The following is a 53,918-nucleotide window of genomic DNA, read 5'->3' as shown; positions in this document are numbered from 1 at the left end:
GCAAGTGAACCAGAAACGCCGAGGCCGCCGCGCCGCGGGCGAGGACACCAGGGCCGCCCTCGTCGCCGCGGCCCGCGAAGTGTTCGTGGAAAAGGGATACGACGGCGCCACGGTCCGCGCGATCGCCGCCAAGGCAGGCGTGGACGCCGCCATGGTCAACCACTGGTTCGGCGGCAAGGAGGGCCTGTTCGCCCAGGCCGTGCTGCAGCTCCCGTTCGACCCGGCCGAGATCCTCAAACGCCTGGTCGACGGCCCCGTCGAACAGGCGGGCGAACGCATCATCCGCACCTTCGTCACCGTCTGGGACGCGACCGGCGGCGGCACCTTCGCCGCGCTCATCCGCAGCGTCACCAGCCAGCAGGAGGTCGCGAACGCGCTGAAGTCGTTCTTCGTCAACGCGATCTTCAAGAACCTGCTGACGGAGATCGGCGCCGAACAACGCGAGCTGCGCGCCACCCTGTGCGCGACGCAGATGGTCGGGCTGGGCATCGTCCGCTACGTCGTCCACTTCGAACCGCTGGCGTCGGCCGACCTGGAGACCTTGGTCAAGGCCATCGCCCCGAACATGCAGCGCTACCTGACGGGCGACCTGGACTAGTAGTGCTTTGTCGGGTCCGGAGGGACGGACTTCCGCGACAGCAGGCACAGGCGACCCGATGGTCGCGCTCTCACGATGCCGCACCTGCAAGTTGGTTGTAGNNCCGACAAAGCACTACTAGCCGTCGGCGCCGAGCAGCACCGTGGCGTCGAAGCACGTGCGGTCGCCCGTGTGGCAGGCGGCGCCGACCTGGTCGACGAGCAGCAGCAGGGTGTCGCCGTCGCAGTCGAGCCGCACCTCGTGCACGTACTGGGTGTGCCCGGAGGTCTCGCCCTTCACCCACAGCTGCTGACGGCTGCGCGAGTAGTAGGTCGCGCGGCGGGTGGTGAGGGTGCGGTGCAGTGCCTCGTCGTCCATCCACGCCACCATGAGCACCTCACGGGTGTCACGTTGCTGGGCCACCGCGCAGACCAGGCCGTCCGGGGTGCGCTTGAGCCGCGCGGAGATGGCGGGATCGAGCGGGCTGCTCAACGGGGTCCTCCCAGGTGTTCACGAGCGGGTCCGGTGTTGAGCAGGACCACGCCGTAGATGTGCACAGCGGACAGCACGCCGGACGCGACGCGGGTCCACACCGGACCGTCGGCCAGCACGATCACCAGATGCAGCAAGGCGACGAGGACGAACACCACCATCGCCGGGTAGTGCATGAACCGCAGCCGCAACAACAACGAGGCCGCGACGAGCAGTTCGAAGAGCGCCACGAACGACGGCAGCTTCAGCACGTCGGCGTCGCCCGTCGACCTCCACAGGACCAGGCCGACGACGAAGAACACCAGCGCGCCGCCGAACGCGACCGCCGAGGCCACCCGCACCTCGACCGGCTTCATCGCACTACGACGCCCGCCTGGCGCAGGCCGTCCTTGACCTCGCCGATGCGCAGCTGTCCGAAGTGGAACACGCTGGCGGCCAGCACGGCGTCCGCGCCCGCGGCGACCGCTGGCGGGAAGTGGTCGATCGCGCCCGCGCCACCGCTGGCGATCAGCGGGACGTCGACCTCGCGGCGGACCAGTTCGATCAGTTCGAGGTCGAACCCGGCCTTGGTGCCGTCGGCGTCCATCGAGTTCAGCAGGATCTCGCCGACGCCCAGCTCCTGACCACGCGCGGCCCACTGCACCGCGTCGATGCCGGTGCCGTTGCGGCCGCCGTGCGTGGTGACCTCGAAGCCGGTGCCGCCGGGCACCCGCCGCGCGTCGACCGACAGCACGATGCACTGGGCCCCGTACCGCTCCGAGCACTCCTTGAGCAGCTCCGGCCGCGCGATCGCGGCGGTGTTGAGGCTGACCTTGTCCGCACCCGCGCGGAGCAGCTTGTTGACATCTTCCGGGCTGCGCACGCCGCCACCGACCGTGAGCGGGATGAACACCTGCTCGGCCGTGCGGCGAACCACGTCGAACGTCGTCTCGCGGTCCCCGCTGCTGGCCGTCACGTCGAGGAACGTCAGCTCGTCGGCGCCCTCGGCGTCGTACGCCCTGGCTAGCTCGACGGGGTCGCCCGCGTCGACGAGGTTGGTGAAGTTGACGCCCTTCACCACCCGGCCCCGGTCGACGTCGAGACAGGGGATGACACGGACCGCGACTGACATGCGGGAAAGCCTACAAGGGGCGTCCGGGCCCGACCTTGGGGACTACGCTGCGGCGCCATGATCACCGAGTTGGGCAAGGGCCAGTACCTGCTGCTGACGACGTTCCGCAAGGACGGCACCCCGGTGCCCACACCGGTCTGGGTCGCGCCCGGCCCGTCCGACGGTGTGATCTACGCCTGGAGCGCAAGGGAGACCGGCAAGGTCAAGCGGATCCGGCGCAGCGGGGACGTGGAGATCGGGCCGTGCGACCTGCGCGGTAACCCCAAGGGCGAGTCGATCAAGGCGCGCGCCCGGCTGCTGGACGACGACGCGAGCGACGACGTCCGCGCCCGGATCGTGAAGAAATACGGCTTCATGGGATGGCTGACGATGACCGGCAGCAAGCTGCGGCGCGGACGGACGGGCACGGTCGGCATCGAGATCACGCTGCCGAGCTGAACCCTCAACATTGACGGGCCCGAATCAATGTTGATTCGGGCCGTCCACATTGATTCGAGCCGTCCACGTTGACTCAACATTGATTCAACGTTGATCGGGCGTCGGCGACGGCGAATGACAACGTTGTCACCGTCCATGTTGATTGGGCGCATCCATGTTGATTCGCGCCGTCAATGTTGAGTCAACGTGGATTGGAAACGTCAACGTTGACTCAAACGTTGAGCGTCAACCCGAGGTTGACCGAGCGCTCAGCGTCAACCTAGAGTTGACGCATGATCCAGTTGACCGACCTCATCGTCACGGTCGCCCAGGAGACCGACGACGCCCTCGTGCGCCTCGCGAAGGCCGTCGAGATGAGCAGTCAGCTCAACGAGCTCGGCGACCACCTGATCGGCCACTTCGTCGACGAGGCACGCCGGGGCGGCGCGAGCTGGGCCGAGATCGGCGAGAGCCTCGGCGTCACCAAGCAGGCCGCGCAGAAGCGGTTCGTGCCCAAGGAGTCGCCGGAGCTCACCAAGCCGTCGACGGAGCGCTACACCCAGCGGTCGCGCCGGGTCATCGCGCTGGCCAGGCACCACGCGCGGTTCAGCGAGCGGATCGGCACCGAGCACCTGCTGCTCGGGCTGCTCGACGACTCCGGCGGGCTCGCGGCCAAGACCATCGCGAAGCTGGAGTCCGGCGACGGCAGCACCCGCATCGCCGTGCTGCACCGGCTCGAGAAGGAGCCGGCTCAGCGGCCCGAGAAGCAGCCGTACTCGACGCACTGCAAGAAGGCGCTCGAACTGGCGGTGCGCGAGGCGCTGCGGATGGGTCACATGTTCATCGGCACCGAGCACATCCTGCTCGGCGTGCTGCTCGAAGAAGGCGGGACCGCGGCCGACGTGCTGCACACCACCGGTGTCACGCACGTGGCCGCGGCCGCTCACATCGAGAAGGTCGTCAACGGACCGCAGCAAGTGCTTCCGGGAGCGTGAACGCACCGGCGTACAGGGCCTTGCCGATGATGGAGCCCTCCACGCCGTCGCGCGACAGCTTCGACAGCGCGACCAGGTCGTCCACAGTGGACACGCCACCGGACGCGATGACCGGGGCGTCGGTGCGGGCGCAGACCTCGCTGAGCAGCTCCAGGTTCGGGCCCGTCAGCGTGCCGTCCTTCGACACGTCCGTCACGACGTAACGCGCGCAGCCGTCGCGGTCGAGCCGGTCGAGGACCTCCCAGAGGTCGCCGCCGTCCGACGTCCAGCCGCGGCCCTTGACCCGGTGGCCCTGCTCGGTGATGCGGACGTCCAGGCCCACCGCGATCTTCTCGCCGTACGCCGCGATGGCCTTCGCGCACCACTCCGGGTCTTCCAGCGCCGCGGTGCCCAGGTTGACGCGGGCACAGCCGGTGGCCAGCGCGGCCTCCAGCGACGCGTCGTCGCGGATGCCGCCGGACAGCTCCACCTTCACGTCCAGCTCGCCGACGACGCGCGCGATCAGCTCGCGGTTCGAGCCACGCCCGAACGCCGCGTCGAGGTCGACGAGATGGATCCACTCCGCTCCGTCGCGCTGCCACTGCAAGGCCGCGTCCAGCGGCTCGCCGTAGTTCGTCTCGGTACCGGCTTCGCCCTGCACGAGGCGAACGGCCTTGCCATCAGCCACGTCAACAGCGGGGAGGAGTGTGAACGTCACCCGCTCAGCCTAGCGTCCCCCAGCACGAGGGCGGCCACGCGCTCCTGGGCGTCCGCGGTGCGCGTGAACTGCGCCGGAACGGGCGTGGCCAGGACACCCACGTACCTCGGGTACTGCTGGATCAGCGCGAGGTACATGTACTGGGTGCCGGCGAGGTCGGCGTCCGTCAGGTCCGCGCACGGAGCCTGCGGCGACCCCTCCGGCAGCAGGAAGAGGTCCTTGCCCGCGACCCGCTCCTCCAGCTTGGCCATGGTGGCCTCGACCGCGTCGTAGCCGGCACACGGCGCGCGGAAGCCGACGCCGTCGACCTCGGCCGGCGCCTGGAACGCGTCGTCGACCTGAGCGGCGGGCACCACGAGTACGACCTTCTTGCCGGGGAAGCGCTTCTTCAGCTGGCGCGCGGAGTCGGCGTCACCGGCCACGAACCCGTCGACGTGCCCGGCGGCCGTTGCCGCTGCCGGCTCGACGAGGTTCAGGTTGCTGTGACCACGCACGACCGGGGGTGACGCGCCGACGTAGCCGTAGTAGCGCAGCGTCGAACCGGGACGCTTGCGCAGGTCGTCGGAGTTCAGCCGCGCGATGCTCAGGTTGTCGACGAGCCCGGCGGTGCTGCCCGAATGTCCGAGGTAGACCCACTGCCGCGCGGTCGGCACCTCGGCGCCGAGCTTGATCGTCCGCCGCTCGCCGTTCACGGTGAGGTCGAGCGAGCTGCCGAACTTCAGCGTCACCTCGTAGGAGTCACGTGCCCTGACCGACGAGGAGAGCACCGGTTGCCCCGGCTGCGAGATCTCCACCTCCCCGTTGGCGCGCAACAGGAATCCGAGGTCGACGGCCGGATCGGACACGTCACCGGTGATGTTCGCCGACCGGCTGAGCACGATCGACGACCACCCGCCCGCCGCCGGGGTGAGCTTCGCCGAGAGCGCCGAACCGGTGGAGGGCGCGTCGAGGCGGACCGAGGTCCTGTCCCCGCGCAACGACAGAACTCCGGGCCGCCGCGGGTCGTTGACGTGCACGGAACCGCCGGCGACCTGGCTGTACGTGACAGCTCCGGTGCCTTGGCGGTGTTTGAGGTTGTCGTTCAGTCCCAACGTCAGCGACGTGTGCACGGCACCGTCGAAGTTGTCGTGGAACGGTGCCGATGCGGCGAGTGCGCCCCCAGGCACAGCAACGGAGGCAGCCGCGAGCGCGGCTACCGTCAGCAGTCGTGTGATCACGACAAGGTAGTCAACCAGTTCCGCAGCAGCTGCGCGCCGGCATCACCGGATTTCTCCGGGTGGAACTGCGTCGCCCACAGCGGCCCGTTCTCGACGGCCGCGACGAACTCGTCGCCCGCGTGGTCCGCCCACGTCACCAGCGGCGGCCTGATGTGCTCGGCCGGCTCCAGCTCCCACCTGCGCACGCCGTACGAGTGCACGAAGTAGAAGCGGGTGTCCTTGTCCAGGCCCGCGAACAGCTGCGAGCCCTCGGGTGCGCGGACCGTGTTCCAGCCCATGTGCGGCACGATCGGCGCCTCGAGCCGCTCGACCGTGCCGGGCCACTCGCCGCAGCCCTCGGTCAGCACGCCGTGCTCGATGCCGCGCTCGAACAGGATCTGCATGCCCACGCAGATGCCCAGCACCGGACGGCCACCCGCGAGGCGCTCGCCGATGATCCGGGCGCCGCGCACCGAGTTCAGGCCCTCCATGCACGCCGCGTACGCACCGACGCCGGGCACGACCAGACCGTCGGCGTCGCGCGCGGCCTTGGGGTCCGAGGTCACCTCGACATGGGCGCCGACCCGCTGAAGCGCGCGCTCGGCCGAGCGCAGGTTGCCGGAGCCATAGTCAAGAACGACGACGCGTGCCACGCCCACCAGGCTAGTCGGTCGGGGCGGCACCCTGCGTCACCGGTATGACCGGCAACACGGCGTTGATCGGCTTGCGGCGCACGAGCCGGCGCCTGAGCGCGACCATGATCCCGGCCATCCCCACGAGCAGCAGCGCGCCGATGAGGTAGTAGACGAACGTCGGGATGTGGAACAGCACCGTCACCAACGCCGCCAGGACGATCAACGGCAGGACGAGCGCCAACGGCCACATCTGCGAGCGCGGTGCTTCCAACGTCTGCAGCATGACGTCCGCACGGCCCTGTTCGGCGAGCTCGGCGACCTGCGCGACCTCGTGCAGTCCCGCCGCGCGGAAGAAGTCCGGGATCGCACCGACGCCGTTCTCGAAGTCGCGGATGCGCTCGAGCGGGGCCTTGCGGCTGGCCGGCGGGTACAGCGCGGTGAGCTTGTCGATGGCGTCGAGCTGCCACTTCTCCTTCTCGCGCAGGTTCACCAGGCCCGCGGTCGTCCGGTCGAAGAGCAGCCCGACCGGACCGGACTGCTTCGCCTGCGCCGACAACCGCAGGACGGCCTCGCGCGAGCCCCACATGGACGCGCGGCCGATCGTGGAGGTGAACAGGTAGAGAAGGGCGGCGTCGGCGTTCCAGACGGCGAGCGCGGCGCCGCTCCCGATCTTGCGCACCCTGTTCGCCATGTAGGCGGCCTCGTTGAGCTTGGTCGCCGGCGGAGGCAGCAGCACCGTGCCGGACTGCACCGGGACGAGCGCCGCGGGTCCCACGTTGCCGCTGTGCATGGCCTTCTGGAGCTCGGCGGCGTTCAACGGCGTCCAGATCAGCATTCTCACGCACAACATCATTCCGTACCGGGAGGCGGTCCAGTCCACACCGGACCGGGCCACATCGGATCCGGGCCGGGCACGAACCTGCCGCCCGTGCCGACTCCGGATCCGATGTGGCCCGGACGGCCACCCCCTAAACGACGCGAGAAGGCGCGCCGGTCCAGTCATCCCCCATGACTGCGAACATGCTTCTTCACCCCCTGAAGAAACTGCGCACAGCGCTCCCCAGCCCCACGACGTCGAGGTCGTGCGCGGCATCGTGATCCTCAGCCGTGCCGTAGTTGCGGAGCTCTGCGTGTCGTTTGACGCCTATACAACGCACACGGTGCGGAATGAGTTGCAGTGAATCCGAAATTAGATGAGAAGAAGTTCCTTCGAGGTACGGCTCCACCACCATGACGTCGGCATGGTCCGTGCCCTGCACCGCCTTGCGCAGTCCGTCCGAGTCGAACGGACGAATCGTCGAGGCGTACAGCACGGTGACATCGGCGCCCTCCGAGTCGACCGCCTTCAGCACGCGGTCGAGCATCGGCCCGACGGCGAGCACAACACCGCGTTTTCCGTGACGCAGCGCGGTGAAACCTTCACCGACCGGATACGCCTGGGTGTTCTCGTGCAGCGAAAGCCTGACGTAGACCCGGTTGTCGTCCTTCAACGCCTGCTGCAGCAGTGGCGTGACCTCGTCCGCGTGTCCCGGCACGTGCACGGTCCAGCCGGGCAGCGTGTCGAACAACGCGACGTCGCCAGGTGACTGGTGCGTGCGGCCCCACGCCGGGTCGTCGTAGGACGCGCCGATGCTCACGAACACCGCACCCACGTCCTGATGGCCGATGTCCAGCTTGATCTGCTCGTACGGCCGTTCGACGAGGAACGGCGCGTAGCTGTGCACGACCGGTCGCAGCCCAGCCAACGCCAGACCGCCCGCCACGCCCACCATGGTCTGCTCGCGGATCCCGACGTCCACGACGCGTTCGTTCTCCTGCGGGAACTCGTTGCTGGAGATCACCGCGGTCACCACGGCGATCCGCGGGTCGTTGTCGATCTCCTCGTTGACGGTCCGGACGAACGCCTGGCGCATCGTGGTCATCAGTAGCCCTTCTCGATCTTGGCGACCACCGCGTACGGGCGGTCGTGCGGCGCGGTCAGTGCGGTGAAGATGGCCGCGTGGTCGCGGCCGTCGACCTCGGTGGTCTGCCAGCCCTCGACGGCGAACCGCCGCGCGATGCCACCGGGCCAGCCGTGCATGGCGGACTGGTTGTCGATCACGATCGCGGTGAGGTTCGCGACGCCCAGCCTGGCCGCCACCGCGATGGCCTCGTGGTTGCTGCCCTCGTCCAGCTCACCGTCGCCGACCAGCACGAACGTGCGTCCGCGGCTCTTGCCGACGCGCTGCCCGATGGCGGTGCCCACCGCGATCGGCAGGCCGTGGCCGAGCGAGCCGCTGCTGATCTCGACACCGGGCACGAGGATCCGGTCCGGGTGCTGGCCGAGCGGGCTGTCCCACGACGTCCAGGAGTCCAAAATGGACTCCTCGATGAACCCCTTCTCGGCCAGCACGGCGTAGTACGCCATCGGCCCGTGGCCCTTGGAGAGCAGGAACCGGTCGCGGTCGGGATCGTCGACGGTGGCCGGCGTGACGTTGAGGACCTGGTCGTAGAGGACCCAGAGCACGTCGATCGTGGAAGCCGCAGCCCACTCGTGCTTCTCGTCCCCGGTCATCCTCGCGAACAGCTCTGGTATCCGTTGCATGGCACCAACTGTTCAACCTCGACCAAGCTGGAGGTCAAGCGGTTACCATGATCGGGTGAGCAAGTTGCCGGAAATGCTGACCATCGGCCAGGTCGCCGAACGCAGCGGCGTCCCCCACACCGCCCTGCGCTTCTACGAGGACCGCGGCCTGATCGCCTCCGTCCGCACCGCGGGAAACCAGCGGCGCTACCAACGCTCGGTGCTGCGCCGCCTGGCGTTCATCCGCACCGCGCAACGCGTGGGCCTCACCCTGGAGGACGTCCACGGCGCCCTCGCCCAGCTGCCCGACAACCGGACGCCGACGAAGTCCGACTGGGAACGCCTCTCCCGCTCGTGGAAGACCGAACTCGACGCCCGGATCGACGCGCTGTTCCGGCTGCGCGACCGGCTCTCCGGCTGCATCGGCTGCGGCTGCCTGTCGTTGCGCAGTTGCGCGCTGCAGAACATCGACGACGAGCAGGCGTCACACGGGCCGGGCGCGCCCAAGCTCAAGCCCGTCCTGGAGGGCGGCACCCTCTAGCCAGTCGCGGACGGCCTTCAGATATCCGTCGGGATCGTCGGCGTGCAGCATGTGCCCGGTCTCTTCCAGCACGACGGCGCGCGCCCGCGGGATCAGGTCCAGCGTCGGCTCGACCAGGCTGACCGGGAACGTCATGTCCTGCCGTCCGTGCAGCAACAGCACCGGGATGCCGAGTTCCGCGATCCGCTGGGCGGCGTCGGGCAGCCGCGGCGACACCAGACCGCCGGCCTGCAGCTGCCGAACCCACTCGGCGCCGAACCGGACCTCCTCCAACCGGCGCAGGTAGCCCGGCATCGCCTCGGCGCGCCACACGTTGGCCGGCGCCGCCGCGAACGCCTCCGCCCGCACGCACTCCTCCGGCGACAGGTCCTGGCGCTGCCACGGGTCTTCCTGGCGGGCCAGGACCTCGTCCCGCTCCGTCCAGCCTGCGAAGGCGTCCGGTGGCACCGGCAACACGCTGGAACCCGACACGATCAGGCTGCGCACGCGGTCCGGATGCGTGATCGCGAACCGCTGCGCCACCGTGCCGCCGTATGAGTGCCCGAGCACGTCCGCACGTTCAACGCCGAACTCGTCCAACACCCGCACGAGGTCCCGCACCACACCGTCCGGGTGGTACTCGGGCACCCGGCCCGATCGCCCGCATCCACGCAGATCCGGCATCAGCAGGCGGCAGTCGAGGCGCTGCAGCGGGTCGCGCAGGTAGCTGTGGTCCCAGTCCGGACCGCCGTGAATCGCGAGCAACGTCCGGTCGCCGGTGCCCTCCTGCCACCCCACGAAGATGTCGACCTCGCCCGGCACCACCCGATCACGCCACACGCCGCGCCTCCCGCAGTTTGAGACCACACCAGAACAGCAACACCAACGCGATTCCGCTGAACACGTAATCGCCCACCTCGGTCCCACCCAGCTCCGGCTTCACCGGGAACGAGCACCACACGTAGGTCAGCACGGCACCGGCGGCCAACGCGAACCGGTGCCGCTGATCCCACCCGTCCAGCCGCGACCACCGCGTCACCACCAGCGCCCCGAGCCCCACGACCACGCACCAGATGACGACACCGATCCACTCGAACCAGTCGGCGCCGATCAGCGTCACCGACCCCCAGTACGCGCTGGTCCCCGCCAGCGACACCCACCCGGCCAGCCACGGCGAGGGCGCGGATCCCGGCAACGGCGGAAGCGGCCGGACGCGAAACGCCAGCACGATCAGCAGCACGATCGCCACGCCCGCGTACCCGAACTGCCACCACCGGGCCATGAAGTGTTCCTCGGCGTAGTTGCCGTAGAACACGAACGCCGACCCGGCCAGGAAGAGCAGCCCGACCACGACCAGCCCGCGCGTCCGCAGCCACGGACCACGCCGCGACAACGTCTCGACCAGCGCGATCGGCACGCAGATGCTCCAGATCGTGTGCAGCGCCAGGATCGACTGCACCACCTCGACGCTCGTGCCCAGCAAGGGCACGTAGGACGGCCCGGTCAGGTAGTCGTGGCCCGCGTAGGAGTGGTTCCAGATCAGCTGGTCGACCGGGCCCTCCTCGATCAACGCGTAAGCCGCCGCCAGCAGGAACATCGACGGCCAGCCGCCGGCGCGCCGGCCCAGTTCGCGGACCAGCAGGGCGCCGCTGCCGTACAGCGGGGCGAGCAGCAGACCGAGCCCCATGCCCGTGATCGGGATGTTGCCCAGGAGGAACTCGCCGACGAACGGCGCGAGGAAGAACAACCCCAGTACCGGCCACACATGATCCATCGAACCGCAAAACAACTGGACGCGCTGTGGTTTCCTGAGCGGGAAATGGAAGAACAACGAATGATCCGCCTCTCGAAGCGGATGTCCAAGGCGCTGCGGCACCAGCCGGAGCGCGTCGGCCTCACCCTCGACCCGGCCGGCTGGGTGCCGGTGGCCGACCTCCTGACCGCGCTCGGCGTCTCCGAGGCCGACCTGCGCGAGGTCGTGGCGCGCAACGACAAGAAGCGCTTCACCATCGACGGCGACCGCATCCGCGCGAACCAGGGACACAGCGTCGAGGTCACCCTCGGCCTGCCCGCCGCGGTGCCGCCGGACCAGCTGTTCCACGGCACTGTCGCGCAGTTCCTCGACGACATCATGCGCGACGGACTGCGCCCGATGTCACGGCACGACGTGCACCTGTCCCCCGACGTCGAGACGGCGCGCAGGGTCGGCGCACGCCGCGGCAGGCCGGTGATCCTCACCGTGGACGCCAAGGCGATGCACGAGGACGGCCACGAGTTCCAGCTCAGCCCCAACGGCGTGTGGCTCACCCAGCACGTTCCGGCGCGCTACTTGGACACCACATGAAAAAGATCGTCGAGGCCGGCTACGACTCCATCGCGGAGCACTACCTCACGTGGTCCGCTCAGATCGCCGACGACCCGCGCGCCCACTACCTGGACGAGCTCGACCGAAGGCTCGGCGACCACGCCAAGGTCCTCGAACTCGGCTGCGGCGCCGGCGTTCCGAGCACCCGCAAGCTCGCCGAACGCCACGACGTGCTCGGCGTCGATCTGTCACAGCAGCAGCTCGACCTCGCCCGCGCCAACGTGCCCAACGCGCGGTTCGAGAAAGCCGACATGACCGCGCTCGACTTCCCGGACGGTGAGTTCGACGCCATCGCGGCGTTCTACTCGATCCTGCACGTGCCGCGTGCCGAACAGCCCGCGCTGATCGCGAAGATCGCGCGGTGGCTCAAGCCCGGCGGCCTGTTCCTGGCCTCGCTCGGCGTCGGCACCCCGGACGTCACGGAGAACTGGCTCGGCGTCGAGATGTTCTTCGGCAGCAACACTCCCGCGAGGAACCGGGAACTGCTCGCGGAGCACCTGGAGATCGTCGTCGACGATCTGGTGACCATGCACGAGCCGGACCCAGCGACGTTCCACTGGGTCCTCGCCCGCAAGGTCTAGAAGAGCCAGAGCACCGCGCCGCCGACCGCGACGACGGTCAGCACCAGCAGGATGACCGCCAGGAACTTGGCGGTCTTCCACGTCGCGTAGACACCACCGCCCAGGAAGCCCGCGAGGGCCAGCAGGCCGATGACGACGACTTCCTTCGGCATCTACAGCACGCCCTTGGTCGACGGGATCCCGCCGACACGCGGGTCGGGCTCGACGGCCGCACGCAGGGCGCGCGCGATCGCCTTGTACTCGGCTTCCGCGATGTGGTGCGGGTCGCGGCCGTACTCGACGCGCACGTGCAGCGCGATCTGGGCGTGGAAGGCCAGCGACTCGAACACGTGGCGGTTCAGCACGAACGGGTAGTTGCCGCCGATCACGAAGCTGTTGAACTGCTCCGGCTCGCCGCGGTGGACGGTGTACGGGCGGCCGGAGACGTCGACCGACGCGTGCGCGAGGGTCTCGTCCATCGGGATCCAGCAGTCGCCGAAGCGGCGGATGCCCTTCTTGTCCCCCAGCGCTTCCCGCAGCGCCTGGCCCAGCACGATCGCGATGTCCTCGACCGAGTGGTGCGCGTCGATCTCGACGTCACCGGTGGCGCGGACGATCAGGTCGAAGCAGCCGTGCACGCCGAACGCGGTGAGCATGTGGTCGTAGAACGGCACGCCGGTGCTGATCTCGACCTGGCCGGTGCCGTCCAGGTCGATCTCCACGTAGACCGACGACTCCTTGGTGGTGCGTTCCACCTTGCCCACACGACTCACCGGCTGACCTCCTTGCTGGCCGCGAGGAAAGCGTCGTTCTCCTCGGGCGTTCCGATGGTCACCCGCAGGTGACCCGCGATTCCGACGTCCCTGATGAGCACGCCGTGGTCCAAATAGGACTTCCAGACCTCACGTGCGTTCTCGAACCAGCCGAACAGCACGAAGTTCGCGTCCGAGGGCACGACCTGGAAACCCTGATCCGTCAACGCCGCGACCACGCGGTCGCGTTCGGCCGCCAGCAGCGCCACGGAACCCAGCGTCTCGGCGGCGTGCCGGAGCGACGCCCGCGCGGCCGCCTGCGTCAGCTGCGACAGGTGGTAGGGCAGGCGCACCAGCTGCAGCGCGTCGACCACGGCCGGAGCGGCGGCGAGATAGCCCAGGCGCCCGCCGGCGAAGGCGAAGGCCTTGGACATCGTGCGCGAGACGATCAACCGCGAGCCGTACTCGTCGAGCAGCTTGATCGCGCTCTCCTGCGGGGAGAACTCCGCGTACGCCTCGTCCACCACGATCATGCCGGTCGACGACGCGATCAGCAGCCGCAGGTCCTCCAGCGGGATCGACTGACCGGTCGGGTTGTTCGGCGACGTCACGAAGACGACGTCCGGCCGCGTCTCGGCGATGACCGCGGCGGCCTTCTCCACGTCCAGCGAGAAGTCCGCGCGGCGCGGCGTCGGCGCCCACTCGGTGCGCGTCCCGGCGGCGATGATCGGGTGCATCGAGTACGACGGCTCGAAGCCCAGCGCCGTCCGGCCGGGGCCGCCGAACGCCTGCAGGATCTGCTGGAGGATCTCGTTGGACCCGTTGGCGGCCCACACGTTCTCGGCCGTCAGCGTGACCGAGGTGGACTCGGTCAAGTACGCCGCCAAATCCTCGCGCAACGCCACCGCGTCACGGTCCGGGTACCGGTGCAGCTCGCCCGCGATCTCGGCGACCGCCGCCACGACGTCCGCGGCCAGCGCGTCCGTCGGCGCGTACGGGTTCTCGTTGGTGTTCAGGCGATACGGAACGTCGAGCTGCGGCGCGCCGTAGGGCGTGCGGCCGCGCAGGTCCTCGCGCAGGGGCAGATCCGAAAGCTCCACCCGTGCGCCGACAACAGGCTTCATCGGGAGAACCTCGCTGTGACAGCCTGCCCGTGCGCGGGCAGGTCCTCCGCGTTGGCCAGCGCGACGACCTTGTCCGCGACCTCGCGCAGGGCTTCCTCGGAGTAGTCGATCACGTGGATGCCGCGCAGGAACGTCTGCACGGACAGCCCGGACGAGTGCCGCGCGCAGCCACCGGTGGGCAGCACGTGGTTCGAGCCGGCGCAGTAGTCGCCCAGCGACACCGGCGAGTGCGCGCCGACGAAGATCGCGCCGGCGGACCGGATCCGCGCCGCCACCTCGCGCGCGTCACGCGTCTGGATCTCCAGGTGCTCGGCGGCGTACGCGTCGACAACCCGCACACCTTCGTCCACAGAGGACACCAGCACGCACCCGGACTGCTTGCCGCCCAGCGCCGTGCGGATCCGCTCGCGGTGCTTGGTGGCACCGATCTGACGCTCCAGCTCGGCGTCCACCGCGTCCGCCAGCTCGACGGAGTCCGTCACGAGCACCGAAGCGGCCAACGGGTCGTGCTCGGCCTGGGAGATCAGGTCGGCGGCCACGTGCACGGCATCGGCGGACGAGTCCGCGAGGATCGCGATCTCGGTCGGCCCAGCCTCGGAGTCGATGCCGATCAGACCGCGCAGCAACCGCTTGGCCGCCGTTCCGTAGATGTTGCTGGGACCGGTGACGACGTCGACCGGGGCCAGCTCACCGCCGTCGGTGTCCACGCCGCCGTACGCCAGCAACGCCATGGCCTGCGCGCCACCCACCGCCCACACCTCGTCGACGCCGAGCAGCTCGGCGGCAGCGAGGATCGTCGGGTGCGGCAGACCGTCGAACTCGGCCTGCGGCGGTGAGCACACCACCAGCGACTCGACGCCGGCGATCTGCGCGGGCACGACGTTCATCACGACCGTCGACGGGTAGACCGCGAGGCCACCGGGCGCGTAGAGACCGACGCGCGCGACCGGCACCCACTTCTCGGTGACGGTGCCGCCGGGCACGACCTGGGTGGTCGTGTCGGTGCGGGTCTGGTCGGCGTGCACGCGCTGGGTGCGTGCGATGACCTCTTCCAACGCTTCGCGCACGGCCGGGTCCAACGAGGACAAGGCGGACGAAAGAGCTGAAGCGGGCACACGCACAGAAGCGGGACGAACACCGTCGAACTTCTCCGTGTACTCCAGCGCGGCCTCGACGCCACGAGCCGCCACCTCGTCCACGATCGGACGCACGTGATGCAGTACCGCGTCCACGTCCACCTCGGCGCGCGGCACGGCGGCGCGCAACTGAGCGGGAGTCGTGGTGCGACCTCGCAGGTCGATGCGGCTGAGCATGCCTTACAGGGTAGTTCCTGCCGAATTCTGTCAACGGTCAGCCCGCTATCGGCGCTATCTCCGCAAGTGACACCAGAGCCAGGCTCGGTTCAGCACCACTCCGTCGCAAACCCCTGCTGATGATGGAGGATCCATGTTCACTAAGCGCCGCGGCGTCATCGCCGCAGTGCTCGGACTCAGCCTGCCTCTGCTGGTGGGCACGAGCGCCCCGACTCAGGCAGCCGGCTCCGGCCGCACGGTCTACGAGATCACCGTGAAGAACGTCGAGCAGCTCAGGCAGGTCGTCTACACCGGCACCGACCTGATCGACGAGACCACCAACGGTCCCGTGACCGTGATCGCCGACGCCGGCGAGGCCCGCGCCCTGCGGCGGACCGGCCTGCCGATGAAGTACATCGGTGACGCGGAGGCCGAGTTCGCCAAGCTCGGCAAGGTCGACTTCAGGGACCCGGTGCCCGGTCAGATCGGCACCCAGGACTTCCCGTCCGGCTACACCGGCTACCACAACTACGCGGAGATGAAGGCCGAGCTCGACAAGACCGTCGCCGCCCACTCGAACCTCGCGAAGCTCTCCAGCATCGGCAAGTCGTACGAGGGCCGCGACCTGTGGATGCTGAAGATCAGCAACAACCCCGCGGTCGACCAGGCGAAGCCCGAGGTGATCATCACGTGCAACCAGCACGCGCGTGAGCACCTGACCGTCGAGATGTGCCTGCACTTCATCCAGCGCCTGACCGACGGCTACGCGACCAACGCGTCGTTGAAGGCACTCGTCGACTCCCGCGAGATCTGGGTCGTCCCCAGCGTCAACCCGGACGGCGCCGAGTACGACATCGCGACCGGCTCGTTCCGCGGCTGGCGGAAGAACCGGCAGGGCAACGGCACCGACCTGAACCGCAACTTCGGCTACAAGTGGGGCTGCTGCGGCGGTTCCAGCGGTAGTTCCACGTCGGACACCTACCGCGGCACCTCGGCGTTCTCCGCGCCGGAGACCCAGCGCATCCGCGACTTCGTGAACTCCCGCGTGGTCGGTGGCGTCCAGCAGATCAAGACGAACATCGACTTCCACACGTTCTCGGAGCTCGTGCTGTGGCCGTTCGGCTGGACCACGGCGGCCACCGCACCCGGCCTGGACGCGAACGAGGAGCGGGCGTTCCGCACGCTCGGCCAGCAGATGGCCGCCACCAACGGCTACACGCCCGAGCAGTCGAGCGACCTCTACATCACCGACGGCACCATCGACGACTGGATGTGGGGCCAGCACAAGATCTGGTCGTACACCTTCGAGATGTACCCGAGCAGCGGTGGCCTGAACGGCTTCTACCCGCGTGACACGGTCATCGCCGCCCAGACCACTCGCAACGACAAGGCGACCGACCTGTTCCTGCAGTACTCGGACTGCGTGAAGCGGGTCATCGGGCAGACCTGCTGATCCGTTCCAACGCCTGATCGATCTCCTCAGGAGTGACGAAGTAGTGCGGGGACGCCCGCACTACCTCGTCCAGGCCCCGTTTGGTCATGTCGATCAACGTCGACCCGCTCCGCGACACCGTCACGGCCACCTTCCGGTCCCAGAGCCGGTCCTTCAGCTCCATCGGCGGCACGTGCTCCGACGTGAACGTGACGATGCCGGACTGCCGTTCCCCGAGGTCCCGGACGGTGATGCCGGGGATGGTCCGCAGGCCCTCGCGCAAACGCTTGGCACGGTCCGCGACCTCGTTCTCGATCACGCCCATGCCCTTGTCCAGGGCGTACCTCGCGGCGGCGATCAGGCCCAGCCGGTCCGCGATGCTGAACTCCCACAGCTCGAACACCCGCGCGTCGTCGCGCGGTTCGTACCGGTCGGGTGCGGTCCACGCGGCGCCGCTGTGGTCCATCAGCCTCGGCCGCAGCCGCCTCCGCACGTCGTCGCGGACCACCAGCGCGCCCGTGCCGCGCGGTCCGCGCAACCACTTCCGGCCGGTGCAGACGAGCATGTCGTAGTCGAGGCCGCGCACGTCCAGCTGGCCGATCGACTGACAGGCGTCGAGCAGCACCAGCGCCCCGGCCTCGCGGGCCCTGGCGGTGACCTCGTTCACCGGGTTGACCAGGCCGCCGTTGGTGGGCACGTGCACCAGCGAGACCAGCTTGACCCGTTCGTCGAGGTCCAGGGCATCGAGGTCGAGCTGTCCGTGGCGGTCGGACGGCAGCACCTCGATCGTCGCGCCGGTCTCCTCCGCGCGGCGCAGCATCGGCACGGCGTTGCCGCCGTACTCGACCTCGGTCACCAGGATCCGGTCGCCCTTGCTCAGGGGCACCGCGTCGAAGGCGGTGAGCCACGAGCGGGTGGCGCTGTCGGTGAACGCGACCTCGGACGGCGCGCAGCCGAAGAGCTCGGCGAGCACGCCGTAGCCGGCCTCGAGGTCCTCGTGGCGTTCGGCGGCGGCGCGGTAGCCGCCGATCTCGGACTCCCTGCGCAGGTGGCCGATCACCTCGTCGGTCACCTGGGCGGGCGGGAGTGAGGAACCGGCGCTGTCCAAAAAGATCAGGTCCACCACGTCACTGTGCCACCATCGAACCCATGGGGGACCGTTCGTTTGGTTACAGCGCACAGGTCAGACCGCTCTTGTGGGTGTTCCTCGTGCTGACACCGGTGGAGATCCTGCTCGTCGACCTGCTCGTGCCGTGGTTCTGGCTGCGGGCCGTGCTGCTCGCGTTCGGGTTGCTGAGCGCGCTGCTGCTGGCGTGGCTGCTGTGGATGCTGCACAAGTTCAAACACGAGATCGACGACGAGTACCTGTGGCTGCGGTACGCGCGCGAGTTCGAGTACCGGATTCCGCTGTCGGCCATCGACACCGTGACGCACGGCCTGTCCAGCCGGTCGTTGAACAAGACGCGGTCCGTTGTGGACGGAACGCTCGTGCTGGAGGTCTCCAACTCCACCAACGTGGCGCTGCGGTTGAACGAACCGCAGGAGGTCGACCTAGGACGCAGGGGCGTGCACGAGGTGACGAAGATCGAGTTCTGGGCCGACAACCCCGGCGAGATGGTGCGCGCGTTGCGGAAATAGGCTCGGCCACATGGTGGAGATCCCCTACGGCAAGCGCATGAGGCCGAGGTACGTGCGGTTCCTGATCATCACGGCGGTCGGGATCGCGCTGGTCGCGCTCGGCCTGGACATCCCGTGGCTGCTGATCACGTTGATCGTCCTGGGCGTGCTGAACACCGTCGTGTGCGTGGGCGCTCTCTACGTGCTGTACCGCCAGCCGCACACCGTCTCCGACGAGGAACTGCGGTTGCGCCAGCTCGGCTTCTTCGACTGGCACATCCCGGCCGGGGACCTGGGCTCCGCGCAGGTCGCCGAGCGCAGCCACCAGGGGCGGCGCAGCGTCGAGGTGATCGGCGACGCGCTCGTCATCCAGTCGCTGACCAAGACGAACGTCTCGGTGCCGTTCCACGAGCCGCAGCTGGTCAACCTCGGCAAGACCGGTGTGCAGCGGGTCGAGCGCGTCGAGTTCTGGGCGGACGACCCCGAACGGGCCGTCCGCGAGATCAACCGCGTGACTACTTAGGCTCCCACTTGTCGAGGTTCCACCACGGACCCCAGGCCAGCGCGCCGTAGGAGTTCGGGTCGACCACGGGCTGGTAGCCGTTCCACGAGTCACGCATCACGTAGGCGTGCTCGGGGAAGACCAGCACCGCCATCGACGGCGCCGCGACGTACGCCTGCTGGAAGAGCTTGTACGCCACCGCCCGTTGCGCCGGGTCGATGAGCTTGCGGCCGTTCTCCAGCGCCGCGTCGGCGGCCGGGCTGCCCTGGCCGCGCAGGTCGTAGAGCATCAGGTCGGGGTCGAACGGCGAACCCTCGCCGTAGAGCAGCGCGTCCTGGGCCATCCGCGGCCGGATCGCCTCCCACGACAGGCCGGCGAGCTGCACGTCCACACCGACGGCCTTGGCGTCGGCCGCGAACGCCGTGGCGAGGTCGGCGCGCAGGTCGTCACCGAGCGGGTACATCAGCGTGAACCGCGCCGGCACGCCCTCGCGAACCCGGATCCCGTCCGTGCCGGGCACCCAGCCGCCCGCGTCGAGCTGACGGACGGCCTCGGTCTTGTCGAAGCGGAACTTCGCGGTCGGGTCGAACTCCTCGGCCAACGCGTCCGGCACCGGCGTGTAGGCGATGGTGCCCTTGCCCACCAGCAGGCTGTCGATCATGCCCTGGCGGTTCGCGGCGAAGTTCAGCGCGAGCCGGACGGAGGCGTTGCCGGTGACCGGGTTCGCCGCGGGCAACCGCACGGCCCGGTAGTCGGCGCTGCGGTGGTACTGGACCGACAGGCCGGACTTGCCGGCGAACTGCGTGGCGATCTTGGGCGGCAGCACCGTGCCGTCGAACTCGCCGTCCTGCATGCGGCGGGCGCGCTGGTTGTCGTCGGTGACGAACACGACGGTCAGCTTCTTGACCTTGGGCACGCCGTCGAAGTAGCTCTCGTTGGCGTCCAGCAGCAGCCGGTCGCCCTTCTTCCACTCGGTGACCTTGTACGGCCCGGTGCCGATCGGCTGGCCGTTCGGGTTCGCCTGCTCGCTGGGCAGGATGCCGAGCACGAGCAGGTGCGGGAACGCCGCCTGCGTCTGCGTGAGGGTGAAGCGGACCGTGGACGGGTCGACCTGCTCGACGCCCTTGAGCGTGCCGAACCGCTCCTTGACCGGGTTCTGCAGCGCCGCGGTGTAGGTCGCGACGACGTCCTCCGCGCCGAACGTGCTGCCGTCGGTGAACTTCACGTCGCCGCGCAGCTTCACCGTCCAGCTCAGCCCGTCCGCGGCCGGTTTCGGCAGGTCGGCGGCGAGCTGGGGCTTGAGCGAGCCGTCCTGGCGATGCTCGACGAGTCCGTCGTAGATCTTCGACACGCCCTGGGCGCCGTAGCCGAGCAGCGGGTTCAGCGTCGTCGGTTCGTCGCGGTCGGCGAGCACGATCGACGTGCCGTTCGTGCCACCGTCCGGGCGGGGTGTGGCGGTCTCGGTGCAGCCCGCGACGGCCAGCAACACGACGAGGAGCAGTGGGGAACGCACGAGTCGGACCCTACAGTGATCCGCATGCGCATCGCCGTGAGTCAGATCAGCTCCACCACCGACCCCCGGTCCAACCTGGAGCTCGTCCGCGACGCGGTGCGCAGGGCCGACGGCGCGCGGGTCGTGCTGCTCCCGGAGGCGACGATGTGCCGCTTCGGCGTGCCGCTCGGGCCGGTCGCGGAGCCGTTGGACGGGCCGTGGGCGTCCGCGGTGCACGAGATCGCCGCTCAGCACGACGTCGTGGTGGTCGCCGGTATGTTCACGCCGTCCGGTGACCGCGTGACGAACACCCTGCTGGTGACCGGGCCGGACATCCACCTCGGCTACGACAAGATCCACCTGTTCGACGCGTTCGGGTTCCAGGAGTCGCGCACGGTCGCGCCCGGCTCGGAGGTCGTGACGTTCGAGGTGGACGGCGTCACGCTGGGCGTGGCCACCTGTTACGACATCCGCTTCCCCGAGCTGTTCCGCGCGCTGGCCGACAAGGGCGCGTCGGCGGTGCTGGTCGGGGCGTCGTGGGGCGCCGGGCCGGGCAAGAAGGAGCAGTGGGAGCTGCTGGTGCGGGCGCGGGCGTTGGACTGCACGTCGTTCGTCGTGGCGTGCGGGCAGGCGTACCCAGGTGAGCTGGGCTCCTCCGCACCGACGGGCATCGGCTACTCGACCGTCGCGGATCCGTTCGGCAACGTGGCCCTGCAACTCTCCGACCAGCCAGAGGTCTCGGTGGTCGACATCGATCTCGCCGCGGTGGAACAAGCCCGACAGGTCCTGCCCGTGCTGGCGAACCGACGGCTAGGTTGACCTTCATGCGCATCGTTTCGGCTGTAGTGGCCGCTTTGCTGTTGTTGTCGGGCGTTGCCTCGGCGACGCCGTCACGCGGGGTGACGGGCAAGATCCTCGCCCAGTGGACCGCCGGCGACCGCGACTACGTCCTCCGCGAGATCACCATCGACCCCGGTGGCAGCACCGGCTGGCACCACCACGACGGCACCCTGTACGCGCTCGTCAAGAAGGGCGTGCTGACGCGGACCGAGTCCGACTGCACCACGACGTTCGTGAACCGCCGCGGTGACACGCTGATCGAGCTGCCGCACCAGGTGCACATCGGGCGCAATCTCGGCACTTCGCCGATGGTGCTGGAGGTGCTGTACGTGAACCCCATCGGTACGCCGTTGTCACGGGACGAAGCGAATCCGGGTTGTTCGTTCGAATGAGCTTGACCTCAAGTTAGGTCGAGCTCACAGGATCGGGGGCATGACTCTTCCCGCACTGCCCTCGTTCTTCCGCAGCCGCACCGACCTCGACGGCTTCAAGCTCTACCGGGCCAGCAACCCGCGCGGTGACCGCGACGTCGGCTGCGTCGTCCTGGTGACGGTCGACACCGACAGCGAGGCCACCGCGAAGGCGTGGGTCGACTCGGTGTTCGTCGCGCTGGCGAGCGAGCCGAACCCGCACCCCGGCGGCATCTCCGCGGCGTTTCACATCCGCGACGACGGCAAGCGCGTCGTCAACGTCGCGGAGTGGGTCAGCGCCGCGGACCACGTCGACGCGGTGTCGAGTGGCAACGGCGTCGGCTCACGCACCGCGGACTGGCGCCGGGTGCAGAACTTCCCCGGCGTCCAGCACGTCGGTGTGGAGCGGTACCAGCCGCTAGCGAAGGTCGAGGCCGAGGTCGAGTGACGGGCTGGAGTGCGTGAGACCGCCGACCGCGAGGTAGTCCACGCCGGTTTCGGCGTACCGGCGGGCCACGTCCAGCGTGAGCCCGCCGGACGCCTCCAGCTTGACGTTCGCCGGCCTGCGCCGCACGGCTTCCGCACACTGCTCGGGCGTGAAGTTGTCCAGCAGCACCAGTTCCGCGCCTTCGGCCAGAGCCTCGTCGAGCTGCTCCAGGCTGTCGACCTCGACCTCCATCAGCAGTTCCGGCGCGTGCGCACGGGCCGCACGGATCGCCGCACCGACGGAACCCGCCGCGGCGACGTGGTTGTCCTTGATCAGGATCGCGTCGCCGAGGCCCATGCGGTGGTTCACGCCGCCGCCGCAGCGGACCGCGTACTTCTGCAGAAGCCTGAGACCTGGCAACGTCTTCCGCGAGTCGCGCACAGCAGCACCGGTGCCCTCGATCGCCGTCACCCAGCGGGCGGTCTGCGTGGCGATGCCGGACAGGTGGCAGATCAGGTTCAACGCCGTGCGCTCGACCGTGAGCAGGCCACGGGCCGGGCCGGTGAGCACCAGTGCGGGCTCACCCGGCACGGCCTTGTCGCCGTCGGTGGCCTCGGACAGCACCTCGACCTCGGGCAGATAGCGCTGGAAAGCAGCACGCGCGATGGAAACACCGCACAGCACGCCCGAGGCGCGAGGCGTGATCTCCGCGGTGGCCGCGGCCTTCTCCGGCACGGTCGCCAACGTGGTGGCGTCCAGGCCGTAGCGGAGGTCTTCTTCCAGCGCGAGCTGGATGACCCGGTTCGCGTCGTCCCAATCGATGGTCATGCGACACCCTCCGCGAGAACGGGATCGGCCAGCACGGGCTGACCGGTCGGGGTGAGCCGGACGAGCTGACTGCGTTGCCACGCCTCGGAACGCTCGGTGAAGTCGGTGCGGACGTGACAGCCGCGCGACTCGGTGCGTTCCTGGGCCGCCGCGATCAGGGCGCGGGCGGCGATGGTCAGGGCGGCGTCCTCGACCAGTTCGCGCGACTCCAGCTGCTTGTCCACAGTGGACACGTCGAGCACCGACCCGACGACCGCGAGACCTTCCGCGTCCCGGCCGATCGCCGCGTAGCGGGACATCACGCGCTGGAGCAGGTCCCGGTCGGCGACCGGGGCCGTGGGCAGCACGGGGTCGACGGCGCGGACGGGCGCGATGAACCCGACCGCCAGATCGGCGGCCACGGCCTCGGCCGCGCGCGTGCCGCAGACCAGGCCTTCGAGCAGGCTGTTGGAGGCCAGGCGGTTCGCGCCGTGCAGACCGGTGCGGGCGACCTCGCCGACCGCGTACAGGCCGGTCACGCCGGTGCGTCCATCGACCGTCGAGACCACGCCACCGCAGGCGAAGTGTGCCGCCGGGGCAACGGGAATCGGGTCCACGGCCGGGTCGACGCCGACCGAGACGCAGGCCGCGTACACGGTCGGGAAGCGCGTTGCCATGTCGTGCAACGAGGTCGCGTCCAGGAACACGTGGTCGTCGACACCACCGGGCTCAAGAGCCATGTGGCGGGTGATCGCGGCCGCCACGACGTCGCGCGGCGCGAGGTCCTCCAGCGGGTGCACGCCCTTCATCACGCGGGCGCCGGTCGCGTCGACCAGCACGGCACCCTCACCGCGCACGGCCTCCGTGACGAGCGGGCAACGGCCTCGCGCGCCCCTGCCCGTGTAGAGCACGGTCGGGTGGAACTGGATGAACTCGACGTCCGCGGCCAGCGCACCGGCCCGCAACGCCAGCGCCAGCCCGTCGCCCGTCGCGACGGACGGGTTCGAGGTCGCCTGGTACATCTGGCCGAGGCCACCGGTCGCGAGCAGCACGGCGGGCGCGGTCAGCACGCCGGGTACGCCGTTGCTGTCGAGCACCAGCAAGCCGGCCACGGCACCGAACGGGGTCCTCACCGCGTCCACCGCGACGTGGTTCTCCAGCAGCGGAACCCGTCCGTCCACAGTGGCCTTGAGCAGTGCGCGTTCGACCTCGGCGCCGGTCGCGTCACCGCCGGCGTGCACGACGCGGAACGCGCTGTGGCCGCCTTCGCGGGTGCGTTCCAGCAGCCCGTCGGGCTTCGCGTCGAATGTCGCACCGCGCTCGCGCAGCCTCGCGACGGCCTGAGGTCCGTCGGTGATGATCGCCGTGACCGCCGCGTCGTCACAGAGGCCCGCGCCCGCCGTCAGCGTGTCCTCGATGTGCCGCCCCACCGTGTCACCGGGGTCGTGCTGGTCCTGCATGACAACGGCGACGCCGCCCTGAGCCCAGCGCGTGTTGCCGTCGTCGCCCGCCGCCTTCGTGACGACGAGGACGCGCAGCCCCAGCTCACGAGCCCGGAGCGCGGCGGTCAGCCCCGCCACGCCCGTGCCGACCACGATCAGGTCGGCCCGCGCCTCCCAGCGCGCGGCCATCACTCACCGCCGCCGGGCTGGCCGATCTCGATCATGCGCTGCACGGCGCCCTGGGCGCGCTTGGCGGTCTCCAGGTCCACGTGCACCTCGTCCAGGCCGTCGCGCACGCACCGCAGCAGCGCGGCCGGCGTGATCATCTTCATGTAGGTGCAGGACGCGCGGTCGTTGACGGCGCGGAAGTCGATCTCCGGGGCGGCCTTGCGCAGCTGGTGCAGCATGCCGACCTCGGTCGCGACGAGCACCTTGGTCGCCTTCGTCGAGCGGGCCGCGGTGATCATGTCGCCGGTCGAGAGGATCTTGACCTTCTCCGCCGGGACGATGCCCTCGCCGCTCAGGTAGAGCGCGGAGGTCGCGCACCCGCACTCCGGGTGGATGAACAGGTCGGCGTCCGGGTTCGCGGCGGCGCGTTCGGCCAGCTCAGGACCGTTGATGCCGGCGTGGACGTGGCACTCGCCCGCCCAGATGTGCAGGTTCTCGCGGCCGGTCTCGCGCTTGACGTGCGCGCCCAGGAACTGGTCCGGGCAGAACAGCACCTCGCGGTCGGCCGGGATCGAGCGCACCACGTCGACGGCGTTCGACGACGTGCAGCAGATGTCCGTCTCCGCCTTCACCTCGGCCGTGGTGTTCACATAGGACACGACGACCGCGCCGGGGTGCTCCGCCTTCCACTCGCGCAGCTGGGCGCCGGTGATCGAGTCGGCGAGCGAGCAGCCCGCGCGCTCGTCCGGGATCAGCACGGTCTTCCGCGGCGCCAGGATCTTCGCCGTCTCGGCCATGAAGTGCACGCCGCAGAAGATGATCGTCTGCGCGTCGGACTGGGCCGCGATGCGGGAAAGCGCGAGGGAGTCGCCGGTGTGGTGGGCGATGTCCTGGATCTCGGGCAGCTGGTAGTTGTGCGCCAGGATGACCGCATCCCGCTCCTTCGCGAGGCGCAACACCTCTTCCCGCCACGCCGCGTCCGGCTCGACTCCGCCGAACACACCTGACGCGGTTCGCTCCACGGTTGCGGTAGCGACCATCGCTGCCTCCTCGGTTCCAGGTTTTCGCCTACTGGTCGAAAACGTGGCCGATAGTATCAGCCGAGTGGCGGGCGTGGGGCATGAAGTTCTGGCAGCTGTGCTGCGGGTGAGAGGTGCGTCACTCCAGGTCATGCTGTGGGAGCGCGCACGGGAGCCACACGCTCACCGCTGGTCGTTGCCGGGTGGAGAGCTGCGGGTGGACGAGGACGTGGAGTCCTCCATCCGCCGTCAGCTGGCGGAAAAAGTCGACGTGCGACAACTGTCACACGTCGAGCAGCTCGCGGTTTTCAGCGCCCCGGACCGCGTCCCGGGACCCCGCGTCGTCGCGACGGCGTTCCTCGGGCTGGTCCCTTCGGACGTCGATCCGGAGCGGCCGGCGGACACCGAGTGGCACTGCGTGGACACGCTCCCCGCGATGGCGTTCGACCACTCCTCGATCGTGCACCGAGCGCGGCACAGGCTAGGCTCGAAGCTCTCGTACACGAACCTCGGCTTCGCGCTGGCACCGCCGGAGTTCACCATCTCGCTGCTGCGCGACCACTACTCGGCGGCCCTGGGCTACCGGGTGTCCGCGACGAACCTCCAGCGCGTGCTCTCCCGCCGCCTGCTGCTGGAACCCACGGGTGGCACCGCTCCCCCCGGCCCGTCCGGCGGCCGCCCCGCCGCGTTGTTCCGGTTCAGCGCCAAGGGAATCAAGGTGACCGATCCGTTCGCCGTGCTCAGGCCCCCTGGATCTGGCCGTCCGGCGGGCGGGAGTGCCAGCCCGTAACGTGGACGCGTGGCCGAGACGCTTCCGCTCTTCCCTTTGGGCACCGTGCTGCTCCCCGGGGCGTCCTTGCCGTTGCACATCTTCGAGCCCCGCTACCGCCAGCTCGTCGTCGACCTGATGACCGGCTCGCTGTTCGGCCGCACGTTCGGCGTGGTGTGCATCAAGGAGGGCTGGGAGGTGGGCGCCGACAACGTCGGTTCCCTGCAGGACATCGGCTGCTCCGCGGACCTGCTGGACGCCCGCCCGCTGCCAGAGGGCCGCTTCGACATCGTGACGCGTGGCGTGCGTCGGTTCCGGCTGCTCGACGTCGACACCACCACCGCGCCGTACCTGTTGGGGCACATCGACTACATCGAGGACTCCGTGGTGCCCGAGGCCGCCCTGGAAGTCGTGCCGATCCTCGAACGCGGGGCGCGCGCCGCCCACGAGCGGTACTGCGGCGCGGCCTGGCACCGCGAGGACTGGTCGCCGCCCTCGGACGACGTCTCGCTGGGAGCGCTGTCGTACCTGCTGGCGGCCGACTGCCTGTTGCCCGTCGAGGATCGGCAGCGGTTGCTGGAGGAACGGTCGCCGGCCCGGCGGTTGCGACTGGTCCGGCGGATGTTGCACCGGGAGACCGGAATTCTCAGCGCGCTGAAGGCAGTTCCGGTGCCGCTGACCGAGTTCGGGCACGTGCCGAACCCGAACTAGGCGCCCAGGAAGTTCTGCAGCGCGGGCAGGACGAGCCGGGGGTTCTCGCTCGCGCTGAAGTGGTGGGCTTTCTCGACGAGGATCTTCTCGGCATCCGGCAGCAGATCGGCGAGCGCGTACAGGCCTCCCACGAGGTGGCGCGGCGAGTCGGTGCCGCCGATCAGCAGCACGTGCCCGCGGAGCGCCCCGAAGCGCGCCAGGTTCGCGCTGCCCTCCTCCACGATCCTCAGGTCGTGGCGCACGGTCGGCAGACCCTCGAACAGGTCCTCCCCTTCCTCTGCCACCATCTTGCGCGCCGCCGCGACGAGAAACCCGCGCGGCGCGATTCGCAGCATCATCCGCAGCCATCGCGGCCCGATCCCGAACCCCCTGGCGATCGTGACCACCGCCTCGAGATCCTGCCCGGCCGCGACCTCCTGCTCGAACCGGCGGATCACCTCGCGCTTGTGCTTCACCACGCCGAACGGTGGCTCGTATGCGGCGACGTGGGTGATGCCGGGCAGTTGCAGGGCCGTTTGCAGCGCGATCACCGCACCGGAGCTGACGCCGAACAACCGCTGCGCGCCGGTGGCGACCAGGACGGCCCGGACGTCCTCGACCTCGGTCCGCAGACCGTGGCCGGCTCGGTGCGGCCCGCTCTCGCCGCGGCCTCGGCGGTCGACGACGTGGACGGTGAAGCCGCTCGCGAGCGCGTCCGCCAGCTCCTGGAAGTCGTCAGCGCCCTCCATCGGACCGGGAACGACCAGCACACCAGGGCCTCTGCCCGTCGTCCGGTAACCGATGGTCGTGCCATCCACCGAGGTGATCACTCGTTGTTCCTCCTCCGGTGTCCACCACCTCAACGCCTGACCACCCGTGAACCGTTGACCCCTGCCCGATAGTGGTACTTGCGGACGCCATCAAGCCCAGCTCCCGAGAGACGATCGTCGGATCGTTGAATTGTGGCCTTGTGGGATTGTTGAACAATCCTTACCCTGAGCGCTACATCACATCGACCACTCCTCCACCACGCTGCGAGGTGTCGCATGAGCACGACCACGACCGAGGACACAGGCCGTTTCGCCTGGTTCCGCACTCTCGGCCAGAAGGGCAGGCGCGCGTTCATCGGCGCGTTCGGCGGCTACGGACTGGACTCCTACGACTACTGGGTCCTGCCGCTGAGCCTGGTCGCGATCAGCGGCTACTTCGGCCTCACCAAGGCCGAAGCAGGCCTGCTGGGTACGAGCACGCTGCTCATGAGCGCCATCGGCGGCGCGGTGGCGGGCATCATGGCCGACCGGTTCGGCCGGTCGAAAACCCTGATCATCACGGTCGCGGCGTACGCGTTCTTCACCGTGCTGTGCGGGTTCGCGACCAGCTACGAGACCTTGCTGATCTTCCGCGCGCTGCAGGGCCTCGGCTTCGGCGGCGAGTGGGCGGCCGGGGCGATCCTCGTGGCCGAGTACTGCAAGCCGAAGTACCGCGGCCGCACGGTGGCGTTCATCCAGAGCGCCTGGGCGGCCGGCTGGGGACTCGCGGTCATCATCAACACCCTGGTCGCGTCGCTCGCGGACCCGGCCTGGTCGTGGCGCATCATGTTCTGGACCGGCGCGCTCCCGGCGATCCTCATCTTCTACGTGCGCCGCAACGTCGACGACGCCCCGGAAACCAAGGCACAGCCCAAAGAAGGCGGCACCTTCCCGAAGATCTTCCAGGGCCCGATCCTCAAGACCACGCTGTTCGCGGCGCTGCTCGCCACCGGCGTCCAGGGCGGTTACTACACCCTCGCGACCTGGCTGCCCGCGTTCCTGCAGACCGGCCGCGGCCTGACCATCATCGGCACCGGCGGCTACCTCGCGTTCCTCATCACCGGCGCGTGGATCGGGTACGTCAGCGGCGGCTATCTCACGGACTACCTGGGGCGCAAGAAGACCTTCACGCTGTTCGCGATCGCCAGCGCGTTGCTGATCGTCGCCTACACGCAGATTCCCAACGGTGCCAACACGTTGGTCATGTTCCTCGGCTTCCCGCTCGGGTTCTGCATGTCCGCGATCTTCAGCGGGTTCGGCAGCTACCTCAGCGAGCTCTACCCGACGCGGTTGCGAGGTACCGGGCAGGGCTTCACCTACAACTTCGGACGTGCGTTCGGCGCCGTTTTCCCGGGACTGGTCGGGTTCATGGCCGACCGGCTCGGCATCGGCGGTGCCATGCTGTTCGGGGCGGCGGCGTACGGGATCGCGGTCGTCGCGTTGATCTGGCTGCCGGAGACGGTCAACAAGGAGCTGGAATGACGACAGCGGGCAAGGCACCGGGACAGGCACAGGCCAACCTCATCGCCATCCCCAAGGACTGGGCGTACGACTTCCTGCTCTTCACCCACCGCAACCCCAAACCGTGCCCGGTGCTCGACGTGCTGGACGCCGGCGAGACGGTCAGCGCGCTCAAGCAGGACGCGGACGTGCGCACCCACGCGCCGCGGTACCGCATCTGGGAGCACGGCGAACTCAGGGCGGAACCCGAGGACGCCACGGAGTACTGGCGCGACGACCTGGTGACGTTCCTGATCGGCTGCAGCTTCACGTTCGAGACGGCGCTGGAAAGCGCCGGAGTGCCGCTGCGGCACGTCGATCAGCAGAAGAACGTCGCCATGTACGTCACGGACATCCAGTGCCGGCCGGCGGGCAGGCTGCACGGGCCGATGGTCGTGTCGATGCGGTGGATTCCGGAGTCCCTTGTGGACATCGCGCACAAGGTCACCGCGCTGATGCCCTCGGTGCACGGGGCCCCGGTCGGCGCGGGCGACCCGCGGATGCTCGGTATCGACGACATCCATCAGCCCGACTTCGGCGACGCCGTCGAGCCGGAACCCGGTGACGTACCGGTGTTCTGGGCGTGCGGCGTGACTCCGCAGGCGGTGCTGATGAAGTCCAAGCCGCCGTTCGCGATCACGCACGCGCCTGGTCAGATGTTCGTGACCGACATGCCGGACTTCGCCTACCGCGTCGGCTGACGATGAAGGGCTCCTTCATCCACCTCACGTGGATGAAGGAGCCCTTCATCGACCTAACCGAGGCGGCGGCCCAGGTCGTCCAGGCCGTTCCACGCCGTGCAGCAGCCGTAGGCCAGCGCGGCCGCCAACGGCCACGCCAGAATTCCCCACCACGTCTCCAAAGACGGCGCGATCAGCAGGGTGTCGTTCGGCTTGATCGACGACGGCATCGGGTACGCGCCCGCGGCCAGCGATCCGCCCAGCCACTGCGCGAACCACGCCGCCGCGAACGAGCCCGCCGTCATGCCCAGCATCACGACCGGCCCGCGCCGCTGCCGCAGCAGCCACGTCCCGATACCGGTGACCGCGCCCGCGCCGAGACCGATCAGCACGAACACCATCAGCGCGTCGAGCCGGTGGTAGCTCTCCACCCCGATCGGGTAGAACTTGTTGTCCTGCGGCGAGACGATCTTGAGCTGCGCCGGGGCGAGCCACGACCACACGTACGCGGCGGGGAGCCCGGCCGCGAACGTCGTCAGCAGGACCACCAGGCCCGGTAGCAGATCCCGCTTGACCACGACCTTCGGCCGGGGCCGGATGTAGTGGTAGACGTACGGCGGCTCCGGCACGGGTTCGATGCGCACCGGCGCTGCTTTCTCGTCCATTCGCGAGAGGTTACTACCGCCCCGAATCGATCTCTCCGTGACGGCTGCAGCGCGCCGTCCAGCCGTCCGGGGTCACCTGGACGACCATCCGGCGCGCGCACTCCGAGCAGTACCGCGGCGGGTCGATCAGCGAGAGGCGCTGACGGCAGAACGCGTGGTCGCCGCCAGCCTCCTCCTTGCCGCAGAAGGAACAGAACATCGCGGTCATCACAGGGTCTGGCTCAGCGCCTTGATGGGCATCGACAGCTCTTCCAGCATGTCGAGGTCCTGCTGGGCCGGGCGGCCGAGGTTCGTCAGGTAGTTGCCGACGATGATCGCGTTGATGCCGCCGAGCATGCCCTGCTTCGCGCCCAGGTCACCGAACGTCAGCTCACGACCGCCGGCGAACCGCAGGATCGTGCGCGGCAGGGCCAGCCGGAACGCGCCGACCGTGCGCAGCGCCTCGGCGCCCTCCACGACCGGGTAGTTCTCGTACGGCGTGCCGGGGTTCGGGATGAGGAAGTTGAGCGGCACCTCGTCGGGCTCCAGTTCGGCCAGCTGCACGGCGAACTCCGCGCGCTGCGCCAGCGTCTCCCCCATGCCGATGATGCCGCCGCAGCAGACCTCCATGCCGGCGTCGCGGATCATCCTCAGCGTGTCCCAGCGCTCCTCCCAGGAGTGCGTGGTCACGACCTCGGGAAAGTGCGAGCGAGCCGTCTCGAGGTTGTGGTTGTAGCGGTGCACGCCCATCGCCACCAGTTCGTCGACCTGCTCCTGCGTGAGCATGCCGAGCGAGCAGGCGATCTGGATGTCGTTGCCGTCCTCGCGGATGGCCTTGATGCCGTCGCGCACCTGCGAGAGCAGTCGCTTGTCCGGGCCGCGCACGGCAGCCACGATGCAGAACTCGGTCGCGCCGGTGTCGCGGGTCTGCCGCGCCGCGCGGACCAGGCCGGGGATGTCGAGCCACGCCGACCGCACTGGCGACGGGAACTGGCCCGACTGCGAGCAGAAGTGACAGTCCTCCGGGCAGCCACCGGTCTTCAGCGAGACGATGCCCTCGACCTCGACCTCGGGCCCGCACCAGCGCTCACGCACCTCGTGCGCCAGCGCCAGGAGCTCGGGGATCCGGTCCTCAGGCAGTTCGAGCACCTTGAGCACCTGGGCTTCGGACAGTCCGACTCCTCGTTCGAGCACCTGCTCACGAGCTTCGTCGAGCACGTCGATCTGTTCCGGAGCTGCGGTCACGGTCTCTCCTCCTCCTGTGGCCTGGCGAGCACTATGCCTCACTGAATCCTTCATCGTGGAGCGATGTAGGTCACTGGACCGCGAACTGAGCCGCGAACGTCTCCGGGTCGAACTCGCCGCCGAACCACGGTGAAAACGATCTCTTGGCGACCGCCAGGAAATCCACGGAACCGAGCTTCGTCACACCCTGGGGCAGCGCGCCGAGCAGCGGGCCACCCGCCGCGTCGGGCAGGTCCGCGAGGTTGGTCAGGGAGGCGAGGTCCGGGTGCAACGGCCAACTGCCGACCACGACACCGAGCGACTCGATGCCACGCCGCTGCAGCGCCTCGGCCGTCAGCGCGGTCGCGTTCAGCGTTCCGAGCCCGGCCTGGGCCACGATCAGCACGGGCGCGTTCACCGCCCACGCGATGTCGGCCAGCGTGGAGCCGCTCTCGTCGAACCGCACCAGCAGCCCGCCGGCGCCCTCGACCAGCACCAGGTCGTGGGTCTCGTCGAGCTCGGTGACGGCTTTGGCGACGTCCGCGGGGTGCACGGTGGCCATTCCCGCCCGCCTGGCCGCGGTGTCCGGAGCCAGCGGGTCGGGGTATCTGGCCAGCTCACGGGTCGTCACGTCGCCCGCCAGCCGCGCCACCTCCGCCACGTCGCCCGGCTCGCCGGGCAGCAGGCCGGTCTGCGCGGGCTTCAGCACCGCGACCCGTCTGCCTTCTGCCCTGGCCAGCGCCGCGATGCCCGCGGTGACGGCGGTCTTGCCGACCTCGGTTCCGGTTCCGGTGATCACCAGCACGCTCACAGGCACCTACCCTAGGACGTCACCTAACGTGAGGGCATGACTGAGCAGCCGATCGTGATGTACGGCGCCGAATGGTGTGGTGACTGCCGCCGGGCCAAAGCCTGGCTGACCCGCAACAACGTGCCGTTCACCTACGTCGACGTCGAGCACGACGACGCGGCGCGGGACAGGGCGATCGAGATCTCCGGTCGCAGGCAGATCCCCGTCGTCGTACTCCCGAACGGTGAGTTCATGGTCGAGCCGACCGACACTCAGCTCGCCGCCGCGATCACGCCCTGACAGATCGTCGCGATGTCGTCGTCCGTGCTGATGAACGGCGGCATCGTGTAGATCAGGTCGCGGAACGGCCGCAGCCACACACCGGCGTCCACGGCCGCCTTGGTTGCTCGTGCCATGTCCACGGGCTCATGCAGCTGCACGACCCCGATAGCGCCCAGCACGCGCACGTCCTTCACGGCCGGTAGGTCACGTGCGGGCGCGAGGCCGTTCTTCAAGCCGTTCTCGATCCGCGCGACCTCACGCTTCCAGTCCTGGGACAGCAGCAGGTCGATCGAGGCCAGTGACACCGCCGACGCGAGCGGGTTGCCCATGAACGTCGGCCCGTGCGCGAGCACCGGCACCTCGCCCTTGCTGATCCCGTCCGCCACCCGTGATGTGCACAGGGTCGCGGCCATCGTCAGGTATCCGCCGGTCAGCGACTTGCCGAGACACATGACGTCCGGGCTGACGTTGGCGTGGTCGGCGCCGAACAGCTCGCCGGTGCGGCCGAAGCCCGTGGCGATCTCGTCGAACACGAGCAGCACGTCGTGTGTGTATGCAAGCTCACGCAGCACGTGCAGGTAGCGCGGGTCGTGGAACCGCATACCGCCCGCACCCTGCACGACCGGCTCGACGATGATCGCGGCGAGCTCGTGCGCGTGCTGCTCGATGGTGTCGGATACCTGCTGAATGTATGCAGTATTCAATTCTGCCGGTGGACTGTCTACAAAGACCTGCTCCGGCAGGATTCCATGCCAGAGCGAGTGCATACCGCCTACTGGATCGCATACAGACATCGGCGTGAACGTGTCGCCGTGATAGCCGCCGCGCCATGTCAACATCCGGCGCTTCTCCGGGCGCCCCTGCGAACGCCAATACTGCATGCACATCTTGACCGCGACCTCGACGGACACCGAGCCGGAGTCGCACAGGAAGACGTGCTGCAACTCCGCCGGCGTGATCTCGACGAGCTTGGTCGCGAGCCGGATGGCGGGCTCGTGGGTGAGCCCGCCGAACATCACGTGGCTCATCCGGCCGAGCTGCTCGGTGACGGCCGCGTCCAGCACCGGGTGCCGGTAGCCGTGGATCGCCGCCCACCAGGACGACATGCCGTCGACCAGCTCCCGGCCGTCCGCGAGGGTGAGCCGGACACCCTCCGCGCCGCTGACGAGCAACGGCTCCTGGGTGCCCGGCATCGGGCCGTACGGGTGCCAGACGTGCGCCTGGTCGAGCTTCAGCAGGTCGTCCACCCGCGGAACACTAAGCGAGACGAACCGGCAAGGTGTGCAGACCGCGGATCAGCGTGCTGTCCCGCCACACCAGCGTGTCCGGCTCCGCGGCCAGCTTCAGGTTCGGGAACCGCGCCAGCAGCTGCGTCAGCGCCACGTCGAACTCCAGCCGGGCCAGCGGCGCGCCCAGGCAGAAGTGGATGCCGTGCCCGAACGCCACGTGCCCCTGCGCGGACCGCGTCACGTCGAGCTTGTCCGCATCGGGGTAGCGCTCCGGGTCCCGGTTCGCGGCCACCAGCGACACCATGACGATCTCGTTCTCGGGGATCATGACGCCGCCGAGTTCGATGGGTTCCTTGGTGTAGCGGAAGGTCGCGATGTTGACCGGTCCCTCCAGCCGCAGGAACTCCTCGCCGCTGGCCGGGATCAGCTCGGGACGGTCCTTGAGGATCTGCAACTGGTCCGGGTTGTTCAGCAACGAGAGCACCGCGTTGCCGATGAGGTTCACCGTCGTCTCGTGCCCGGCGACGAGCAGCAGGAACGCCATCGACACGAGTTCCTGGGTGTCAAGCCGGTCACCGGAGTCGTCGGCGTGCACCAAAGCGGAGAAGAACGTGTCGTCCGGCTCCGCCGCCGCGACCTTCTCGACGTGTCCGAAGAGGAACGCCGCCATCGCGCCGGACGCGTGCACGATGTCCTCGTTCGAACCGAACGACAGCAGCGTGTTCGACCACTCGCGGAACTCGTCGCGGTTGTCGATCGGGATGCCGAGCAGCTCGCAGATGACCGTGATCGGCAGCGGGAACGCGAACGCCTCCAGCAGGTCGACCTCGTCGCCGTCGTTCAGCTTCGCGATCAGCTCCGCGGCGATCTCGTTGACGCGCGGCCGCATCAGCTCGATCCGGCGCGAGGTGAACGCCTTGTTCACGAGCTTGCGCAGCCGGGTGTGGCCGGGCGCGTCCATGTTGAGCATGTGGACCGACAGCGCCTGGTTGAAGTCACGGCGTCCCGCGTTCGCCGGCGCGTGCACGTCGAAGAGGTGGCCACCCTCCTGGACGTTCTTGCTGATCCGCGGGTCGGTGAGGGCGATCTTCGCCTCGTCGTACCGCGTCACGAGCCAGACCTTGAGCCCACGCGGCATCTGGACTTCCCGCACGGGCCCCTCGGCACGCAACAGGTCGTGCACTTCGTGTGGGTTCTGGACGTAGTCGGCGGGCAACTGGGTGAGTGTCGTCACCTCACCCAGTTAACCCCGTTAACTCATCGCCCGCCACTATTTCTCGAGGGATCCTCTACCGCTGGATCGTGACGCCGCGGATCGTCTTCAGGTCACCGAAGAGCGACGGCGTCGGGTGGACGCGGTAGTTGTCCACCACCAGCATCTCCTTCGACTTGTCGCGCTTCTGGACCTCCAGGTGCACCGCGACGTGGCCCTCGTGCGACTTGAAGGTGACCTTCAGCTCCTCGATCAGCTCGGGCGTCAGCGTCTTGGTGTGCAGTCCGAGGACGAGCGGCGGATCGGCGTCGGGGTTCAGCTCGGCGTCGCTGATGTCGAGCGGGACGACACCGTCACCGAAGATCGCCATCTTGTCCTCGCGCCAGTTCACCCGCCCCTTCACGCACACGGCGGAGTCGAGCTCCAGGTCGTCGCGCAGGACCTCGTAGGACTTCGGGAAGAACAGCACCTCGATGGACGCGTCCAGGTCCTCGATCACGGTGATCGCCCACGGCAGGCCGTTCTTGTTCACCCGGCGCTCGATCGACGAGATCATGCCCGAGACGATCAGCTCGCCCTCCTTGGGCGGATCGTCGAGCACGACCGCGATCGGCCTGGGCGCGAACTTCCGCAGGATCCGCTCGGCGCCGTCGAGCGGGTGCGACGACACGTACAGCCCGAGCATTTCCTTTTCCAGGCTGAGCATCTGCTTGCGCTGGTACTCGTCGGTGCCGAACTTGAGGTGGGCCAGCGGGGACGTGCTGTCGTCCGGTTCGTCGCCGCTGTCGGCGCCGAACAGGTCGAACTGACCCTCGGCCTCCTTGCGCTTGATCGGCACGACGGCGTCGACCGCGTCCTCGTGCACCTGGATCAGCGACAGGCGGGTGTGACCGAACGAGTCGAACGCGCCAGCCTTGATCAGCGACTCGATCACGCGCTTGTTGCACGCGACGAGCTCGGACTTGTCCATGAAGTCCGTGAAGGACGTGTAGGCGCCCTTCTCCCGGCGGGTCTTGATGATCGACTCGACGACGTTCGCGCCGACGTTGCGGACCGCGCCCAGACCAAAGCGGATGTCGGTGCCGACCGCACCGAAGCGCAGCGCCGACTCGTTGACGTCCGGCGGGAGCACCTTGATGCCCAGGCGGCGGCACTCGGCGAGGTAGACCGCGGACTTGTCCTTGTTGTCACCGACCGACGTCAGCAGGGCGGCCATGTACTCGGCGCGGAAGTTCGCCTTGAGGTAGGCGGTCCAGTACGAGATCAGGCCGTACGCGGCCGCGTGCGACTTGTTGAACGCGTAGCCGGCGAACGGGAGAATCGTGTCCCACAGCGCCTGGATCGCCTCGTCGGAGAAGCCGCGCGGGTCGTTGCGCATGCCCTCCCGGAAGCCCTCGAACTCCTTGGCCAGCACCTCGGCCTTCTTCTTGCCCATGGCCTTGCGGAGCACGTCCGCTCGACCCATCGAGTAGCCCGCGACCTCCTGGGCGATGAACATGATCTGCTCTTGGTAGACGATCAGACCGTGCGTCTCGCCGAGGATCTCCTTGAGCGGTTCCTCGAGCTGCGGGTGGATCGGCTTGACTTCCTGACGGCCGTTCTTGCGGTCCGCGTAGTCGTTGTGCGCGTTCACACCCATCGGACCGGGGCGGTACAGCGCGCCGACCGCGACGATGTCCTCGAACGACGTCGGCTGCATGCGGCGCAGCAGGTCGCGCATCGGGCCACCGTCCAGCTGGAACACGCCGAGCGTGTCACCACGACCGAGCAGCGCGTAGGTCTCCGGGTCGTCCATCGGGAGCGTGTCGAAGTCCGGGACCGCGTCCTTGCCGCGGTTGGCTTCGATGTTCTCGATCGCGTCGCCCATCACGGTGAGGTTGCGCAGCCCGAGGAAGTCCATCTTCAGCAGGCCGATGTTCTCGCACGACGGGTAGTCCCAGCCGGTGATGAACGAGCCGTCGTCGCGGTACCAGAGCGGGATGGAGTCCGACAGCGGGTCCTTCGACATGATCACCGCGCAGGCGTGCACGCCTGCGTTGCGGATCAGGCCCTCCAGGCCGAGCGCGGTGTCGAAGATCTCCTTCACCTGCGCGTCGGTCTCGAGCAGCGACCTGACCTCGGCCGCCTCGCCGTAGCGCGGGTGGCTCTTGTTGATGATGCCGTTGAGCGGGATGTCCTTCGCCATGATCGGCGGCGGCAGCGCCTTCGAGATCTTGTCCGCGATCGCGAAGCCCGGCTGGCCGTGATGCACGCGCGCCGAGTCCTTCAGCGCGGCCTTGGTCTTGATCGTGCCGAACGTGATCACCTGGGCGACCTTGTCCGCGCCGTACTTCTCGCTGGCGTAGCGGATCATCTCGCCGCGCCGGCGGTCGTCGAAGTCGATGTCGATGTCGGGCATGGCGGTGCGCTCGGGGTTCAGGAACCGCTCGAACAGCAGACCGTGCGGGATCGGGTCGATGTTCGTGATGCCCATCGCCCACGACACCGCGGCGCCCGCGGCCGAACCACGGCCGGGACCGACCCGGATGCCGACGCTGCGGGCGTAGTTGATCAGGTCGGCGACGATCAGGAAGTACGCCGGGAAGCCCTTGTCGATGATGACCTGGGCCTCGAAGTCACAGCGCTTGATGTACTCGTCCGGGACCTCCTGGCCCCGGAACCGCCACTCGAGACCGCGCCGGATCTCCTTGCGGAACCACGAGGCCTGGTCCTCGCCCTCCGGCACCTCGAAGTTCGGGATCCGGTCCTTGATGCTCCAGATGTCCTCGTAGGACTCGACCATCGACGCGACGAGCAGCGTGTTGTCGCACGCCTCCGGCAGGTCCTTCCAGATCTGCCGCATCTCCTCGGACGACTTCAGGTAGTAACCGTCTCCGTCGAACTTGAACCGGTTCGGGTCGGTCAGCATCTTGCCGGACTGCACGCAGAGCAACGCCGAGTGCGTGTCCGCCTGGTCCTTGGTGACGTAGTGGCTGTCGTTGGTCGCGAGCGGCGGGATGCCGAGCTTCTTGCTGATCTCCAGCAGGCCGTCGCGGACCCGGCGCTCGATGTCGAGGCCGTGGTCCATCAGCTCCAGGAAGAAGTTCTCCTTGCCGAAGATGTCCTGGTAGTCGGCGGCGGCCTTGACCGCCTCCTCGACCTGCCCGAGCCGCAGGCGGGTCTGCACCTCGCCGGACGGGCAGCCGGTCGTCGCGATGATGCCGTCGGAATGCTGCGCGACGAGCTCGCGGTCCATGCGGGGCTTGTAGTAGTAGCCCGTCTTGCTCGCCTCGGTGTGCAGCCGGAACAGGTTGCGCAACCCGTCGGCGTTGCGCGCCCACATGGTCATGTGGGTGTACGCGCCGGCACCGGAGATGTCGTCGCCGCGCTGGCCGGGATCGCCCCAGAAGACCGGCTTCTTGTGCAGGCGGTTGTGCGGCGCGAGATAGGCCTCGATGCCGATGATCGGCTTGATGCCGGTCTTCGTGGCCGTTTGGTAGAACTCGTCGGACCCGTACATGTTGCCGTGGTCGCTCATGCCGACAGCGGTCATGCCGAGCCGCTCGGCTTCCTCGAACAACGGGGCCACCTTGGCCGCGCCGTCGAGCATCGAGTACTCGGTGTGCACGTGCAGGTGCACAAACGAGTCCGCCACGGTACCTCCAGGAGATCGAACGGACGCGTGGGAAGGACGCGAAATCCGGATCCGCCAACCATATCCCGCCTCGAAGCCCACCTCTCGCTCGGACACGTCGGTTTGTCGCCATGATCTCCAACCGGCCGGGCGGTGACGCGGAGATCGACAGCGGCGGGTAGCGTTCAATTCGTGGTGGCCCCCGATCCCGTAGACGCTCGCCTGCTCGCCGTTCTGGCCGAGTCGGGCCGCGCAGCCGTGCACGAGATCGCCCAGCGTCTGGGCATGGACCCCCGCGAAGCCGCCATGCGCCTGATCACCCTGTCCGGCAGCGGCCTGCCCCTGCTGGTCGGCGTCGAATGCGACCCGAACGGCGTGCGGCGCGCCCTCGCGAACGCCGCCGCCTACGGCAGCTACCTGGGCCCGCCGCCGTCCGGCCCGTACTCCGTGCACCAGAGCGGTCCGCACCAGGTTCAGCAGCCGTACGGACCGCAGGCCCCGATCAGCCAGCCGTTCCCGGCCCAGCCACAGCCGCAACTCCAGCCCCAGCCCCAGGCCACGTGGGGTCCGCCCCAGTCGGCCGGGTGGGTGCGCGCGGACCAGCCGCAGCCCAAGCCGATCTCGCGCACCGGCAAGATCGGCTCGACGCTGGAGGCCGACAGCCTCGAGGGCGCCCGCCTGTCCATCCAGCTGGTGGAGGTCGTCGACCCGGCGGACTTCCTGTTCACCGCGGCGGGTTACAAGCTCGCCGAGGGCGAACGCGCCGTGGTCGTGCACACCGAGGTGACGAACACCTCTCAGGTGCCGTACACCTCACTGCCGGACATGTACCTGGTCCTGGTCACCAAGACCGGCGAGACCGTGACGAAGGCGCCGGTGTCGTTGTCCTCACGCCCGGCGCACAAGCTCGGTGTGCAGCAGGGCGAAACGGCCGGCGGCCACACCGTGTTCGTGCTGCCGGAGATGACCGACGTCATCCAGGTCCGCTGGAGCGTGCGTCCCGAGGTGGACATCAACACGCTGGTGTGGACGGTAGAGGACTAGGTCCTGGGGGCCAGCGCCAGCAGGGCTGACGCCAGCGAGTCCGCCACGAACGCGCCGAACCGGCCGGCGGACCAGCCGCGGCGCAGCACCAGCAGCTCGAACAGCTCCGGCGCCGTGTAGGTCCACAGCACCTCGGCGGCCTCCTCCAGCGACACGCCGGGCCGCAGGTGGCCGCGGTCGTGCAACGCGCGGGCGTTGTCCTTCATCCGGCTGAACCGGTCGTCGTCCAACTCGTCGCGCAACCGGGCCAGGTCCTGGTCGTGCACGGCCCCGTCGCGGACCAGCAGCAGGATCGGCGCGACCAGCGGCGCCACCTCCGCGGCGAGCATCCCCCAGCCGCGCACGAGGGTGTGCGGATCCTCGCCCCGCAACGTGTCGGAGCGCTGCTCGGCGTGAACGGGTCCCACCCCTGCGAGCGCCCGCTCCCGCAGTGCGCGTACCAGGCCCGCCTTGCCGCGGAAGCGTTTGTAGACGGTCTCCACCGACACCCCGGCCGCCGTGGCGACGTCGGCGATCGCCGTGCCCGCGTAGCCGTTGGCGAGGAACAACCGCTGCGCCGCGTCCAGCACCGCCGCGCGCGTCTGCTCCGCCTGACGTTTTCGCCCGCCCGAGTCGTAGCGACGCTTGACTTCCGACATGTGTGCTCCCATATTCAGTACAGGCGACTGTACCGAATATCCCGAGGAGGTGGCCACCATGATCGAACGGCTCCAGCGGGCCGCCAACGCGCGCGACCTGGACGCGCTCGTGGACTGCTTCACGCCCGGCTACGTCAACGAGACGCCGGCACATCCCGAACGCGGCTTCCGGGGGCGGGACCAGGTCCGGCGCAACTGGGAACGGATCTTCGCCACCGTGGGCGACCTGGAGGTCGAGGTGCTGCGGCACGTGACCGACGGCGACACCGTGTGGAGCGAGTGGGAGCACCGCGGCACGCGGCCCGACGGCTCGCCGCACCTGATGCGCGGCGTGGTGATCTTCGGCGTCGAGGACGACCGCGCGGCGTGGGGGCGGTTCTACCTGGAACCCGTCGAGCACGGCGGCCCCGGCGTCGACGCCGCGCTGGCCCGGCACGTCGGCGGTGCGCCGTGATCCTCGTGGCGGGCGGCACCGGCCGGCTCGGCAGGCTGGTCGTGCGGAGGCTGGCCGACCGCGGGCTGCCGGTCAGCGTGCTCACCAGAGATCCGGCCCGCGCCGCCGGGCTGCCGGCCGCTGTCGTCGTGGGCGACGTGCGGCGCCCGCTCGCGTTCGGGCAGGTCGACGTGGTGGTCTCCGCCGTGCACGGGTTCGCCGGGCCCGGCGGCGTGACGCCGGAGACCGTCGACCGCGACGGCAACGCCCACCTCGTCGACGCGGCGAAGGAGGCGGGCGCGGACGTGATCATGCTGTCGGTGCAGGGCGCGGCCCCGGACCACCCGATGCTGCTGCACCGGATGAAGTACGCGGCCGAGGAGCACCTGCGTGCCAGCGGTATGCGGTGGACAGTCGTCCGGGCCACCGCGTTCCGCGAACTGTGGGTCGAGCTGCTCGGCCGGTCGCGGCGGCCGCTGGTGTTCGGCGGCGGCGACAACCCGATCAACTTCGTCGGCGTCGACGAGGTGGCCGCGCTCGTCGAGCGGGCCGTGGTCGACCCCGGCCTGCGCGGTCAGGTGCTGGAGGCGGGCGGGCAGAACCTGACGTTCAACGAGCTCGCCGCGACCGTGCGGCCAGAGACTCCCCGGCACGTGCCACCGCTCGCGCTGAAGGTGCTCGCCCGCGTCGGCCCGCGCGGCCTGGCCCGGCAGGCGAGGGCCGCGCTCGCCATGGACACCATCGACCTCACCTGGAGTCCACCCGGCTGAGCACCTGCAACGCCGCGTCGTGCACGCCGGGCGCGGCGGCGAGGTACTCGCGGGTGGTCAGCTCCCACGGCTCGCCGTCGAGATCGGTGACGACACCGCCCGCTTCCTGAACGAGCAGCACACCGGACGCGTGCGAGCGCACGTTGTCGTACTGCCAGTGCACATCCATCCGTCCCGCGGCGACCTGGGCGAGCTGATGGGTCACCGGCACGGAGATCCGCACGTAGAGCGCCTCCTTCGCCATCGCGCTGTAGGACGCGCCCACCCGGTCCGCCATCTCCGGCCCCTGCCCCGGCTGGGCCTGACCGGTGCCGGCCAGCGCGCCGTCGAGTGAGGTCTTGTCCGAGACCTCGAGGCGGACGCCGTTCAGGAACGCGCCGCCGCCCTCGGTGGCCGTGAACATCTCGTCGAACAGCGGGAAGTGGACGACGGACAGCACCGGGCGGCCGTCGCGGACCAGGCTCACGCCGATGTTCCAGTCGGTCATGCCGTGGACCGCGTTCATGTTGCCGCCGACCGGGTCGACGAGCCACCACTCGCCCGGTTCCAGCGGGCCGGAGCCGTGCTCGTCGTCGAGCCACCGCGCGCTCGGGCGGATCTCGGCGAGTTCCGGCCGCAGCAGGTCGACGACAGCCGCGTCGTTGGCGCGGACGGCCGCGATGATCTCGTCGAGCGAGGACGCCCGCGACTCCGGCGAACAGCGCTTCCGCATTCGCGCTCCGGCACGGCGGACGGCGGCGGTGGTGGCTGCGATCATGGCTTCCTCCAAGATTGACTGTCATGCAAGCGGATCTGAATCTGCTGACCGTGCTGGACGCCCTGCTCGAAGAGGGCAGCGTGATGGGCGCGGCGGAGCGGCTGCACCTGTCGTCACCCGCGGTCAGCCGCACCCTCGGGCGGATCAGGAAGGTGACCGGCGACGACATCCTGGTGCGCACCGGCCACTCGATGACGCCGACGCCGTACGCGCTGGCGATCTCCGAGGAGGTGCACCGGCTGGTGCGGCAGGCCAACGCCGTGCTGTCGCCGAGCCGTGAACTGGACCTCGCCCAGCTGGACCGCACCTTCACGGTCCAGTGCCACGACGCCCTCGCCTCGGCGGTGGTGCCGTCGCTGATCGGCAGGATCGCGACCCAGGCACCCGGCGTGCGGCTGCGGGTGCTCGCCGAGCACTCCACCGACACCGACGACCTGCGGCACGGCCGGGTCGACCTGGAACTCGGCGGCGGCACACCGAACCTGCCCGAGTTCCGCTCCGAACAACTCGGCACCGACCCGCTGGCCGTGGTCCTGCGGGCCGGGCATCCGTGCACCGAACTGGATCTGCGCGGGTACGCGGCCTACCCGCACGTGCTGGTCTCCCGGCGCGGCCGGTTCACCGCCCCGATCGACGACCTGCTGGCGTCGGCCGGACTGCACCGCAGGGTGATCGCGACCGTGGCGACCGTGGCGACCGCCCTGCAGATCGTGGCCACGAGCGACGCCCTGGTCACCACCACGGCGATCCTCTGCGGTCCGTTGATCGAGGCGTTCGGCCTGGTCACCCTGCCGCTGCCGGTCAAGTCCCCGGAGGCGCCGATCAACTGCAACTGGCACCAGCGCTACGACTCCGACCTGGCCCATGCGTGGTTCCGCGACCAGGTCCGCGCGACCCTCGCCGAGGTCCTAGGCCAGCGGTAGGGCGACAGTTCCGGGAAAGCGCGGCTCCTCGGCCTCGTCGAGCATCGCCGCCGCGACGGTGTCGCGGCCGACCTTCGCGCCGAGATCGAACGGCGGCGCGTCGTCCAGCCCGACCGTGCGCCGGCCAGGGCTCTCCGGTTCGTCGCTGAGCACCCCGGCGTGGAAGACGGTCCCACCGGCCGCGAGCACGGCGTTGTCGGCCGCGATCTTGTCCGGGATCCGGTCGCCCATCACCTTCCAGAGCACCCCGGCGCCCTCGCCCGCCGCCTCCGCGGACGCACCCGTGCCGTACGCGCCGAGCCAGATGATCCGCCGCGGTCCGGCGGCGACGACCGCCTTGGCGCCGTCGAGCAAGGTGCCCGCGCGGTCGGTGCCGAGCCCGGACAGGACGACGGAGTCCGCACCGACGACCGCGGCGATGCTCGCCGGGTCGCTCACGTCGCCGGCGACCTTGTGCAGGTTGGCGTGGTCGAGGGTGATGCGCTCGGGGTCGCGGGCGATCGCCGTGACGGCGTGGCCGCGGTCCAGGGCCTGGCGGGCGAGGGCATGACCGGTCCGGCCGGAGGCGGCGAGCACGATGAGGTTCATGCCGAGAACGCTAGGCAGGTCACCGATTAACATCAAATGAAAGCTCGTCAACCGATGATTTACCCAGACGCATTCGGCAAGCCCGGCCAACCTTGCAGACCGAAGGACTCGCCACGGCGGAACAGCTCCACGCCCGCATGCGTGTACGGCACGGTGTTGGGCGGGAGCTGATCGAGCGGGAACCACTGGATCCGTGCGCACTTGTGGGGCTCGGCATTGCGCGGTTCCCCGCGCCAGCGCGGGGCGTGGAAGAAGAAGCCGACGCGAGCGCGTCCCTCCGGGCTCAGGTAGTGCACGGAGGTGGCCATCACCAGATCGGCGCGGGTGAGCCCGAGGTCGATCTCTTCCCGGGCCTCGCGCATCACCGCGGCGACGAGGTCCTCGCCCTCTTCGAGCTTGCCCGACGGGAGGTTCCACTGACCATCGGCGTAGCCGGTGCCCGACCGTTCGGCGAGCAGCACGTGCCCGTCCCGCACCAGGATCAGCAGGACATCTACGAAACTCGTGTACGGCACGTCGCGGTCGTCAGCCTTCTTCGCGCAGCTTCTCCAACGCCGCCGACAGGTCGTCCGGGTACTCGGACGTGAACGTGACCCACTGCCCGTCCGCCGGGTGGTGGAACCCGAGCTGCCGCGCGTGCAGCCACTGCCGGGACACCCCGAGCCGCTTGGACAACGTCGGGTCGGCGCCGTACGTCAGGTCGCCGACGCACGGGTGGTGCAGCGCGGAGAAGTGCACGCGGATCTGGTGCGTACGACCGGTCTCCAGGTGGACCTCGACCAACGACGCGGCGCGGAACGCCTCCATCACCTCGTAGTGCGTGATGGAGGGCTTGCCGGAGTTCATCACGGCGAACTTGTAGTCGTGCTTGGGGTGCCGGTCGATCGGCGCGTCGATGGTGCCCTTGATCGGGTCCGGGTGCCCCTGCACGATCGCGTGGTAGACCTTGTCGACGGTCCGCTCTTTGAAGGCGTGCTTCAACGCCGAGTAGGCGGACTCGGACTTCGCCACCACCATCACGCCGGTCGTGCCCACGTCGAGGCGGTGCACGACGCCCTGGCGTTCGGCGGCACCGGACGTGGCGACGCGGTGACCGGCGCCGGCGAGCCCGCCCACCACGGTCGGGCCGGTCCAGCCCGGCGACGGGTGCACGGCCACGCCCACCGGCTTGTCGACGACGATGATGTCGTCGTCCTCGTGCAGGATGATCAGTCCCTCGACCGGGATGGCCTGCACGGTCACGGGCTGCGGCGGCGCCGGCAGCGTGATCTCCAGCATGGCCCCGGCAGTCAGCCGGTCGGACTTGCCGACCACCCGGCCGTTGATCAGCACGTCGTCGGCGTCGGCGATGGCCGCGACCACGGTGCGGGACAGGCCGAGCAGCTTCGCGAGGCCAGCGTCGACACGCATGCCGTCCAAACCGTCGGGAATCGGCAGCGTTCGGTAACCGCTCACGCGGGGGGCCTCGACCTTCTTCGCCTTGCAGAACCCGCTGAATCTACCAAGTGCGGCTACTTCGACTCCTGCAGCCCGGCCGGTTCCACGGGAACGGGAGCATCCTTGTGCACCGTGCCGTCGTAGTCGTGCTGCCTCAGCGCCAGGATGATGATCGTCGCGCCACCGCAGACGATCGCCATGTCGGCGACGTTGAACACCGGCCACACACGGCCGTACGGGTCGAACAGCGACAGGAAGTCCACCACGTGGCCGCGCATCGGGCCCGGCTCGCGGAAGAGGCGGTCGGCGAGGTTGCCGACGGCGCCTCCCAGCACCAGGCCCAGGCCGACGGCCCAGCCCTGGGAGCGGAGGTTGCGCGAGATCCAGACGATGAACCCGGCGACGCCCAGCGCGATCAGCGCCAGGATCCACGTCATGCCCTCGGCCAGGCCGAACGCGGCGCCGGGGTTGCGGACGAACGTCAGGTACAGCACGCCGCCGAAGATCTTGATCGGCTCGGCGCCCTCGAGGAACGCCACGGACAGCACCTTGGTGAGCACGTCGAAGGCCAGCACCCCGGCCGCCATGATCGCGAGGATCTTCGTCCTCGGTTCCGGCAGCGAACCGGTGATCGAGAACTCCGGCTCGACGACGTCCTCCTCGGAGACGACCCGCTCGGCGGGCTTCTCCCCGGCTTCGTCCTCGGGCACGACCAGCTCGGCGGCCTTCGGTACCTCGGTCGTCTCCGGCTCGCTGACCTGCACCTCGACCGCGGACTCGGCGACCTCCGCGGCTGCTGGGCCGGCGGCCTTCGACTCGTCACTCACCAGGTCATTGTCCACACCAGGGACTACGCGAGGAACGGCGGCAGGGTTCGGTTGTCGTCCTCGAGCACCCAGCGGCCGTCACGCTGCGTGTAGCTCCACTTCGGGCCCTCGGTGACGAGCGTGCGCAGTGCCGCGACCAGACGATCCACGTGCTCGGCCGTCGTGCCGAGACCGATCGACGCGCGCACGGCACGTTCCTCGTGCGAACCGAGCTGCTTGACCAGGCGGCCCACGATCACGTGCGCGCAGAACGCGCCGTCGCGCACACCGATGCCGTACTCGGCGGACAGCGCCGCCGCGAGGAAGCCCGCGTCGAAGCCGGAGATCGTGAAGCTCACGACGCCCACCTTGTCGGCGTCGGTGAGGATCGACAGCTCGCGGAAGCCGGGGATCGTGCGCAGGCCGTCCCGCAGGCGCGTGAGCAGCTCCTGCTCGTGCGCGATCGTCTGCTCCCAGTGCCGCGACAGGATCTCGCAGGCCGCGGCCAGCGCGTGCACGCCGACGACGTTCGGGCTGCCGGCCTCGTGCCGCTCGGGCACCGCGGACCAGGCCACGCCGAGCCGGTCGCCGTGGTCGGTGACCTTGGCGGTCGCGCCGCCGCCGACCAGGTACGGCTGGGCCTGCTGCAGCCAGTCCGCGCGGCCCACCAGCACACCCGCACCGAACGGCGCGTAGATCTTGTGGCCGGAGAACGCGATGTAGTCGACGCCCAGCTCGCGGACGTTGATCGGGCGGTGCGGCGCGAGCTGCGCGGCGTCGAGCGCGATCCGCGCACCGTGCCGGCGGGCGACCTTCGCGAGCTCCGCGACCGGCCACAGCTCACCCGTGACGTTGGACGCCCCGGTGACGATCACGAGCCTAGGGCCGACCGGGGCGGCGGCAAGAGCCCGGTCCAGCGCGACGACCGCAGCGCCGGACGAAGAAGGTGAGGGAACGCGCTGAACGTTCGGGCCACGCCACGGCAGCAGCGCCGCGTGGTGCTCGCTGTCGAACAGCACGACTGCGGTGTTCTTGGGAACGCTGCGGGCCAACAGGTTCAGCGAATCCGTGGTGTTGCGGGTGAAGACGACGGCGTCGGAGGAGTGCGCCCCGACGAACCTGCGGATGCGGTCCCTGGCCTGCTCGTAGACGCGGGTCGAGACCTGCGAGGCGAACCCGGCGCCGCGGTGCACGCTGGCGTACCAGGGCAGCAGCTCGTCGACGGTGTCGCGCACTTCCTGCAGACAGGGCGCGGAAGCCGCGTGATCGAGGTTGGCATAGGTGACGCGCTCTCCGGTGACGAGCGGAACGCGCAGGTCAGCGCCGACAACAGCCGGAACCGCAGTGCCAGTGGTGGTCTTGGTGATCGCGAGCGTCATCGAGCTGCCTCCGAGGCCAGGGGCCCGCATGGAGGCCCGCGCTTGACCGGCGCCCTACGCGCCGGACCAGGTCCTCACCAAGGGCACCCCACCGCGGTAGGAGGGTTGCCGGCCAGCAAGCTTGGGCTTGACGCTGGCTCTCATGACCTGCCGACGACGTTAGCGGAGGCTCGCGGCGCCCGTCGAGCGTCGATCACATGCTGGGAAGCCTCGGAGACCGACAGGCCCTACTCGCCGGTCTCGCCCTTCCACCGTGCGTAGCGACCGGCCCGGTCGACCGCGCGTATCCGCCGCTCAGCGGCGTCACGCGCTTCCTCGGTGGTGACGATGAGCAACTGGTCGTCGGTGTTCAGCCGGGTCGTCGGCTGTGGCGTGAAACTCTTCCCGGCGCGCACCACGAGGCTCACCGTTGCGCCGCTCGGGAGCCTCAGTTCGGACATGTACACGCCGTGCAACTTCGACCCGCGCTGGATGTGCACCTGCAGCAGTTCGGCGCCCAGCTCGTCCAACGGCGAGGCGTCGACCTGGACCTCCTGCGCCTCCCCCGCGCGCACCAGCCCGAGGCGGCGCGCGAGGAACGGCAGCGTCGTGCCCTGCACCACCGTCAGCACGATGACCAGCACGAACACCGCGTCGACCAGTTCGCGCGCACCCTCGACGCCCTGGATCAACGGGATCAGCGCGAACACGATCGGCACCGCACCGCGCAGACCGGACCACGAGAGGAACGCCTGTTCCCGCCACGGCACCTTGAACGGCAGCGAGGCGACCACGACGGACAGCGGGCGTGCCACGAGCGTCACCACCACACCCGCGATCAGCGCGGGGACCAGCACGTCGAGCAACCGCGACGGCGAGGCGTAGAGGCCGAGCAGAACGAAGAGCCCGATCTGGGCGAGCCAGCCGAGGCCCTCCGCGAACGAGAGAGTGTCGGCGCGGTGCGGCAGGCGTGCGTTGCCGAGCACGAGCGCGGCCACGTAGGTGGCGAGGAATCCGGACGCGTGCACGAGGTCGCCGGCCGTGTAGGCCATCACGCACACCGCCACGGTGGCGAGCGGGTACAGACCGGTGGCGGGCAGCGCCGCCCGTCTCAGTCCGGCGCCGCCGAGGTAGCCCAGCGCGACGCCGATGAGCGCGCCCGCCCCCAGTTCGTAGATCACCAGCAACGGCGCGGTCCACGAGATCCGGTCCGAGGACGCCAGCAGCACCACGGCGATGTACACGGGTGCGTCGTTGAGGCCGGACTCCAGTTCTAAAGCACCGGTGAGCCGCGCCCCGACACCTAATGACCTCAGGACGCTGAAGACGGCCGCCGCGTCCGTGGACGACAGCACCGCGCCCCACAGCAACGCCATCCGCCAGTCGAGGTCGAGCAGGTAGTGCAACGCCGTTCCGGTCACCGCGACGCTCACCGCCACGGCCACTGTGGACAGTGCGATGCCCAGTCGCAGCGAGGACTTCACGGCCTGCCAACGGGTCGTGAGCCCACCCTCGGTCAGGATCAGCACGAGTGCCGCGATGCCGAGGGACCGCGTCAGGTCGGCGTCGTCGAACTTGATACCGGCGACGGACTCGCCGAGGACCACGCCGATGCCGAGGTACAGCAACAACGAGGGCAGGCCGAGGCGAGTCGACACCCGCACCGCGATCACCGCGATCAGCAGTACGGCCGCGCCGATGCCCAGAACGACCGTGACGTCACCCACCTGGACCATTCTGGTTGATCACCACCGAGTTGGACGAATCAGAGGCGTTAACAACTCCAGCCGTTCGCACCTATCCGGCTTATGCGCGTCAGAGCATGTTGATCAGTGGCTCAATCCCTACCCCTGCACGGAGTTGAACCATGAGGATCCTGATCGCGCTGGCGGCCGCCTTGATGGTGACCGGAGTGACCACAGCGCAAGCGGCCGCTCCAGCGGCCTTGGCCGCGCCCGACATCAGCGTCACGAACGTGCGAGCGCACCTCACCCAGTTGCAGACGATCGCGACCGCGAACGGCGGCAACCGCGCCCACGGACGTCCGGGGTACAAGGCCTCGGTGGACTGGGTGAAGAAGCAGCTCGACGACGCCGGCTTCACCACGCGCGTGCAGTCGTTCACCTACGGCGGCGCCACCGGCTACAACCTGATCGCCGACTACCCCGGCGGCGACACGAACAACGTCGTCATGCTGGGCGGCCACCTCGACAGCGTCACCGCGGGCCCCGGCATCAACGACAACGGCACGGGTTCCGCGTCGATCCTGGAGGTCGCCCTCCAGATGAAGGCCACCGGCTTCGCGCCGCGCAAGCACGTGCGGTTCGGCTGGTGGGGCGCGGAGGAACGCGGCCTGCGCGGCTCGCGTGCCTACCTGAACTCGCTGTCCAGCACCGAGAAGTCGAAGATCAAGGCGTACCTGAACTTCGACATGACGGGCTCGCCGAACCCCGGTTACTTCGTCTACGACGGCACCGAGCACAAGCCGGTGATCCCCGGTTCGGTGGAACTGCAGAAGCGGCTGGAGGCGGGCTTCGCGTCGATCGGCGTCCAGACCGAGCTGACCCTGGTCAACGGCCGTTCCGACCACGCGGCGTTCACGGAGGCGGGCATCGCGACCTCAGGCACGTTCACCGGCGCCGAGGAGACCAAGACCTCGGCCCAGGCCACGAAGTGGGGCGGCACGGCCGGTCAGGCCTTCGACCGCTGCTACCACCGCTCCTGCGACACCATGTCGAACGTCAACGACAAGGCACTCGACCGCAACGCGGACGTGATCGCCTACACGTTGTGGGCGACCGCGGCCTGATCATTTCGCGGTGAGCACCTGCACGGCCTCGTCGAGCACCGGTTCGACGAGGCCGGGCAGGGTCGCCCACATCTGCACCTGGCCCAGGTACAGGCTGAACGCGATCAGCGCCCGCTTCCGCGCGTGCTCGTGGTCGAACCCGAGCTGCTCGAACAGCTCGGTCAGGTAGCCGAGCCGCTTCTTCGTGACGCGCTGCAGCACCGGCGCGATGACCTCGTTCTCGGCGCCCGCCTGCAGCGCCAGCTCCACCGAGCCCTCGCGGGTGCGGTCGAGCACCGTGCCGAACAACGTCCTGAGCTTGTCGTGCGGGGTCTTCTCGGCCTCGACCAGCTCGATGACCTTCTCGGTGTGCTCCCGCTCCCACCGCTCCACGGTCGCCCTGAGCAGCGCCTCCCGGTTCGGGAAGTGGTGGTACACGCTGCCTTTCGTGGCTCCGGCCCGCGCCGCGAGCGGTTCGATCGCGACCGCGCCCAGCCCGCCTTCGGCCAGCGCTCTCAGCGCTATCTCAGTCCAGTCATCACGATTCCTCCGCGCCACGCTTCCATACGCTACCGTACGTTTTCAGAACATACGGGAGCGTATGGAAGGAGCTCGACTCATGATCGAAAACGTGCACGAGCGGCGGTTGCCGGTCGACGCGGGGCCGTTCGTGGACCGCATCCTGGAACTGTGGCCGGACGGCTGGCCGCGGATGACGTTCGACCGGCCGCTGGGGGTCGGCGCGGACGGCGGCCACGGCCCGATCCGCTACACCTGCACCGCCTACGAACCAGGCCGCCGCATCGAGTTCGCCTTCAAGCACCTGAACGGCACGCACGTGCTGGAGGCGGACGGCGACATCCTGCGGCACACCCTGATCACCCACCCCACGCGCCCGCTGCCGTGGGTGCGATGGGTGTTCGTGATCCGCTGGCTGCACGACGCGTGCCTCGAGGAGCTGCTCGACAACGCCGAGACGGCGGCGGGCCGGCCGCCGGAACAGCCGTTCCGCCGGTCGCCGTTCGTCCGCCTGCTCGGGCGGGCCGCCGGAATCGGGACCTGACCCGCCGCACGAGTGCGAACATCGGGCGTTCACATTCTCGTCCCGCTTGCGTCTACCTGGTACCGGGTCGCTAAACGCGGCCGACGGACAGGTCTCGAGAGGGGAAGTACGAGATGGTGGACCCCCTAACCGCCCTCAGCGGGAAGATTCGACGGCAGGTGGGTTCGACGCTCGAGGACCTGGTCGTGGTCCGGCCGCGCACTGACTCGGATCGGTCGTGATGACACCCTCCGACTCCGACGAACACGCGGTCGCCTTCAGCGACTTCTACCACCGGGAGCGCACTCGGATGTGCAGGTTCGCCGCCACCTGGTCACCGGGCCTCGACCACGAGGCCGCCGTCCAGGACGCCTTCGTCAGCGCCTGGCGGAACTGGCGGTCGATCGAGCCGTCGCGGCGGTGCGCGTGGTTGGTGACGGCGATCCGCAACTCGCTCATCGACCAGGCCCGCCGGCTGCGCGAACGTCCGGGAGTCCTCAGCGACGAACTGATCGCCCGGCACGGCAGTGCCTTCCGGATCCTCGTCCAGCGCCACCGCGACGCGGAGATCTCCCAGGAACTCACCGCGACGCTCACCGCGATCAGCGGTCTGCCGGAAACGCTGCGCACCGCGCTGGCGCTGAGGTTCTGGTCGTTCGACTACGAGCAGATCGCCGAAGTGCTCGGCTGCGACCGGGATGCCGCGCGGGTCCACGTGTCCCGGGCCCGCGCGCAGGTCAGCGCGAAGGTCGGTAATCCAGATCGCCGGGTTCGCAATTCGCGGCGCGGCGTCAAGGGGGAGTCATGAGCTCCGAACGCGAGCGGCAGGCCAACGGCGACGGAGCGGCCCGTCGCCTGAACGAACTGCGTGCCGAACTCACCGACATGATCCCGGAGGACTCGGCACCGGACGAGGTCGGCGTGGCCGCGATCATCGCGCAGGGCGCCACCGCCGTGCTTCCCGTCGTCGCGTGGGAAGGCCTGGAAGGCCCCGCTCGGCACGCGCAGTGCGTCCTGGCGGCCCGCGAAGGCGACCGGTCCGCGCTCGACGTCCTCGTCACGGAGCTGACGCCCCTCGTCTGGCACGTCGCCAGGGGAAACGGCCTCGATCGCGCCACCGCCGAGGACGTCGTCCAGACCGTCTGGATGGCCTTCCTGCGCAACATCGACCGGTTGACCGAGCCGCGCGCACTCGTCGGCTGGCTGGTCGTGACGACCCGCAGGGAAGCACGCAAGCACTGGCAGGAGGCACATGGGCGGTCGGCACTGTCGACGGACAACTCCGAGGTGCCCAGCGCACGGTGGCTGCCGGAGGTGGAGGCCCTGCGCGACGACCGCGACCGCATTCTGTGGCGGGCGTTCAGCAGGCTGACGCGACGGTGCCAGGAACTCCTTCGGCTCACCGTGCTCGCCGGGCGGGCCGAATACCGCGCGGTCGCCGAGGCGTTGGAGATGCCGCACGGCAGCATCGGGCCGACCAGGGGACGTTGCCTGGCAGCACTTCGGGATGAGCTCACCGCAGAAGGAGGCGTCTGATGACCGAGTTGGACGAGACCGACCTGGCGATCATCGCGTGGCTCACCGAACTGGTCTGCGTGATCGACCCACCTCCCGTTCGTCTTGCCGAGCAGGTGTTGGTGGCGCTGGACCGCACCTCGCTTCCCCAGGCGGCCTGAGCCGTGGTGCGGCCCCTCGGCCGGGGCCGCACCACGAACCGCTTCGGACCAGCCAGGTCACGCGCAGTCGAGCACGACCGGGTAGCTGTTCCACTCGTCGAGCACCCGCGTGCCGTACAGGTCGCCCTCGTCGGTGAGGACTCCTAATCGCGCACCGCTGTCCACGCCCACCGGTCGCTGCTCGACGTCAGGCCAGAACGCGTTCGCCCCGGTCGTTGTGCCGTTGTCCACAATGCCCAGCAGCTGGCCGTGGGAGTTCACGGCCACCGGGTCCACCGCACCGGTGAACGCGCCGCTCACCTGGCCCTGCCGGTCCCAGCGCACGACCTCGGCACCGGACCGGCCCACGACGTAGGAGCCGTGCATCGCCCGCACCTCCGTGGCGCCGCTGAGCTCCACGGTGCCGGACGCGCCGATCCAGTGGACACCCGTGCTCGACGAGGCCAGCACCGTGCCGTCGTCCGCGATGCCGATCGCCGACCAGGACGCGTCGGTGCCGGGCACGAGCTGGGCATCGGCGGATCCGGCCGGCCACACCACCGGCTTGCCGTCCGACTCCCCGAGCACGTCGCCGCGCTCGTTCACGTCGATCGCCGTGACCCCGTACTCGCCCTGCCAGCCGCGCAGCGTCGTGTACACGCCGGCCTGCCAGCGAGTCGCCGCGGGGAAGGCGGTGGATCCCGTCAGGACCACCACACCGGACGAGTTCACGTCGGCGGCGTAGGCGCCGCGCCGGAAGAACGACAGCTGGTCGACCAGCTGT

Annotated in this window: 64 protein-coding genes and 1 riboswitch (1 of these 65 running past the window's edge); of the genes, 26 read left to right on the top strand and 38 right to left on the bottom strand. The window is 69.3% G+C overall.

The window, feature by feature from the left end; translation table 11 throughout:
• Positions 1 to 598, top strand: partial view of a TetR/AcrR family transcriptional regulator gene (locus tag B0F77_RS31815; RefSeq protein WP_086666701.1) — the 3' portion only. The gene continues 14 nt to the left of window position 1, outside the view; 598 of the gene's 612 nt are visible here — the last part of the coding sequence; its start codon lies off the left edge, out of view; it ends in the stop codon at positions 596 to 598.
• A 117-nt stretch (positions 599 to 715) separates the two neighbouring features.
• Here B0F77_RS31815 and hisI read toward each other — a convergent pair whose 3' ends face one another.
• From hisI to hisF, 3 genes are read right to left on the bottom strand one after another with little or no spacing between them, the layout of a single operon-like run.
• A complete protein-coding gene (hisI, locus tag B0F77_RS31810; RefSeq protein ID WP_086666700.1) occupies positions 716 to 1,069 on the bottom strand; it encodes a phosphoribosyl-AMP cyclohydrolase in 354 nt (117 codons plus the stop codon).
• Positions 1,066 to 1,425, bottom strand: a complete 360-nt coding sequence (locus B0F77_RS31805; RefSeq protein WP_086666699.1) for a hypothetical protein — start codon at positions 1,423 to 1,425, stop codon at positions 1,066 to 1,068. Before B0F77_RS31805 ends, hisI begins: the two co-directional genes overlap by 4 nt.
• Positions 1,422 to 2,180: an imidazole glycerol phosphate synthase subunit HisF gene (hisF, locus tag B0F77_RS31800; protein WP_086666698.1), complete on the bottom strand. Its 759-nt coding sequence runs from the start codon at positions 2,178 to 2,180 to the stop codon at positions 1,422 to 1,424. The genes B0F77_RS31805 and hisF overlap by 4 nt, the downstream gene beginning before the upstream one ends.
• A gap of 57 nt (positions 2,181 to 2,237) precedes the next feature.
• On the opposite strand from hisF, the gene B0F77_RS31795 reads away from it, so the two are divergent.
• Positions 2,238 to 2,618, top strand: a complete 381-nt coding sequence (locus B0F77_RS31795; protein ID WP_086666697.1) for a PPOX class F420-dependent oxidoreductase — start codon at positions 2,238 to 2,240, stop codon at positions 2,616 to 2,618.
• Between the two features lie 272 nt (positions 2,619 to 2,890).
• Positions 2,891 to 3,592: a Clp protease N-terminal domain-containing protein gene (locus B0F77_RS31790; RefSeq protein WP_086666696.1), complete on the top strand. Its 702-nt coding sequence runs from the start codon at positions 2,891 to 2,893 to the stop codon at positions 3,590 to 3,592.
• Here the strand turns inward: B0F77_RS31790 and priA are convergent.
• From priA to B0F77_RS31760, 6 genes are all read right to left on the bottom strand, one after another.
• Complete coding sequence (gene priA / locus B0F77_RS31785; protein WP_086666695.1) at positions 3,558 to 4,289, bottom strand: bifunctional 1-(5-phosphoribosyl)-5-((5-phosphoribosylamino)methylideneamino)imidazole-4-carboxamide isomerase/phosphoribosylanthranilate isomerase PriA; 732 nt, start codon at positions 4,287 to 4,289, stop codon at positions 3,558 to 3,560. The genes B0F77_RS31790 and priA overlap by 35 nt on opposite strands.
• Positions 4,286 to 5,506: a hypothetical protein gene (locus B0F77_RS31780; protein WP_086666694.1), complete on the bottom strand. Its 1,221-nt coding sequence runs from the start codon at positions 5,504 to 5,506 to the stop codon at positions 4,286 to 4,288. The genes priA and B0F77_RS31780 overlap by 4 nt, the downstream gene beginning before the upstream one ends.
• A complete protein-coding gene (gene hisH, locus B0F77_RS31775) occupies positions 5,503 to 6,138 on the bottom strand; it encodes an imidazole glycerol phosphate synthase subunit HisH (RefSeq protein WP_086666736.1) in 636 nt (211 codons plus the stop codon). Before hisH ends, B0F77_RS31780 begins: the two co-directional genes overlap by 4 nt.
• 10 nt (positions 6,139 to 6,148) lie before the next feature.
• Positions 6,149 to 6,961 carry a hypothetical protein gene (locus tag B0F77_RS31770; RefSeq protein WP_143466992.1) on the bottom strand — a complete coding sequence of 271 codons (813 nt, stop codon included), beginning with the start codon at positions 6,959 to 6,961 and terminating at the stop codon, positions 6,149 to 6,151.
• Positions 6,962 to 7,148: 187 nt separating this feature from the next.
• Positions 7,149 to 8,042: a transketolase family protein gene (locus tag B0F77_RS31765; RefSeq protein ID WP_086666692.1), complete on the bottom strand. Its 894-nt coding sequence runs from the start codon at positions 8,040 to 8,042 to the stop codon at positions 7,149 to 7,151.
• Positions 8,042 to 8,704 (bottom strand): thiamine pyrophosphate-dependent enzyme, encoded by a 663-nt coding sequence (locus B0F77_RS31760; protein WP_245848915.1) that lies wholly within the window; start codon positions 8,702 to 8,704, stop codon positions 8,042 to 8,044. Before B0F77_RS31760 ends, B0F77_RS31765 begins: the two co-directional genes overlap by 1 nt.
• A 73-nt stretch (positions 8,705 to 8,777) precedes the next feature.
• Between B0F77_RS31760 and soxR the strand changes: the two genes are divergently transcribed.
• Positions 8,778 to 9,224, top strand: a complete 447-nt coding sequence (gene soxR / locus B0F77_RS31755; RefSeq protein WP_245848921.1) for a redox-sensitive transcriptional activator SoxR — start codon at positions 8,778 to 8,780, stop codon at positions 9,222 to 9,224.
• Here the strand turns inward: soxR and B0F77_RS31750 are convergent.
• Positions 9,168 to 10,043, bottom strand: coding sequence for an alpha/beta fold hydrolase (locus B0F77_RS31750; protein ID WP_086666690.1), 876 nt, complete (start codon positions 10,041 to 10,043; stop codon positions 9,168 to 9,170). The two genes, soxR and B0F77_RS31750, sit on opposite strands and share 57 nt — an antisense overlap.
• Complete coding sequence (locus B0F77_RS31745) at positions 10,033 to 10,977, bottom strand: hypothetical protein (protein WP_086666689.1); 945 nt, start codon at positions 10,975 to 10,977, stop codon at positions 10,033 to 10,035. The genes B0F77_RS31750 and B0F77_RS31745 overlap by 11 nt, the downstream gene beginning before the upstream one ends.
• A 45-nt stretch (positions 10,978 to 11,022) precedes the next feature.
• Between B0F77_RS31745 and B0F77_RS31740 the strand changes: the two genes are divergently transcribed.
• Both B0F77_RS31740 and B0F77_RS31735 read left to right on the top strand, forming a co-directional pair.
• A complete protein-coding gene (locus B0F77_RS31740) occupies positions 11,023 to 11,547 on the top strand; it encodes an RNA 2'-phosphotransferase (protein WP_086666688.1) in 525 nt (174 codons plus the stop codon).
• Complete coding sequence (locus B0F77_RS31735) at positions 11,544 to 12,149, top strand: class I SAM-dependent methyltransferase (RefSeq protein ID WP_086666687.1); 606 nt, start codon at positions 11,544 to 11,546, stop codon at positions 12,147 to 12,149. Before B0F77_RS31740 ends, B0F77_RS31735 begins: the two co-directional genes overlap by 4 nt.
• Here B0F77_RS31735 and B0F77_RS48755 read toward each other — a convergent pair.
• From B0F77_RS48755 to hisD, 4 genes are read right to left on the bottom strand one after another with little or no spacing between them, the layout of a single operon-like run.
• Complete coding sequence (locus B0F77_RS48755; protein WP_169731008.1) at positions 12,146 to 12,301, bottom strand: hypothetical protein; 156 nt, start codon at positions 12,299 to 12,301, stop codon at positions 12,146 to 12,148. The genes B0F77_RS31735 and B0F77_RS48755 overlap by 4 nt on opposite strands.
• Entirely contained in the window at positions 12,302 to 12,901 is a 600-nt protein-coding gene (hisB, locus tag B0F77_RS31730; protein WP_086666686.1) for an imidazoleglycerol-phosphate dehydratase HisB, read from the bottom strand.
• A complete protein-coding gene (locus tag B0F77_RS31725; RefSeq protein ID WP_086666685.1) occupies positions 12,898 to 14,004 on the bottom strand; it encodes a histidinol-phosphate transaminase in 1,107 nt (368 codons plus the stop codon). The genes hisB and B0F77_RS31725 overlap by 4 nt, the downstream gene beginning before the upstream one ends.
• Positions 14,001 to 15,317 carry a histidinol dehydrogenase gene (gene hisD, locus B0F77_RS31720; RefSeq protein ID WP_086666684.1) on the bottom strand — a complete coding sequence of 439 codons (1,317 nt, stop codon included), beginning with the start codon at positions 15,315 to 15,317 and terminating at the stop codon, positions 14,001 to 14,003. Before hisD ends, B0F77_RS31725 begins: the two co-directional genes overlap by 4 nt.
• A 133-nt stretch (positions 15,318 to 15,450) precedes the next feature.
• On the opposite strand from hisD, the gene B0F77_RS31715 reads away from it, so the two are divergent.
• Positions 15,451 to 16,749: a M14 family metallopeptidase gene (locus B0F77_RS31715; RefSeq protein ID WP_086666683.1), complete on the top strand. Its 1,299-nt coding sequence runs from the start codon at positions 15,451 to 15,453 to the stop codon at positions 16,747 to 16,749.
• Here the strand turns inward: B0F77_RS31715 and B0F77_RS31710 are convergent.
• Positions 16,730 to 17,851 (bottom strand): aminotransferase class V-fold PLP-dependent enzyme, encoded by a 1,122-nt coding sequence (locus B0F77_RS31710; RefSeq protein ID WP_245848914.1) that lies wholly within the window; start codon positions 17,849 to 17,851, stop codon positions 16,730 to 16,732. The genes B0F77_RS31715 and B0F77_RS31710 overlap by 20 nt on opposite strands.
• Before the next feature lie 26 nt (positions 17,852 to 17,877).
• Here B0F77_RS31710 and B0F77_RS31705 point away from each other — a divergent pair, with 26 nt between their 5' ends.
• Together B0F77_RS31705 and B0F77_RS31700 are read left to right on the top strand one after the other, a co-directional pair.
• Entirely contained in the window at positions 17,878 to 18,366 is a 489-nt protein-coding gene (locus B0F77_RS31705; protein ID WP_086666681.1) for a hypothetical protein, read from the top strand.
• Between the two features lie 10 nt (positions 18,367 to 18,376).
• The gene (locus B0F77_RS31700; protein ID WP_086666680.1) at positions 18,377 to 18,868 is read left to right on the top strand and encodes a hypothetical protein; all 492 of its coding nucleotides are present in this window, start codon (positions 18,377 to 18,379) and stop codon (positions 18,866 to 18,868) included.
• Here the strand turns inward: B0F77_RS31700 and B0F77_RS31695 are convergent.
• A complete protein-coding gene (locus B0F77_RS31695; protein WP_086666679.1) occupies positions 18,861 to 20,360 on the bottom strand; it encodes an ABC transporter substrate-binding protein in 1,500 nt (499 codons plus the stop codon). The genes B0F77_RS31700 and B0F77_RS31695 overlap by 8 nt on opposite strands.
• Positions 20,361 to 20,384: 24 nt before the next feature.
• Here B0F77_RS31695 and B0F77_RS31690 point away from each other — a divergent pair, with 24 nt between their 5' ends.
• The 3 genes from B0F77_RS31690 to B0F77_RS31680 are packed head-to-tail and all read left to right on the top strand — an operon-like array spanning position 20,385 to position 22,037.
• The gene (locus B0F77_RS31690) at positions 20,385 to 21,158 is read left to right on the top strand and encodes a carbon-nitrogen hydrolase family protein (RefSeq protein WP_086666734.1); all 774 of its coding nucleotides are present in this window, start codon (positions 20,385 to 20,387) and stop codon (positions 21,156 to 21,158) included.
• Positions 21,159 to 21,163: 5 nt separating this feature from the next.
• A complete protein-coding gene (locus B0F77_RS31685; protein ID WP_086666733.1) occupies positions 21,164 to 21,571 on the top strand; it encodes a cupin domain-containing protein in 408 nt (135 codons plus the stop codon).
• Between the two features lie 40 nt (positions 21,572 to 21,611).
• The gene (locus B0F77_RS31680) at positions 21,612 to 22,037 is read left to right on the top strand and encodes an antibiotic biosynthesis monooxygenase (protein ID WP_086666678.1); all 426 of its coding nucleotides are present in this window, start codon (positions 21,612 to 21,614) and stop codon (positions 22,035 to 22,037) included.
• On the opposite strand, the gene nadC is transcribed toward B0F77_RS31680, so the two are convergent.
• From nadC to nadA, 3 genes are read right to left on the bottom strand one after another with little or no spacing between them, the layout of a single operon-like run.
• Positions 22,008 to 22,844: a carboxylating nicotinate-nucleotide diphosphorylase gene (nadC, locus tag B0F77_RS31675; RefSeq protein WP_086666677.1), complete on the bottom strand. Its 837-nt coding sequence runs from the start codon at positions 22,842 to 22,844 to the stop codon at positions 22,008 to 22,010. The genes B0F77_RS31680 and nadC overlap by 30 nt on opposite strands.
• Positions 22,841 to 24,454 (bottom strand): L-aspartate oxidase, encoded by a 1,614-nt coding sequence (locus B0F77_RS31670; RefSeq protein ID WP_086666676.1) that lies wholly within the window; start codon positions 24,452 to 24,454, stop codon positions 22,841 to 22,843. The genes nadC and B0F77_RS31670 overlap by 4 nt, the downstream gene beginning before the upstream one ends.
• Positions 24,454 to 25,473 carry a quinolinate synthase NadA gene (nadA, locus tag B0F77_RS31665; protein WP_086666675.1) on the bottom strand — a complete coding sequence of 340 codons (1,020 nt, stop codon included), beginning with the start codon at positions 25,471 to 25,473 and terminating at the stop codon, positions 24,454 to 24,456. The genes B0F77_RS31670 and nadA overlap by 1 nt, the downstream gene beginning before the upstream one ends.
• Before the next feature lie 100 nt (positions 25,474 to 25,573).
• Here nadA and B0F77_RS31660 point away from each other — a divergent pair, with 100 nt between their 5' ends.
• The gene (locus B0F77_RS31660) at positions 25,574 to 26,242 is read left to right on the top strand and encodes an NUDIX hydrolase (protein ID WP_086666732.1); all 669 of its coding nucleotides are present in this window, start codon (positions 25,574 to 25,576) and stop codon (positions 26,240 to 26,242) included.
• Positions 26,243 to 26,251: 9 nt separating this feature from the next.
• On the top strand, positions 26,252 to 26,932 hold the full coding sequence (locus B0F77_RS31655; RefSeq protein WP_086666674.1) for an LON peptidase substrate-binding domain-containing protein: 681 nt from the start codon (positions 26,252 to 26,254) through the stop codon (positions 26,930 to 26,932).
• Here B0F77_RS31655 and B0F77_RS31650 read toward each other — a convergent pair.
• Positions 26,929 to 27,741: an alpha/beta fold hydrolase gene (locus B0F77_RS31650; protein WP_086666673.1), complete on the bottom strand. Its 813-nt coding sequence runs from the start codon at positions 27,739 to 27,741 to the stop codon at positions 26,929 to 26,931. The genes B0F77_RS31655 and B0F77_RS31650 overlap by 4 nt on opposite strands.
• A gap of 216 nt (positions 27,742 to 27,957) precedes the next feature.
• On the opposite strand from B0F77_RS31650, the gene B0F77_RS31645 reads away from it, so the two are divergent.
• Entirely contained in the window at positions 27,958 to 29,202 is a 1,245-nt protein-coding gene (locus tag B0F77_RS31645; RefSeq protein WP_086666672.1) for an MFS transporter, read from the top strand.
• Positions 29,199 to 29,921 (top strand): putative hydro-lyase, encoded by a 723-nt coding sequence (locus tag B0F77_RS31640; RefSeq protein ID WP_086666671.1) that lies wholly within the window; start codon positions 29,199 to 29,201, stop codon positions 29,919 to 29,921. The genes B0F77_RS31645 and B0F77_RS31640 overlap by 4 nt, the downstream gene beginning before the upstream one ends.
• A 53-nt stretch (positions 29,922 to 29,974) precedes the next feature.
• On the opposite strand, the gene B0F77_RS31635 is transcribed toward B0F77_RS31640, so the two are convergent.
• From B0F77_RS31635 to bioD, 4 genes are all read right to left on the bottom strand, one after another.
• Complete coding sequence (locus B0F77_RS31635) at positions 29,975 to 30,565, bottom strand: DUF2567 domain-containing protein (protein ID WP_086666670.1); 591 nt, start codon at positions 30,563 to 30,565, stop codon at positions 29,975 to 29,977.
• 13 nt (positions 30,566 to 30,578) lie between these two features.
• Positions 30,579 to 30,764, bottom strand: a complete 186-nt coding sequence (gene bsaP, locus B0F77_RS31630) for a biotin synthase auxiliary protein BsaP (protein ID WP_425435750.1) — start codon at positions 30,762 to 30,764, stop codon at positions 30,579 to 30,581.
• An 8-nt stretch (positions 30,765 to 30,772) separates the two neighbouring features.
• Complete coding sequence (bioB, locus tag B0F77_RS31625) at positions 30,773 to 31,789, bottom strand: biotin synthase BioB (RefSeq protein WP_086666668.1); 1,017 nt, start codon at positions 31,787 to 31,789, stop codon at positions 30,773 to 30,775.
• A 70-nt stretch (positions 31,790 to 31,859) separates the two neighbouring features.
• Positions 31,860 to 32,579, bottom strand: coding sequence for a dethiobiotin synthase (gene bioD / locus B0F77_RS31620; protein ID WP_086666667.1), 720 nt, complete (start codon positions 32,577 to 32,579; stop codon positions 31,860 to 31,862).
• A 36-nt stretch (positions 32,580 to 32,615) separates the two neighbouring features.
• Here bioD and B0F77_RS31615 point away from each other — a divergent pair, with 36 nt between their 5' ends.
• Entirely contained in the window at positions 32,616 to 32,858 is a 243-nt protein-coding gene (locus B0F77_RS31615) for a glutaredoxin family protein (protein ID WP_086666666.1), read from the top strand.
• Here the strand turns inward: B0F77_RS31615 and B0F77_RS31610 are convergent.
• The 3 genes from B0F77_RS31610 to dnaE all read right to left on the bottom strand — a co-directional run bounded on the left by B0F77_RS31610 (position 32,831) and on the right by dnaE (position 38,871).
• Positions 32,831 to 34,033 carry an adenosylmethionine--8-amino-7-oxononanoate transaminase gene (locus tag B0F77_RS31610; RefSeq protein ID WP_245848920.1) on the bottom strand — a complete coding sequence of 401 codons (1,203 nt, stop codon included), beginning with the start codon at positions 34,031 to 34,033 and terminating at the stop codon, positions 32,831 to 32,833. The two genes, B0F77_RS31615 and B0F77_RS31610, sit on opposite strands and share 28 nt — an antisense overlap.
• Before the next feature lie 64 nt (positions 34,034 to 34,097).
• Entirely contained in the window at positions 34,098 to 35,303 is a 1,206-nt protein-coding gene (locus B0F77_RS31605; protein WP_245848903.1) for a cytochrome P450 family protein, read from the bottom strand.
• A 55-nt stretch (positions 35,304 to 35,358) separates the two neighbouring features.
• On the bottom strand, positions 35,359 to 38,871 hold the full coding sequence (dnaE, locus tag B0F77_RS31600; protein ID WP_086666730.1) for a DNA polymerase III subunit alpha: 3,513 nt from the start codon (positions 38,869 to 38,871) through the stop codon (positions 35,359 to 35,361).
• 216 nt (positions 38,872 to 39,087) lie between these two features.
• On the opposite strand from dnaE, the gene B0F77_RS31595 reads away from it, so the two are divergent.
• Positions 39,088 to 39,939 (top strand): AsnC family protein, encoded by an 852-nt coding sequence (locus B0F77_RS31595; RefSeq protein WP_086666664.1) that lies wholly within the window; start codon positions 39,088 to 39,090, stop codon positions 39,937 to 39,939.
• Here the strand turns inward: B0F77_RS31595 and B0F77_RS31590 are convergent.
• Entirely contained in the window at positions 39,936 to 40,577 is a 642-nt protein-coding gene (locus tag B0F77_RS31590) for a TetR/AcrR family transcriptional regulator (protein WP_086666663.1), read from the bottom strand. The two genes, B0F77_RS31595 and B0F77_RS31590, sit on opposite strands and share 4 nt — an antisense overlap.
• 58 nt (positions 40,578 to 40,635) lie before the next feature.
• On the opposite strand from B0F77_RS31590, the gene B0F77_RS31585 reads away from it, so the two are divergent.
• Positions 40,636 to 41,031, top strand: a complete 396-nt coding sequence (locus tag B0F77_RS31585) for a nuclear transport factor 2 family protein (RefSeq protein ID WP_086666729.1) — start codon at positions 40,636 to 40,638, stop codon at positions 41,029 to 41,031.
• Complete coding sequence (locus B0F77_RS31580) at positions 41,028 to 41,780, top strand: SDR family oxidoreductase (RefSeq protein ID WP_158102870.1); 753 nt, start codon at positions 41,028 to 41,030, stop codon at positions 41,778 to 41,780. The genes B0F77_RS31585 and B0F77_RS31580 overlap by 4 nt, the downstream gene beginning before the upstream one ends.
• Here the strand turns inward: B0F77_RS31580 and B0F77_RS31575 are convergent.
• Positions 41,758 to 42,537, bottom strand: a complete 780-nt coding sequence (locus B0F77_RS31575) for an inositol monophosphatase family protein (RefSeq protein ID WP_245848901.1) — start codon at positions 42,535 to 42,537, stop codon at positions 41,758 to 41,760. The two genes, B0F77_RS31580 and B0F77_RS31575, sit on opposite strands and share 23 nt — an antisense overlap.
• 23 nt (positions 42,538 to 42,560) lie before the next feature.
• On the opposite strand from B0F77_RS31575, the gene B0F77_RS31570 reads away from it, so the two are divergent.
• Positions 42,561 to 43,460, top strand: a complete 900-nt coding sequence (locus B0F77_RS31570; RefSeq protein WP_086666660.1) for a LysR family transcriptional regulator — start codon at positions 42,561 to 42,563, stop codon at positions 43,458 to 43,460.
• On the opposite strand, the gene B0F77_RS31565 is transcribed toward B0F77_RS31570, so the two are convergent.
• The 6 genes from B0F77_RS31565 to B0F77_RS31540 all read right to left on the bottom strand — a co-directional run bounded on the left by B0F77_RS31565 (position 43,446) and on the right by B0F77_RS31540 (position 49,376).
• Positions 43,446 to 44,048: an NAD(P)-dependent oxidoreductase gene (locus tag B0F77_RS31565; RefSeq protein ID WP_086666659.1), complete on the bottom strand. Its 603-nt coding sequence runs from the start codon at positions 44,046 to 44,048 to the stop codon at positions 43,446 to 43,448. The two genes, B0F77_RS31570 and B0F77_RS31565, sit on opposite strands and share 15 nt — an antisense overlap.
• Before the next feature lie 59 nt (positions 44,049 to 44,107).
• Complete coding sequence (locus B0F77_RS31560; protein WP_086666658.1) at positions 44,108 to 44,563, bottom strand: NUDIX hydrolase; 456 nt, start codon at positions 44,561 to 44,563, stop codon at positions 44,108 to 44,110.
• 10 nt (positions 44,564 to 44,573) lie between these two features.
• Positions 44,574 to 45,458 carry an RluA family pseudouridine synthase gene (locus tag B0F77_RS31555; RefSeq protein WP_086666728.1) on the bottom strand — a complete coding sequence of 295 codons (885 nt, stop codon included), beginning with the start codon at positions 45,456 to 45,458 and terminating at the stop codon, positions 44,574 to 44,576.
• A 101-nt stretch (positions 45,459 to 45,559) separates the two neighbouring features.
• Positions 45,560 to 46,312: a signal peptidase II gene (gene lspA / locus B0F77_RS31550; RefSeq protein WP_245848899.1), complete on the bottom strand. Its 753-nt coding sequence runs from the start codon at positions 46,310 to 46,312 to the stop codon at positions 45,560 to 45,562.
• Between the two features lie 23 nt (positions 46,313 to 46,335).
• Positions 46,336 to 47,670, bottom strand: a complete 1,335-nt coding sequence (locus B0F77_RS31545; RefSeq protein WP_086666727.1) for an aminotransferase class V-fold PLP-dependent enzyme — start codon at positions 47,668 to 47,670, stop codon at positions 46,336 to 46,338.
• A gap of 33 nt (positions 47,671 to 47,703) precedes the next feature.
• Positions 47,704 to 47,818, bottom strand: a riboswitch (SAM riboswitch).
• Positions 47,819 to 47,897: 79 nt separating this feature from the next.
• Positions 47,898 to 49,376: a potassium/proton antiporter gene (locus B0F77_RS31540; RefSeq protein ID WP_086666726.1), complete on the bottom strand. Its 1,479-nt coding sequence runs from the start codon at positions 49,374 to 49,376 to the stop codon at positions 47,898 to 47,900.
• Between the two features lie 140 nt (positions 49,377 to 49,516).
• Here B0F77_RS31540 and B0F77_RS31535 point away from each other — a divergent pair, with 140 nt between their 5' ends.
• The gene (locus B0F77_RS31535; protein WP_211294151.1) at positions 49,517 to 50,458 is read left to right on the top strand and encodes a M28 family metallopeptidase; all 942 of its coding nucleotides are present in this window, start codon (positions 49,517 to 49,519) and stop codon (positions 50,456 to 50,458) included.
• Here B0F77_RS31535 and B0F77_RS31530 read toward each other — a convergent pair whose 3' ends face one another.
• On the bottom strand, positions 50,459 to 50,995 hold the full coding sequence (locus tag B0F77_RS31530; RefSeq protein WP_086666656.1) for a TetR/AcrR family transcriptional regulator: 537 nt from the start codon (positions 50,993 to 50,995) through the stop codon (positions 50,459 to 50,461).
• 61 nt (positions 50,996 to 51,056) lie between these two features.
• Between B0F77_RS31530 and B0F77_RS31525 the strand changes: the two genes are divergently transcribed.
• The 4 genes from B0F77_RS31525 to B0F77_RS48155 all read left to right on the top strand — a co-directional run bounded on the left by B0F77_RS31525 (position 51,057) and on the right by B0F77_RS48155 (position 53,155).
• Positions 51,057 to 51,500, top strand: coding sequence for an SRPBCC family protein (locus tag B0F77_RS31525; protein WP_211294150.1), 444 nt, complete (start codon positions 51,057 to 51,059; stop codon positions 51,498 to 51,500).
• A gap of 220 nt (positions 51,501 to 51,720) precedes the next feature.
• On the top strand, positions 51,721 to 52,287 hold the full coding sequence (locus B0F77_RS31520; protein ID WP_086666654.1) for an RNA polymerase sigma factor: 567 nt from the start codon (positions 51,721 to 51,723) through the stop codon (positions 52,285 to 52,287).
• Entirely contained in the window at positions 52,284 to 53,015 is a 732-nt protein-coding gene (locus B0F77_RS31515) for an RNA polymerase sigma factor (RefSeq protein WP_245848898.1), read from the top strand. The genes B0F77_RS31520 and B0F77_RS31515 overlap by 4 nt, the downstream gene beginning before the upstream one ends.
• Positions 53,015 to 53,155 carry a hypothetical protein gene (locus B0F77_RS48155; protein WP_158102869.1) on the top strand — a complete coding sequence of 47 codons (141 nt, stop codon included), beginning with the start codon at positions 53,015 to 53,017 and terminating at the stop codon, positions 53,153 to 53,155. Before B0F77_RS31515 ends, B0F77_RS48155 begins: the two co-directional genes overlap by 1 nt.
• Before the next feature lie 57 nt (positions 53,156 to 53,212).
• On the opposite strand, the gene B0F77_RS48150 is transcribed toward B0F77_RS48155, so the two are convergent.
• On the bottom strand, positions 53,213 to 53,918 hold a 706-nt coding region (locus tag B0F77_RS48150), incomplete at its 5' end, for a hypothetical protein (protein WP_086666653.1).

This window comes from Lentzea kentuckyensis (genome assembly GCF_002150765.1).
Taxonomy (GTDB): domain Bacteria; phylum Actinomycetota; class Actinomycetes; order Mycobacteriales; family Pseudonocardiaceae; genus Lentzea; species Lentzea kentuckyensis.
The sequence above is the reverse complement of the archived record's forward strand: the minus strand, read 5'-3'. Positions and strand labels throughout refer to the sequence as shown.

Coding starts and splice junctions, on each gene's coding strand:
- B0F77_RS31805 (WP_086666699.1), bottom strand. CDS start 1,425: ATGAAGCCGGTCGAGGTGCGGGTGGCCTCGGCGGTCGCGTTCGGCGGC.
- hisF (WP_086666698.1), bottom strand. CDS start 2,180: ATGTCAGTCGCGGTCCGTGTCATCCCCTGTCTCGACGTCGACCGGGGC.
- B0F77_RS31795 (WP_086666697.1), top strand. CDS start 2,238: ATGATCACCGAGTTGGGCAAGGGCCAGTACCTGCTGCTGACGACGTTC.
- B0F77_RS31790 (WP_086666696.1), top strand. CDS start 2,891: ATGATCCAGTTGACCGACCTCATCGTCACGGTCGCCCAGGAGACCGAC.
- B0F77_RS31765 (WP_086666692.1), bottom strand. CDS start 8,042: ATGACCACGATGCGCCAGGCGTTCGTCCGGACCGTCAACGAGGAGATC.
- B0F77_RS31760 (WP_245848915.1), bottom strand. CDS start 8,704: ATGCAACGGATACCAGAGCTGTTCGCGAGGATGACCGGGGACGAGAAG.
- soxR (WP_245848921.1), top strand. CDS start 8,778: ATGCTGACCATCGGCCAGGTCGCCGAACGCAGCGGCGTCCCCCACACC.
- B0F77_RS31745 (WP_086666689.1), bottom strand. CDS start 10,977: ATGGATCATGTGTGGCCGGTACTGGGGTTGTTCTTCCTCGCGCCGTTC.
- B0F77_RS31740 (WP_086666688.1), top strand. CDS start 11,023: ATGGAAGAACAACGAATGATCCGCCTCTCGAAGCGGATGTCCAAGGCG.
- B0F77_RS31735 (WP_086666687.1), top strand. CDS start 11,544: ATGAAAAAGATCGTCGAGGCCGGCTACGACTCCATCGCGGAGCACTAC.
- B0F77_RS48755 (WP_169731008.1), bottom strand. CDS start 12,301: ATGCCGAAGGAAGTCGTCGTCATCGGCCTGCTGGCCCTCGCGGGCTTC.
- B0F77_RS31725 (WP_086666685.1), bottom strand. CDS start 14,004: ATGAAGCCTGTTGTCGGCGCACGGGTGGAGCTTTCGGATCTGCCCCTG.
- hisD (WP_086666684.1), bottom strand. CDS start 15,317: ATGCTCAGCCGCATCGACCTGCGAGGTCGCACCACGACTCCCGCTCAG.
- B0F77_RS31715 (WP_086666683.1), top strand. CDS start 15,451: ATGTTCACTAAGCGCCGCGGCGTCATCGCCGCAGTGCTCGGACTCAGC.
- B0F77_RS31705 (WP_086666681.1), top strand. CDS start 17,878: ATGGGGGACCGTTCGTTTGGTTACAGCGCACAGGTCAGACCGCTCTTG.
- B0F77_RS31700 (WP_086666680.1), top strand. CDS start 18,377: ATGGTGGAGATCCCCTACGGCAAGCGCATGAGGCCGAGGTACGTGCGG.
- B0F77_RS31690 (WP_086666734.1), top strand. CDS start 20,385: ATGCGCATCGCCGTGAGTCAGATCAGCTCCACCACCGACCCCCGGTCC.
- B0F77_RS31685 (WP_086666733.1), top strand. CDS start 21,164: ATGCGCATCGTTTCGGCTGTAGTGGCCGCTTTGCTGTTGTTGTCGGGC.
- B0F77_RS31680 (WP_086666678.1), top strand. CDS start 21,612: ATGACTCTTCCCGCACTGCCCTCGTTCTTCCGCAGCCGCACCGACCTC.
- nadC (WP_086666677.1), bottom strand. CDS start 22,844: ATGACCATCGATTGGGACGACGCGAACCGGGTCATCCAGCTCGCGCTG.
- B0F77_RS31670 (WP_086666676.1), bottom strand. CDS start 24,454: ATGGCCGCGCGCTGGGAGGCGCGGGCCGACCTGATCGTGGTCGGCACG.
- nadA (WP_086666675.1), bottom strand. CDS start 25,473: ATGGTCGCTACCGCAACCGTGGAGCGAACCGCGTCAGGTGTGTTCGGC.
- B0F77_RS31645 (WP_086666672.1), top strand. CDS start 27,958: ATGAGCACGACCACGACCGAGGACACAGGCCGTTTCGCCTGGTTCCGC.
- B0F77_RS31640 (WP_086666671.1), top strand. CDS start 29,199: ATGACGACAGCGGGCAAGGCACCGGGACAGGCACAGGCCAACCTCATC.
- B0F77_RS31635 (WP_086666670.1), bottom strand. CDS start 30,565: ATGGACGAGAAAGCAGCGCCGGTGCGCATCGAACCCGTGCCGGAGCCG.
- bsaP (WP_425435750.1), bottom strand. CDS start 30,764: ATGTTCTGTTCCTTCTGCGGCAAGGAGGAGGCTGGCGGCGACCACGCG.
- B0F77_RS31615 (WP_086666666.1), top strand. CDS start 32,616: ATGACTGAGCAGCCGATCGTGATGTACGGCGCCGAATGGTGTGGTGAC.
- B0F77_RS31610 (WP_245848920.1), bottom strand. CDS start 34,033: ATGCCGGGCACCCAGGAGCCGTTGCTCGTCAGCGGCGCGGAGGGTGTC.
- dnaE (WP_086666730.1), bottom strand. CDS start 38,871: ATGCTCGACGGCGCGGCCAAGGTGGCCCCGTTGTTCGAGGAAGCCGAG.
- B0F77_RS31590 (WP_086666663.1), bottom strand. CDS start 40,577: ATGTCGGAAGTCAAGCGTCGCTACGACTCGGGCGGGCGAAAACGTCAG.
- B0F77_RS31585 (WP_086666729.1), top strand. CDS start 40,636: ATGATCGAACGGCTCCAGCGGGCCGCCAACGCGCGCGACCTGGACGCG.
- B0F77_RS31575 (WP_245848901.1), bottom strand. CDS start 42,537: ATGATCGCAGCCACCACCGCCGCCGTCCGCCGTGCCGGAGCGCGAATG.
- B0F77_RS31570 (WP_086666660.1), top strand. CDS start 42,561: ATGCAAGCGGATCTGAATCTGCTGACCGTGCTGGACGCCCTGCTCGAA.
- B0F77_RS31565 (WP_086666659.1), bottom strand. CDS start 44,048: ATGAACCTCATCGTGCTCGCCGCCTCCGGCCGGACCGGTCATGCCCTC.
- B0F77_RS31555 (WP_086666728.1), bottom strand. CDS start 45,458: ATGCGTGTCGACGCTGGCCTCGCGAAGCTGCTCGGCCTGTCCCGCACC.
- B0F77_RS31545 (WP_086666727.1), bottom strand. CDS start 47,670: ATGACGCTCGCGATCACCAAGACCACCACTGGCACTGCGGTTCCGGCT.
- B0F77_RS31535 (WP_211294151.1), top strand. CDS start 49,517: ATGAGGATCCTGATCGCGCTGGCGGCCGCCTTGATGGTGACCGGAGTG.
- B0F77_RS31525 (WP_211294150.1), top strand. CDS start 51,057: ATGATCGAAAACGTGCACGAGCGGCGGTTGCCGGTCGACGCGGGGCCG.
- B0F77_RS31520 (WP_086666654.1), top strand. CDS start 51,721: ATGACACCCTCCGACTCCGACGAACACGCGGTCGCCTTCAGCGACTTC.
- B0F77_RS31515 (WP_245848898.1), top strand. CDS start 52,284: ATGAGCTCCGAACGCGAGCGGCAGGCCAACGGCGACGGAGCGGCCCGT.
- B0F77_RS48155 (WP_158102869.1), top strand. CDS start 53,015: ATGACCGAGTTGGACGAGACCGACCTGGCGATCATCGCGTGGCTCACC.